We start from the raw sequence: 55,785 nt of genomic DNA, 5'->3' as shown, positions 1-55,785 counted from the left end.
CTATCGTCAATGGCTGCGCGGCAACGACGGCCCGGCGGTGGCCCGGGCCCGCACCCTGCAGGCCCGGGCCCGTCCCGACCATGGCGAGGGCCTGATCGCCGACATGATCGACACCGACTGCCGGGTGCTGGGCGAGGCGCTGGGGCCGGACGGGCGGGCCGCCCTGGAGCAGGCCGCCATCACCCTGGGGCAGGCGCGTCGGGTCTACATCCTGGGGCTCAGAAGCTGCAACGCCCTGGCCCGGCTGTTCCACTACGCCTACGGTCTGGCCTGTCACAACGGGGTGATGGTCGATGGCGCCGGCGGCAGCCTGTTCGACACCCTGCGCGACCTCGGCCCCGACGACGCCCTGCTGGTGATCAGCTTCAAGCCCTACTCGCGCGAGGCGGTGATCGCCGCCGAATACGCCGCCGAGCGCCGGGCCCGGGTGGTCGCCCTGACCGACAGCGCGGTGTCGCCGCTGGCCGCCTCGGCCACCGCCCTGCTCACCGTCGAAACCTCCTCGCCCAGCTATTTCCAGTCGCTGGTGCCGGCGCTGGCCCTGGTCCAGATGCTGCTCGCCCTGCTGGTCGCCCGCGGCGGCGAGGCGGCGCTGGCCAACCTGCGCCACAGCCAGGAACAACTGGACCGCTTCGACGCCTACTGGCGTCGCCCCCGGCGCGGCCTGCGCGGCGCCGCCGGCGAGCCCCCATCGACCTGAAATCCCCCCTCACATGGAGAGCCCGGCATGACCCTGGCCCGGCCGGCCGCCAGCCACGTTTTTCACCGCCATCTCAGAAACCTGCCCGAAACCGCCGTGGGCGGCGACGGGCCCTGGCTGATCGACGCCGCCGGGCGGCGCTATCTGGATGCCTCGGGCGGCGCCGCCGTCTCCGCCCTGGGCCACAACGATGCCCATGTGATCGGCGCCATCAAGGCCCAGCTCGATCGCCTGCCCTTCGCCCACACCGGGTTTTTCACCAGCCAGCCGGCCGAGGACCTGGCCCGCCGCCTGAGCGGGCTGGCGCCCCCGGGACTGGATCACGTCTATCTGGTCAGCGGCGGCTCGGAAGCGGTGGAATCGGCGCTGAAACTGGCCCGCCAGTATTTCCTGGAGATCGGCCAGCCGGCCCGCCGACGGATCATCGCCCGCCGGCAAAGCTACCACGGCAACACCCTGGGCGCCCTGGCCGCCGGCGGCAATCTGTGGCGCCGCGCCCCCTTCGAGCCGCTGCTCATGGAGGTCAGCCACGTCTCGCCCTGCTACGCCTATCGCGGCATGGCCCCGGACGAGGACGAAGCGGCCTACGTCGCCCGCCTGGCCGATGAACTGGACCAGACCATCCGCGACCTGGGTCCGGAATCGGTGGCCGCCTTCATCGCCGAGCCGGTGGTCGGCGCCACCGCCGGCGCCGTGCCCGCCGTGGCCGGCTACCTGAAAGCCATGCGCCAGGTCTGCGACCGCCACGGCGTGCTGCTCATCCTCGACGAGGTGATGTGCGGCATGGGCCGCACCGGTCCCCTGTTCGCCTGTGCCCACGACGATGTGGTGCCCGACCTTCTGACCGTCGCCAAGGCCCTGGGCGCCGGCTACCAGCCGCTGGGCGCCACCCTGGTCCACCGCCGCATCCACGACGCCATCGAGGGCGGCTCCGGCTTCTTCCAGCACGGCCATACCTACATGGGCCACCCGACGGCCTGCGCCGCCGGCGGCGCCGTGCTCGACCGCCTGCTCGACGACGGCCTGCTGGCCCGGGTGCCCGGGATGGGCCGAACCCTGCGCCGGATCCTCGACCACCACTTCGCCGACCACCCCCAGGTCGGCGACATCCGTGGCCGCGGCCTGTTCCTGGGCCTGGAACTGGTCGCCGACCGGAAAACCAAGCAGCCGTTCGATCCCGCCCTGGGCATCGCCGCCAAGGTCAAGAAGACGGCCCTGGCCAACGGCCTGATCTGCTACCCCATGAGCGGCACCATCGATGGCCAACGGGGCGACCACATCCTGCTCGCCCCGCCCTTCATCATGACCGACTCCGACCTGGAAGAGATCGGCCAACGCCTCCACACCACCCTCGCCAGCGTCCTGCCATGACCCCGCACCTGACAGCCGACAGCCAAGGGGGCGCCGCCCCCTTGGAACCCCCGCTGGGGAGGCCGGGAGGCCTCCCCAGACCCCACCATGAATCAAAGCCGGACAAGAGGGGGGTAGCTGAGCGCCCGCGCTCAGCCACCCCCCTCTTGTCCGGCTTTAAGTCATGGCGGGGGTCCGGGGGAGCCCCCGGCTCCCCCGGCGGGGTTCAAGGGGCGGAGCCCCTTTGATGTCGGATGTCATGCCGGGACTGACGGTGGCGGTGGCGCCCAATGGGGCGCGGCGGGGGCTTGAGGATCATCCGGCCATTCCGCTGACGCCGGCCGGGTTGGCCGAGGTGGCGGGGGCCTGTCTGCGGGCCGGGGCGGCGATGCTGCATCTGCATGTGCGCGACCGCGAGGGCCGGCATTTGCTGGATGCCGAGGCCTATCTTGAGGCCATCCGGGCGGTGCGTCGGGTGGTCGGCGACGAGATGGTGCTGCAGATCACCACCGAGGCGGTGGGGATGTACCAGCGCGCGGCGCAGATGGCGGTGGTGCGCGGGGTGCGGCCGGAGGCGGTGTCGCTGGCCCTGGGCGAGTTGCTGCCCGAGGGAGCCGACCCGGCGCCGGTGGCCGCCTTCCTGCGCGAGCTGGCCGAGGACGGGGCGCTGGTCCAGTACATCCTCTATCGCCCGGACGAGGTGGCGCGGCTGGCCGGGCTGGTCGCCGACGGGGTGATCCCCGAGGTTCGGCCCCGGGCCCTCTATGTGCTTGGCAAGTATGCCGGCGATCTGACCGCCCGGCCGGCCGATCTGCTGGGCTTTCTCGCGGCGCGGCCGACTCCGCCGCCGGGTGACTGGATGATTTGCGCCTTCGGGCCGCTGGAAGGGGCCTGCGCGGCGACGGCGGCGGCCCTGGGCGGCGATGTGCGCCTGGGCTTCGAGAATAACCTGCTGCTGGCCGATGGCCGCCTGGCCCCGGACAACGCCGCGCTGGTCGCCCAGATGGTGGCGGCGGCGCCGTTGTGCGGGCGCCGGCTGGCCACGGCGGCCGAGGTGCGGGCCGGCTGGCGGCTGGGCTGAGGGAGGCTGAAACCGGGCCGGGCAGGAGGATGTTGCCCAACGCCTGATGGACAAAATCCTTGAAACATGGGGACCGCTCTGCTTGCGTAATCCCCAGAGGAGGTGTCGGACGTGGCCGGAGGCACTGCCCCGCCCGGGTCCGCACGTGGTTTGAAGACCAACGCCAACCACAATTGGGAGAGTTTTTCACCATGAAGACCATCAAGCCCATCGCCATCGGCGCTGCCGTGGCCCTCGGTCTGGGTCTCGGCCTGTCGGTTTCCGCCCCGGCGCGGGCGGCCGACACCACTTTCATCACCATCGGCACCGGCGGCGTGACCGGCGTCTACTACCCGACCGGCGGGGCCATCTGCCGTCTGGTCAACAAGGACCGCAAGGAGCACGGGGTGCGCTGCTCGGTCGAGTCGACCGGTGGCTCGGTGTACAACATCAACACCATCAAGGCCGGCGAGCTGGACTTCGGCGTCGCCCAGTCGGACTGGCAGTACCACGCCTACAACGGCACCTCGAAGTTCGAGGGCAACCAGTTCGACAAGCTGCGCGCGGTCTTCTCGGTGCATCCCGAGCCCTTCACCGTGGTCGCCCGGCAGGATGCCAACATCCACGACTTCAAGGATCTGGCCGGCAAGCGGATGAACATCGGCAACCCCGGCTCGGGCCAGCGCGGCACCATGGAGGTGCTGATGGAGGGCATGGGCTGGACCCAGGACACCTTCAAGCTGGCCACCGAGCTGAAGCCGGCCGAGCAGTCCAAGGCCCTGTGCGACAACAACATCGACGCCTTCGTCTACACCGTTGGCCATCCCAACGGCTCGATCAAGGAAGCCTCCAGCGCCTGTGACAGCAACCTGGTCAACGTCGACAACGAGGTGGTCGACAAGCTGGTCGCCGACAATCCGTACTACTCCAAGGCGACGATTCCGGGTGGCATGTACCGTGGCACCGACGAGGACGTGACCACCTTCGGCGTGCGCGCCACCTTCGTCACCTCGGCCGACGTGCCGGACGACGTGGTCTACACCGTGGTCAAGGCGGTGTTCGAGAACCTCGAGGACTTCAAGAAGCTGCACCCGGCGTTTGCCGTGCTCACCGCCGAGGAAATGGCCACCGCCAGCCTGTCGGCGCCGCTGCACCCGGGCGCCGAGCGCTACTACCGCGAGGCCGGCCTGATCGAGTAGGCGCGGACTGACAATCACCTTGCATCCATACCCCTGGCCGGACACCGGCCAGGGTTTTTGTTAGAGCAGATCCCGAGCGATCCGGAACGGATCGCCCGACCCGGTTAGCGATGACGATTTGCGGCAGTATCAAGAGCCTGGAGCAGGCTGCGTGCTTTCACAAGGCACGCAACACGCGCCAGGGCGGCAGTGGACAGGGAGGCGACGATGGCTGAGGACAACGGGCGGGGACCCCGCGCGGCAGGGCAGGGCTCGGGGGTCGAGGCCGAGGATCTGGTCGCCCAGGTGGAGACCGGAGCCCGCCACCCCTCGGGCATGGCCGGGCGGGCGCTGTTTTTGATCGCCCTGGCCTGGGCCCTGTTCCAGTTGTGGTTCGCCTCGCCGCTGCCCTTCATCCTGGGTTTTGGTATCCTCAACAACACCGAGGCCCGCTCGATCCACCTGGGCTTCGCCATTTTCCTGGCCTACACGGCGTTTCCCGCCTTCAAGAACTCGCCCCGGCTGCGCGTTCCGCTGATCGACTGGCTGCTGGCCTTCCTGGCCGCCGGCTCGGCGCTTTACCTGTTCGTCTTCTACGAGGCCCTGGCCGACCGCCCCGGCGCCCCGACCCAGGTTGACGTGATCGTCGGCGTGGTCGGCCTGATCACCCTTCTCGAGGCGACCCGGCGGGCCCTGGGGCCGCCCTTGATGATCGTCGCCACGGTGTTCATGGGCTACGCCTTTCTCGGCCAGCACATGCCCGACGTGATCGCCCACCAGGGGGCCAGCCTGAACAAGGGGATGAGCCACTACTGGCTGGGTACCGAGGGGGTCTTCGGGGTGGCCCTCGGGGTGTCCACCACCATGGTCTTCCTGTTCGTCGCCTTCGGTTCGTTGCTGGAAAAGGCCGGGGCGGGCAACTGGTTCATCCGGGTGGCCTTTTCCATGCTCGGCCATTTCCGGGGCGGGCCGGCCAAGGCGGCGGTGGTCTCCTCGGCCCTGACCGGGCTGATTTCCGGCTCCTCGATCGCCAACGTGGTGACCACCGGCACCTTCACCATTCCCCTGATGAAGCGGGTTGGCTTCCCGGCCGAGAAGGCCGGCGCGGTGGAGGTGGCCAGTTCGACCAACGGCCAGCTCACCCCGCCGATCATGGGGGCGGCGGCCTTTCTGATGGTGGAGTACGTCGGCATCTCGCTGGTCGACGTGATGCGCCATGCCGTGCTGCCGGCGCTGATCAGCTACATCGCGCTGGTCTACATCGTCCACCTGGAGGCCCTGAAGCTGAACCTGAAGGGCCTGCCGCGCAGCGTGGTCATCCCCAAGCTTCTGTTCCTGGCCCAGTTTTTGGGCAGCTTCGCGGCCCTCGGGGTGCTTTCGGCGGCGACCTACTTCGGCCTGGGCTGGACCAAGGAGGTGTTCGGCGGCGCCACGCCCTATATCGCCAGCGCGGTCCTGCTGGTGGCCTATGTCGCCCTGGTCGCCTACGCCTGCCGCTTCCCCGATCTCGACACCAGCCTGGACATCCAGGAATGCCCGGCCCCCGGGCCGACCATCAAGGCCGGGCTGCATTTCCTTTTGCCGGTGGCGGTGCTGGTCTGGTGCCTGACCGTGGAGCGCCTGTCGCCCGGCCTGTCGGCCTTCTGGGCGGCGGTGTTCATGATTTTCATCGTGCTCACCCAGCCGGCGCTGAAGGCCTTCTTCCGGCGCACCGGACCGCCGCTGGCCACCCTGGTGCCGGCCCTGGCCGAGCTGATCGACGGGCTGGTCGCCGGCTCGCGCAACATGATCGGCATCGGCGTGGCGACGGCGGCCGCCGGCATCGTGGTCGGCACCATCACCCTGACCGGCATCGGCCAGGTGATGACCGAGTTCGTGGAGTTCATCTCGGCCGGCAATCTGGTCCTGATGCTGCTGTTCACCGCCGTCATCAGCCTGATCCTGGGCATGGGCCTGCCGACCACCGCCAACTACATCGTGGTCTCCAGCCTGATGGCTCCGGTGATCGTCACCCTGGCCGCCGACAACGGGCTGCTGGTGCCGCTGATCGCGGCCCACATGTTCGTCTTCTACTTCGGCATCCTGGCCGACGACACGCCGCCGGTGGGGTTGGCCGCCTTTGCGGCGGCGGCGATTTCCAAGGGCGATCCCATCCGCACCGGCCTCCAGGGCTTCGCCTACGACATCCGCACGGCGATCCTGCCCTTCCTGTTCATCTTCAACACCGAGCTGCTGCTGATCGGGGTGGAGAGCATCCCCCACGCCCTGATGGTGTTCGTCTCCGGGGTGCTGGCCATGCTGGCCTTCGCCAGTGCCACCCAGAACTACATGTTCGTGCGCAACCGCATCTGGGAGACGGCGATCCTGCTGCTCGCCGCCTTCACCCTGTTCCGACCCGGCTACTGGATGGACATGGCCTACCCGCCGCTGCTCGAGCGCCCCTCGACGGCCATCGTCGAGGTGGCCGAGGGCCTGGGCGCCGACCAGCGCATCAAGCTGAAGGTGTCGGGCGTCGATTTCTACGACAATCCGGTGGAAAAGACGGTGGCCCTGAACATGGGGGCTGCCGGGCCGGGCGAGCAACGTCTGGAGGGGGCCGGGCTGTTCCTGCGCCAGGAGGGCGACCATATGGTGGTCGATGACATCGGGTTCGGCTCCCAGGCCGAGCGCATGGGCATCGATTATGACTTCGTCGTCGAGAAGGTCTTCGTCGAGAACACCGAACGGCCGCCCAAGCACCTGATGTACATCCCGGCGGTGCTGCTGATCGTCGGCGTCGCCCTGCTCCAGCGGCGGCGCCAGAAGCTGCTGGCCCGCTGATCCCCCCGTCACCCGCCCATTCGCCCGCCCTTACGGAGGTCCCCACGCCATGTATCACGACATCCTGGTCGCCCTCGATCTGGAGGACCCCTCGGACGTCTCGCACACCCTGCCGGCGGCCATCCACCAGACCCAGGCCAGCGGCGCCCGGCTGCACGCCATGACCGTGCTGCCCAGCTTCGGGATGAGCATCGTCGGCCAGTACTTCCCGCCGGGCTACGAGAAGGATCTGGCCGACAAGGTGATGCGCCAGTTGAAGGACAGCGTGCGTCCCCACCTGCCCGAGGGGCTGGACGTCCACTTCGCGGTCGGCGAGGGCAACGTCTACGAGGCGGTGCTGACGGTGGCCCGGCGGACCAACGCCGACCTGATCGTCATCGGCGCCCACCGCCCGGAGCTCAAGGACTACCTGCTCGGCCCCAACGCGGCGCGCGTGGTGCGCCACGCCGACACCTCGGTGCTGGTGGTGCGGCCGGACGAGTGATCGCGGGGCGGGCTTGTGGGGCCGGCGGCGCGCCGCCGTCCCTCAAGCCCCGGTGCCTGGCGAGCACGTCTTATCCCCGGTGCTTGGCGAGCACGTCTTATCCCCGGTGCTTGGCGAGCACCGCCTCCAGGCCGCGGATCAGGTTCTTGCCGGCCGGGCCGCCGTCGCCTTCCAGGCGCTGGCTGACCACCAGCCGCATGGTGTCGACGTGCACCTTGGCGATCTCCAGGTGGCGTTTCTCGGCCGGTGGGTCGATCTGTTCCAGGAAGCGGCACAGATAGGCGCCGACCTGGGTGATCAGGTGGTAGTTGAAGCTGCCGCCCTGGCCCTTCATGTCGTGGGCCACCTCGAACAGCGCCTTGAGGTCGGCGGTGGGATCGCCGCCGGCGGCCAGCGCCGCCTCGGCCTGGTCATGGGCCTTTTGCAGGCGCTCGAGGTCCCCCTCGACCCACTCCAGATAGCTGCCCTGCAGGCTGGCGATCATCTTTTCGGCCCGCTCCAGGGTCGCGGTGTCGACCCCGTCCGGCGTCCGGGTGACCTTGTCGGCCAACTGGCGCGGCGGCTTGATCAGCCGGGGGTTGGGGTCGGGCGGCGCCTCGGCCTTGGGCTTGTCGGTTTCGTCGGTCATCGGCGCGGCGCTTCCTGCGGCGTGGCGGGGGAGGGAGCCTTTCGGGCGCCATTATTAAAGGTGCCCGTCGGGGGCGGGTCAACAGACGGTCGGTGGGTCAGCCGTTCAGCAGGGCTTCCACCTCTTCCTGCGACAGGCCGCCGTCCGCCTCGTCGTCGGTCACCTTGTCCTTGGCGCCGAGCTGGGGGATCTGCTCCACATCGATCTTGCGCCGCTCCGGCCCCTTCCATTCGAGCTGGCGCCGCCGCCGGTCGGGCCCGAAGTAGGACGAGGTGCGGATGAACGGGCGCGGCCGTTCGATGATCGAGCGGATGCGCGAGAACAGCCCCTTGGCCGAGATGGGCTTGGCCAGGAATTCGTGCACCCCGGCGTCGCGGGCTTCCAGCACCCGGTGCATTTCGGTGTGGCCGGTCAGCATGATGATCGGCACGAAGGGGTTGGGGCTGTCCTTGCCGGTGCGCACCAGACGCACGAAGTCGAGGCCATCGAGCGGCGACATGTTCCAGTCGCAGATGATCAGGTCGGCCGGAAAGTGGCGCAGCTCCTTGAAGGCGTCGGCGCCGTCGGCTGCCTCGTGCACGTTGCGGGCGCCCAGGGCGTGCAGGATCGTCTTGACCAGGGCACGCATGTGCTTGTTGTCGTCGACGATCAGGAAGTTCAGCCGCTCAAGATTGTAGCCCGTCATACTGTGCTCCGCGACGTCCCCCCGCCCCGCTCTTCAACGAAACTGGGCAGGGTTTACCGCAAGGTACCCGAAATACTGGGAAAACAATAGGCCATTGACGGAGCGATGGCCAGCCATCAGCCGGGGCGGGTGGCGGTCCCCGGGTGGGCGGGCGGGGGTGATCGGTTGGGCGGGCGGGGGTGATCGGTTGGGCGGGCGGGGGTGATCGGGTGGGCGGCGTGGCGGTTCAGTCGGGGGTGGTCGGGGCCTGGCGCTTCTCGGAGCCGTCGAAAGGCTGCTGGCGGCGCCGCCGGTCGGGGCCGAAATAGCTGGCGGTGCGGATGAACGCCCGGGGATGCTCGACCACCGCGACCAGCCGGGCGAGCAGGCTCTTGGCCGAGATCGGCTTGACCAGGAACTCGCTGACCCCGGCGTTGCGGGCGGTGGCGATCAGCTTGGGATCGCCGTGCGCGGTGACCATGATGATGGGCAGATAGGGGTTGGCGCTGTCCGGGTCGGTGCGCACCTGGCGGGTGAAGGCGATGCCGTCCACCGGCTCCATGCGGAAGTCGACGATGCCCAGGTCGAAGTGCCGCGTCTGGACCAGTTTCAGGGCCTCGGCGCCGTTGCCCGCCTCGGTCACCTGATCGATCGCCAGCCCGGTCAGGACGGTGCGGATCAGGCGCCGGAAGTGGGGGTTGTCCTCGGCCACCAGCACGCGCAGCAGGGTGGGGTCGAAATCGGGCCGGCGCATCAGGGAACGGCCCGTCGGGGCGGGCGGCATGAACTGGGCGGAGGCTTGCATGGGGGTGCTTTCATGGTTTCTGTCGCGGCATCGGTTACCCGTGCCCGATCGACCATGGAGTGGGTCGCGGAAGCGGGATCCGACGCGCCTGACCTCTTGTGCCCCCCGGCATGTGACAGCGATATTGCCGCGCCCGGCGGCGCAACGCAAGCCGGCTTTACTTGAAAAGTAAAACTATGGTGTTTGGACAAAGCCGCCCAGAACCCACCACAGGGCGGTCAATGGCCAGACCAGGAGCAGCGTGGCGCCGGCCAGCAGCAGGCACAGCCGGGCGCCCGAGGCCAGCCCGACCCGGCCCATCTGCATGGCGACCACCAGGGGCGGCACCTGATAGGGCAGGATGGTGGTGGCGTACCCGGTGACCAGGGCCATCAGCACGCTCATCTGCGAAAGCCCGGTGCCCTCGGCCAGGGTGGCGGCGAAGGGGGTCATCAGGGCCGGCACCCCGGGGGTGGTGGCGGCCATCCCGGCCACCGTGGTCAGCCCGGCGACCCAGCCCAGGTTCCACAGGGTGTCGGCCGGGGTGCCGCCATCGGCGAAGGGGGTCAGCTCCATCATCCGCTGGGCCAGGAAGCCGCCCAGGCCGCTGGCCGCGATCACCGCCCCCATGCCCAGCATGCCGGCCAGATAGATCAGCGACGGGTAGTTCACCTTGCTCGCCATGTCGTCGAGCCCGACCAGACTTTCCGGCCACCAGCGGCCCAGCGGCGGCAGCAGGCAGACCAGGGCGGCGCCCAGCGCCACCCAGGCCGGCGACAGGCCGTGCAGGGTGTCGGTGCACCACAGGGCCAGGGTGACGGCGAGCAGACCGGCGAGGCGCTTTTCGGTGGCGCTCATCGGGGGGGGCGCGGAGTCGGCCGTGGGCCGGCTGGCGGGGGCTGTCGGTGGCTGGCGGAACAGCAGCCAGACGGCGCCGATCAGCAGCAGCGCCTTGAGGATGCCGGTGGTCGGCAGGTGCCAGCCCAGGAATTCGAGGTAGGCCAGATGCACCCCCAGCGCCGACTCGGCGGCCCCGGCCATGACCAGATTGGGCACCACGGCCGGCAGGATGGCGGTCGGCGGCCCGAAGGCGACCATGCCGGTGGCCAGCACGATGCCGGCCCGCCCCCGGCTGCGCTCCGGGTAGCCCAGGGCATCGGCCAGGGCCAGCATGATCGGCATCATCAAGACCACCCGGCCCATGCTGGACGGCATCAGGAAGGCGAGCAGGAAGCCGCCGGCGACGATGGCCGAGATGATGGACAGATAGGAGCCGCTCAGCCGCCGGGTCAGGGCGCGGGCCAGCCGCTCGGCGAGGCCGCTCTTCCTCACCGCCACGCCGATCACCAGACCGCCGAAGACCAGCCACACCGCCTTGGAATGGAAGCCGGAGAAGATCACCTCGGGCGGCGCCACGCCGCTCAGCACGGCGAGCAGGAAGAAGGCCAGCGCGGTGACCGGCTCGGGCAGCAGGCCGCTGGCCCAGAAGGACAGCGCGAAGACGGTCAGCCCGCCGGCCAGGAACCATTGGGGATGCTCGCCGGCCAGCCCCAGGGTGGGGGCCAGCAGCAGGGCCAGGGCGACCAGCCCGCCGCTGCCGCCGACCAGCCGCGCGCCAAGCGAGGGGGACTCACTCATGTCGTTTCGCCGGTTCCCTCGGGGGGCGCCATGGGCGCCAGGGCGCGGCCCACCTTGCTGGCCGGCGGACGGCCCAGCACGGCGCCGATCAGCCGCCCGGCGGCGAGCAGGCGGTCCATGTCCACGCCCGTTTCGATGCCCAGGCCGTCGAGCATGTAGAGCACGTCCTCGGTGGCCACGTTGCCGGCCGCGCCCCTGGCGTAGGGGCAGCCGCCGAGGCCGCTGATCGAGGCGTCGATGGTGGCGATGCCGGCCTCCATGACGGCGTACAGGTTGGCCAGCGCCTGACCGTAGGTGTCGTGGAAGTGGGCGGCCAGACGCTCGATGGGCACCCGCCCGGCCACCGCCTCGACCATCGCCCGGGCCCGCCCCGGGGTGCCGGTGCCGATGGTGTCGCCCAGGCTGATCTCATAACAGCCCAGATCGAACATGGCCTGGGCCACCTCGGCCACCCGGGCCGGCTGGATCGGGCCCTCGTAGGGGCAGTCGATCACGCACGAGACATAGCCGCGCACCCGAAGGCCCGCCTTCAGCGCCGCCTCGGTGACGGCGGCGAAGCGCTCCAGACTCTCGGCCACCGAGCAGTTGATGTTCTTTTGCGAGAAACTCTCCGAGGCGGCGCCGAAGCAGGCGATCTCCCGCGCGCCGGCGGCCAGGGCGGCGTCCAGTCCCTTGAGATTGGGCACCAGGACCGGAAACGACACCCCGGGCCGCGCCGGCAGGGCGGCCAGCACCTGATCGGTGCCGGCCATCTGAGGCACCCATTTGGGCGACACGAAACTGCCCGCCTCGATGGCCGGCAGGCCGGCCTCGGCCAGGGCCTCGATCAGCCGCACCCGGTCGGCCACCGAGACCGCGTTGGGCTCGTTCTGCAGGCCGTCGCGCGGCCCCACCTCGACCAGACGGACCCGGGACGGCGGCATCACGACGCCTCCGCCCGGCCGGCGGCGGCGTACAGCCTGCCCACCGTTTCGGCCAGCCCCTCGGTGGCCGCCTTGACCTCGGCCAGACGGGCCCGGGCGGCGTCCAGGGGCGGCGGCTCGGCCGTCAGCCGGAACTCAAGGAAGAACTCGTGGACCAGCCGCGCGCGCAGGCCGACCAGATCGGCCAGCCGGGCCCGGTCGGCCTCGTCCAGGGCCGCCGCCAGCCGCGCCCCGGGGCCGGACAGCGGCGCCGTGCCGGTGATCTCGTCGATCATGGTGGTCAGGTCGAAGGCCTCGAAATCCTCCATGTCGAGGGTCGACATGAGCAGGGTCAGGCGGTGCACCACCCCTTGCAGGTCGTGCACCCGCCAGCCGTATTCGGCCATCAGGGCGTTGGTTTCGGGGCTCGGGGCAGGCATCCGGGGGGACCTTTGCGGCGGTGCGGAAAAAGCACGGGCGAGCCTACTCGGGGCGCGCCTCGAAGGCCAGCAGATCGACCCCCTCGTCGACCTGCTCGCCGACCGCGTAGTGCAGCGCCGCCACCACGCCATCGGCCGGGGCGATAAGGGTGTGCTCCATCTTCATGGCCTCCAGCACGATCAGCGGCGTGCCGGCCGAGACCTCGGTCCCGGCGCCGACCAGCACCTTCACCACCTTGCCCGGCATGGGGGCGGCAAGGCGCCCGCCGGCCGTCTCGTCGTCGTCCGCCTTGGCCGGGTCGAAGAGGCCCAGGCGGTGCTGCCGGCCGGCGTTGATGACCAGCAGCTCCGCGCCGTCGCGCAGCACGGTGACGGTGCGCCTCAGGCCGTCGATCTCGGCCAGCAGGGTGCCGTCGGGCTCCAGCTCGGCCGAGGCCTGGACGCGACCCGAGGGCAACTCCAGCTCGTGCCCGCGCGGCCGGTCGTGGGCGACCACCGGATGGCGGCCGTGGGCGTCGGTGAACACGAAGTCGGTGTGGTTGTCGTCGTTCAGGCGCCAGCCGCCGCTGTCGTGCCAGGGGCTGGTCGGGTCGGTCGAGGCCGCCGCCCGGGTCCGCGCCAGGACGGCCCGCTCCTTGAGCAGGTAGAGGGTGGCCAGGGCCAGGGTGGTGTCGTCGGCCGGCCCGCTTTCCGGAATCAGGGTCTCGCGCTCGCGGTCAAGGAAGCCGGTGTCGATGCCGCCCCGGGCGAACGCCGGATGCCCGGCCACCGCGTTGAGGAAGGCCAGATTGGTCTCCAGCCCGGCCAGGCGGGTGGCGGCCAGGGCGCTTTTCAGGCGGCGCAGGGCGCTCGCCCGGTCGCGGTCCCAGACGATCAGCTTGGCCAGCATGGGGTCGTAGTGCACGCTCACCCGGTCGCCCTCGACCACTCCGCTGTCGATGCGGGTGTGGGGGTCGGCGGGCGGGAAGGCGAGATGGCTGATCCAGCCGGCGGCGGGCAGGAAGTCGCGCCCCGGGTCCTCGGCGTACAGGCGCGCCTCGAAGGCGTGGCCGGTCGCGGTGATGGCTTCCTGGGCCAGCGGCAACGGCTCGCCGGCGGCCACCCGAAGCTGCCATTCGACCAGATCGAGCCCGGTGATCATCTCGGTCACCGGATGCTCCACCTGAAGCCGGGTGTTCATCTCGATGAAGAAGAAGCCGCCATCCTGGCACAGGAACTCCACCGTGCCGGCGCCCCGGTAGCCGATGGCCCGGGCCGCGGCCACCGCCGCCGCGCCCATGCGCTGGCGCACCTCGTCCGGCAGGTCGGGGGCGGGGGCCTCCTCGATCACCTTCTGGTGGCGGCGCTGAAGCGAACAGTCGCGCTCGAACAGATGCACCGCGTTGCCGTGGGCGTCGGCGAACACCTGCACCTCCACATGGCGCGGCCGGCCCAGGTACTTCTCGATCAGCAGCCGGTCATCGCCGAAGGCCGCCTTGGCCTCGCGCCCCGCCCCCTCGATGGCGGCGCCGAGGTCGGCCGGGTCGTGGACCACCCGCATGCCCTTGCCGCCGCCCCCGGCACTGGCCTTGACCAGCACCGGAAAGCCGATCTCCTGGGCCGCCCGGGCCAACCCCACCGGGTCCTGGTCGGCCCCGTGATAGCCCGGCACCAGGGGCACCCCGGCCTGGTCCATCAGCGCCTTCGACGTCGCCTTGCTGCCCATGGCGCGGATCGCCTCGGCCGGCGGGCCGATGAAGACCAGCCCGGCCGCCTCGATGGCCTCGGCAAAGGCGGCGTTCTCCGACAGGAAGCCATAGCCCGGGTGGATCGCCTCGGCCCCGCTGCGCTTCGCCGCCGCGATCACCTTGTCGGCGCACAGATAGCTTTCGGCGGCCGGCGCCGGGCCGATCAGCACCGCCTCGTCGGCCAGCGCCACATGACGGGCCCGGCGGTCGGCCTCGGAATGCACCGCCACCGTGGCCACCCCCAGGCGGCGTGCGGTGGCGATGATGCGGCAGGCGATCTCGCCCCGGTTGGCGATCAGGATCTTGCTGAACATCTGGCTTTCCTCAGGCGGGGGTGGTCCAGGCGGCGGGGCGCTTCTCCAGGAAGGCGGCAACCCCCTCGCGGCCCTCCGCCCCGGCCCTCAGGGTGGCGATGCGGCGCGCCGTGTCGGCCTCCAGGGCGTCGTCCAGCGGGCGGTCGGCAAGGGCGAAAATCAACGCCTTGGCCGCCCCCTGGGCGATGGGCCCGCCCGCCAACAGGGCCTTCAGCAACTCGTCGCGGGCGGCCGACAACGCGCCCTCCTCGACCACCTTGTGGACCAGCCCCAGGCGCAACGCCTCGGCCGCCCCGAACCGCTCGGCGGTCAGGAAATAACGCCGCGCCGCCCGCGCCCCGATGGCCGCCACCACATGCGGCCCGATGGCCGCCGGAATCAGCCCCAGGCGAACCTCCGACAGGCAGAACAACGCCTTCTCCGTGGCCACCGCGATGTCACAGGCCGCCACCAGCCCCACCCCGCCGCCGAACGCCGCCCCATGCACAAACGCCACCGTCGGCTTGGGACAGTCGCGGATGGCCCGCAACATCGCCGCCAAGGCCCGGGCATCGGCCTCGTTCTCCGCCGGCGAGTAATCGGCCATGCGGCGCATCCAGCCCAGATCCGCCCCGGCCGAGAAACTCTTTCCGCTGCCCATCAACAGGATCACGCGAACCGCGGGATCTGACCCCAACTCCCGAAACGCCCCGGTCAGCCGGGCGATCAGAAGATCGTCAAAGGCATTGTGAATGTCCGGACGGTTCAAGGTGACCGACACCACCCCCCGATCATCCCGCTCGATCCACAAAACATCATCGCTCATTGGACGTGGCCTTTACGATGGAGACAGGATGGGGGCGTCGCCCCCAAACCCCCACTGGGGGACCGAAGGCGGTCCCCCAGACCCCCTCCGGTCATTGGTGCGCAAGGCTCGGATCGAGCCGGGCGTGAGAGGTGTTTGGTTGCACGCCGGCTTTGCCGGCGTGCGAAACAACTGATCGTGCGTGATGCGTCGGTCGGTGCCATGGCCCGACAGCGCAAAAACGAAATGGCGGGGTCCGGGGTGGCCCTGCCACCCCGGCGGGGTTTAAGGGGCAGAGCCCCTTTTTGTCCGCCCCGGGCTTCAGTGTCATCGGCTACATCCGGAACACGCCGAAGCGGCTTTCGGGGATGGGGGCGTTGAGGGCGGCGGAGAGGGACAGGCCGAGCACCATGCGGCTTTCCGCCGGGTCGATGATGCCGTCGTCCCACAGGCGGGCGCTGGCGTAGTAGGGGTGGCCCTGGGTTTCGTACTGTTCGCGGATGGGGGTTTTGAAGCGCTCTTCCTCCTCGGCCGGCCAGTCCTCGCCCTGGGTGGCGAGGGCGTCGCGGCGCACCTGGGCGAGCACGCCGGCGGCCTGTTCGCCGCCCATCACCGAGATGCGGGCGTTGGGCCACATGAACAAAAGGCGCGGATCGAAGGCGCGGCCGCACATGCCGTAGTTGCCGGCCCCGAAGCTGCCGCCGATGATCAGGGTCAGCTTGGGCACGGCAACGGTGGAGACGGCGGTGACCAGCTTGGCGCCATCCTTGGCGATGCCGCCGGCCTCGTACTTGCGGCCGACCATGAAGCCGGTGATGTTCTGCAGGAAGATCAGCGGGATGCGCCGCTGGCCGCAGAGCTCCACGAAATGGGCCCCCTTGACGGCGCTTTCCGAGAACAGGATGCCGTTGTTGGCGACGATGCCCACCGGGTAGCCGAACAGGCGGGCGAAGCCGCAGACCAGGGTGGTGCCGTACTGGGCCTTGAACTCGCTGAAGCGCGAGCCGTCGACGATGCGGGCGATCACCTCGCGCACCTCGAACGGGGTGCGCGGGTCGGCTGGCACCACGCCGCGCAGCTCGGCCGGGTCGAACAGCGGGGCCTCGGGCGGGGCGACATCGAGATCGATGGTCTTGCGCCAGTTGAGGTCGCCGACCACCCGCCGGGCCAGGGCCAGGGCGTGGGCGTCGTTGAGCGCCAGATGGTCGGTGACGCCAGAGGTGCGGCAGTGGACGTCGGCCCCGCCCAGGTCCTCGGCGCTGACTTCCTCGCCGGTGGCGGCTTTGACCAGGGGCGGGCCGCCGAGGAAGATGGTGCCCTGGTTCTTGACGATGATGCTTTCGTCGGACATCGCCGGCACGTAGGCCCCGCCGGCGGTGCAGCTTCCCAGCACCACCGAGACCTGGGGGATGCCGGCCGCCGACATGGTGGCCTGGTTGAAGAAGATGCGCCCGAAGTGGTCGCGGTCGGGGAACACCTCGTCCTGGCGGGGCAGGAAGGCGCCGCCCGATTCCACCAGGTAGACGCAGGGCAGGCGGTTGGCCAGGGCGATTTCCTGGGCCCTCAGGTGCTTCTTGACGGTGATCGGGTAGTAGGTGCCGCCCTTCACCGTGGGGTCGTTGACCACCAGCAGGCATTCCACCCCGTTGATCCGCCCGATGCCGGTGATGATGCCGCCGGCCGGGACCTTGTCCTCGTACAGCTCGTGGCCGGCCATCTGGCTCAATTCCAGGAACGGCGAGCCGGGATCGAGCAGGGCGCGGATGCGGTCCCGGGGCAGCATCTTGCCGCGCGCGAGGTGGCGGTCGCGGGCCTTTTCGCCGCCGCCCTGCTTGATGGTGGCGACCTTGGCGCGCAGGTCGGCGATCAGGCCGTCCATGCGCGCGGCGTTGGTGCGAAAGGCGTCGTCGCGGGGGTTGAGGGTGCTCTTGAGGGCGCTCATGAACGGGCTGCCGGGTCCTGGGAGGGGGAAGGGGAAGAAAGGAAGGGGGGCCTACCAGCCGCTGGTGGCCAGCCAGCGCGAGGCCTGTTCCAGACGGTCGGCGCCCCAGAAGGGCTCGCCATCGACGATCAGGAAGGGCGAGCCGAAGACGCCCAGTTCCATGGCCCGGGCCACCTCGGCCTTCAGGCGGGCCTTGATGGTCGGCTCCTGGACGGCGGCCAGGAAGGCGTCCGGCGCGATGCCCAGGCCGGCCGCCACCTCGACCACCACCTCGGTCCTGGAGATGTCGCGCCCCTCGGCGAAATAGGCCAGATAGACCGCCTTGGCGAAGGGCACGGCGCGGCCGCGGTCGGTCTGGGACAGCCAGTAGAAGCCCCGGGCGGCGGCCAGGGTGGCCACCGGAAAGGGCTCGGGCAGGGTGAACGGCACTCCCCACAGGCGGGCCATGCGCTCCATGTCGCGGCGCGCGTAGTCGCCTTTCATCGGCTGGTCCAGCAGCGGGCGGTTGCCGCTTTCGCTCATCGCCGGGCCGAGCAGGATGGGCCGCCAGTCGACCGTGCGGTCGTGCACCTCGGCCATGGCGTCGACCCGCTGCGCGGCCAGATAGCCATAGGGGCTGGAGAAGTCGAAGTAGAACAGGATGGGGGCGACCATGGCGGACCCTCCTTGGGGTGGGGGTGGGGCGCCTACTCCGCGGCCAGGGCGCGGGCGATCACCAGGCGCTGGACATCGCTGGTCCCTTCGTAGATCTGGCAGACCCTGACGTCACGATAGTACCTTTCCACCGGGAAATCCTTAAGGTAGCCGTAGCCGCCCAGGGTCTGGATGGCGTCCGAGCACACCTTCTCGGCCATTTCCGAGGCGAACAGCTTGGCCATCGAGGCTTCTTTCAGGCACGGCAGGCCGGCCTCGCGGCGTTCGGCCGCCGACAGGGTCATCAGGCGGGCGGCCTCGATGCGGGTCGCCATGTCGGCCAGCCGGAAGGCCACCGCCTGGTGCTCCATCAGGGCCTTGCCGAAGGCCTGGCGCTCGGCGGCGTAGGCGCGCGCCGCCTCGAAGGCGGCCCGGGCCATGCCCACCGACTGGGCGGCGATGCCGATCCGCCCGCCTTCCAGGTTGGACAGGGCGATGCGGTAGCCCTGGCCTTCCTCGCCCAGGCGCATGTCGGCCGGCAGGCGCACCTCGTCGAGCACGATCTGGCAGGTGTCCGAGGCGTGCTGGCCCAGCTTCTCCTCGATGCGGGCGACCTGCCAGCCGGGGCTCTTGGTGGGGACCAGGAAGGCGCTGATGCCCTTCTTGCCGGCCGTGGGGTCGGTGACGGCGAAGACGATGGCCAAGTCCCCCTCGCGGCCCGAGGTGATGAACTGCTTGGTGCCCGACAGCACATAGCCGTCGCCGTCGCGCACGGCGCGGGTCTTGAGGGCGGCGGCGTCGGAGCCGGCCTGCGGCTCGGTCAGGCAGAAGGCGCCGAGCATGCGGCCCTCGGCCAGCGGCCGAAGGAAGCGCTCCTTCTGGTCGTCGGTGCCGAACTTGAGGATGGGCATGCAGGCCACCGAGTTGTGCACGCTCATGATGGTCGAGACGGCGCCGCAGCCGGCGGCGATCTCTTCCAGGGCCAGGGCGTAGGAGACGTGGTCGGCCCCCACGCCGCCCCATTCCTCGGGCACCAGCATGCCCATGAAGCCCAGCTCGCCCATCTGGCGGATGGCCTCGCCGGGGAAGGTGTGGTCGCGGTCCCACATCTCGGCGTTGGGGGCCAGCTCGCCCTGGGCGAAGGCGCGGGCCATGTCGCGGATCTGGAGTTGCTGCTCGTCAAGGTGCATGGCGCGGGCTCCGCCTTTTTCCAAAGGGCTCGGTTTCCAAAGGGCTCAGTCGGTCAGCACCTGGAAGGTGCGGTGCTCGGGGGTGGCGCCCCACAGGCGGGCCTCGGTCATGTCGAACCACCAGCCATTGAGGGTCAGGGTGCCGTCCTTCACCCGCTCGGCGATGAAGGGGAAGGTCATCAGGTTGTCCAGGCTGTTGAGGATGGCGCACTGCTCCAGCCGGGTGGCGTCGGCGGTGGAATCGCCGGTTGTCTCGCTGGCGCAGCGGCAGCCCTCGAGCTGGCGGATCCACGGGCCGACGAACTGGCCGTCCACCTGATGGCCGTCCAGGTGGGCGGCCAGGGCCTGGATGCCGCCGCAGTTGGAGTGGCCGAGGACCACGACGTGGGCCACCTTGAGCGCCGTCACCGCGTATTCGATGGCGGCCGAGGTGCCGTGATAGCCGTCGTCCGGCTGGTAGGGCGGCACCAGGTTGGCGACGTTGCGCACGATGAACAGCTCGCCCGGCTCGGCGTTGGTGACGATGGCCGGATCGACCCGGGAATCGGAACAGGCGATCAGCAGCACCTCGGGGCGCTGGGAGCCTTCCATCAGGTCCTTGATGCGCTCCGGGCGCTGCTCGTAGTAGAGGGCGCGGAAGCCCTTGAAACCGGCCAGCATGCGTTGCAGGGCGGGGTGCTGGGAGAGGGTCTGACGGGGCATGGTCGCTCGGGGCTCCTTACCAGGGGATCTCGCTGCCATCGTAGCTCAGGAACTTGCCGGCATCGCCCGGCTCGAGCTGGTCGAGCACCGCCATCATCCCGGCGACACTTTCCGGGGCGTCGATCAGGCCGTGCGGGCCGCCCATGTCGGTGCGCACCCAGCCCGGGTGCAGGGCGACGCAGGTCACCCCGCGCCCCTTCAGGTCGTGGGCCATGGAGCGGGTCACCGCGTTGGCAGCGGCCTTGGAGGAGCGGTAGATGTAGTTGCCGCCCGAGGTGTTGTCGCCGATCGAGCCCATCTTGGAGGTCAGCACCGCCAGCCGGCAGGGCACCCCCAGGCGGCCCGCCTCGGCCAGCGCCTGGGTGACCAGCAGCGGGCCCATGGCGTTGGTCCGAAAGACCGGGGCCCAGGCCTCGGGATCGACCTCGCCGAAGCCGGTGCCGGACCCCTTGGGGCCATAGATGCCGGCGTTGTGGATGACCACGTCGAGGCTGGGCGCGGCCAGCGCCTTGACGAAGGCGGCGATGGAGTCGGGGTCGGCGACGTCGAGCCCCAGCACCTCGTGGGCCACGGCTTTCAGGTCGCCGGCCGCCTCGGGATCGCGGCAGGTGGCGACCACCTGCCAGTTCTCCTTGCGGTACTGGCGGGCGAACTCCAGCCCCAGGCCGCGGTTGGCGCCGATGATCAGGACGGTGGGCATGGGATGTCTCCGTTGGTTGTTGGATGCCTCCCGCTCAGTGCATCAGCTCGACGGCCATGGCGGTGGCCTCGCCGCCGCCGATGCACAGGGCGGCCACCCCCTTGTTTTGCCCGGAAGCCTTGAGGGCATGCAACAGGGTGACCAGCACCCGCGCCCCGGAAGCGCCGATCGGATGGCCCAGCGCACAGGCGCCGCCGTTCACGTTGACCTTCTCGTGGGGCAGCTTGAGGTCGCGCATGGCGGCCATGGTGACCACCGCGAAAGCCTCGTTGATCTCCCACAGGTCGACCTCGCCGGTGGTCCAGTTCACCTTCTCCAGCAGCTTCTGGATGGCCCCGATGGGAGCCACCGGGAACAGGTTGGGGGCCAGCGAATTGGTGGCGTGGCCGTGGATGCGGGCGAGCGGCGTCAGGCCCCGGCGCTCGGCCTCGCTGGCCCGCATCAGGATCAGGGCGGCGGCGCCGTCGCTGATCGAACTGGCGTTGGCGGCGGTCACCGTGCCGTCCTTGCGGAAGGCCGGCTTGAGGGTCGGGATCTTGTCCAGGTTGGCCTTGTGCGGCTGCTCGTCGTGGCGCACCTCCACCTCGCCCTTGCGGGTGGCGACCTTGACCGGGACCACCTCGGCGTCGAAGCGGCCCTGGTCGATGGCTGCCTTGGCCCGGGTCAGCGAGGCCACCGCGAAGGCGTCCTGGGCCTCGCGGGTGAACTGGTAGTCCTGGGCGCAGTCCTCGGCGAAGGTGCCCATCAGGCGGCCCTTGTCGTAGGCGTCCTCCAGCCCGTCCAGGAACATGTGGTCCTTGACCTCGCCGTGGCCCATGCGCAGGCCGCCGCGTGCCTTGGCCATCAGGTAGGGGGCGTTGGTCATGCTCTCCATGCCGCCGGCGACGCCGACCGTGCAACTGTCCACCTTCAGCATGTCGTGGACCAGCATGGCCGCCTTCATGCCCGAGCCGCACATCTTGGAAATGGTCGTCGCCCCGGCCGAGTCGGGCAGGCCGGCGCCGCGCATGGCCTGGCGCCCCGGGGCCTGGCCCAGGCCGGCGAACAGGCACAGGCCCATCACCCCCTCGTCCACGTCGTCGGCCGGCACGCCGGAGCGCCTGAGGGCCTCGGCGATGGCGGCGCTGCCCAGCTCGGGGGCCGAGAGCGGCGTCAGGTCGCCCTGGAAGCCGCCCATCGGGGTGCGGGCGGCGCCGACGATGACGATGGGATCGGTCTGGGTGTGGTCACTCATGGGGGGTCTCCGTCAGGCTGGCTGGGGGGCGGCGCCGTTCAGGCGCCGGAAAGGATGGTCGGCCGCCTCGCGAGAGGCGGGGCGCCGTTCAGGCGCCGGAAAGGATGGTCGGCCGCCTCAAGAGGCGGCGGCGCCGATCAGGCGCCGGAACAGGGTCTCGGCCGCCTCAAGGGGCGGTGGCTCGGCGGGCAGGGCGGCCAGGGTTGCCTCGGCCCGGTCCAGGAGGTCGTTGATCCAGCGGTCGAGCCCGGCCCGACGCGCGGTATCGCGGGCCTCGGGCGGGGTCGCCGCCTGTCCGGCCAGCCAGAGCAGATCGTCGGCCAGCCCGGGGTCGGCCCCGGGCACGCCCCGGGCCAGCAGGGCGGCCAGATCGACCGGCGGCAGGGCCGCCGGATCGGCGCGCAGCGCCTCGACCATCAGCAGCGGGCGGACCACGTGCAGGTACTTGACCAGCGTCCCGCCCTGCCTGGGGTCGAAGTAGGTCGGCAGGGCCCGCTTGGCCAGGGCGAAGGCGTGCCCGGCGATGGCCTGGCGCGACCAGCCGGCGGCCATCAGGGCCTCGAGCTCGCCCCCCAGGCCACCGTCCAGATGCCGGCGCGGGCTCTTGGCCAGTTCGTAGACCTCCGGGTGGGAGCGCCGGGCCAGCCGCAGGAAGCCGCGCACCTCGCGCACCCACAGGGCCGGGCGGTCCCCCTCGGCGGGCACCTCCAGGCAGTCCACGCCCTCGCTCAGCGACAGGTACCAGGGCACCGGCATGGCGATGACCACGCCCAGGGTCGGCGGGCCCTCCTCCAGGCCCAGCGCCACCGGCCCGATCTCGGCGACCAGCAGCGGTTCGGCTCCCTCGGGCAGCCGGTCGGCCAGCCAGTCGGCGGGCGCTCCGGGTTGGGTGACGGCCAGCGGGCTCATCCAGCGGTTCCGTCGTGGCCAGTGAACTGGCGGGTGAAGCTGTACCTGCCCTCCTCGAAGTGGCCGACCATGTCGACATCGGGGTAGGTGACCACGTCGCCCGGGGCGCGGTCGCCGACCTCCAGATAGACCGCGTCGCGCAGACCCCGGTTGATCAGGCAGTGGCCATCCGCCCGCCCCTTGGGGAAGCCGGCGCACATGCCGGGGCCGAGGCGGCTTTCGCCGGCCTCGGTGCACAGCATCAGCTCGCCCTCGAGGACCAGGATGAACTCGTCCTGGGTCAGGTGCCAGTGGCGCAGGGCCGACCACGCACCGGGGGCGAGGCGGGTCATGTTGACCCCGAAGTTGGTCAGCCCGAAGGGGGTGCCCAGGGCCTTGCGGAAGCGCCCGGCGACCACCTCGTCGAGCGGTGGCGGATAGCCGGTGCGGTTGGTTTCCTCAAGCTCGGCGGTGTCGAGCCAGGCGGGGGTGTCGGTCATGATCGTCGATGCTCCGCGGGAGCGGGCCGCGCCGGCCCTCAGGCGGTTTCCTTGAACAGCTCGCGGCCGATCAGCATGCGGCGGATCTCGCTGGTTCCGGCGCCGATCTCGTACAGCTTGGCGTCGCGCAGCAGGCGGCCGGTGGGATATTCGTTGATATAGCCGTTGCCGCCAAGGGTCTGGATCGCCTCCAGGGCCATCCAGGTGGCCTTCTCGGCGGCGTAGAGAATGGCCCCGGCGCAGTCCTTGCGGCTGGTCCGCCCGGCGTCGCAGGCCCGGGCCACGGCATAGACGTAGGCCCGGCAGGCATTGAGGGTGGTGTACATGTCGGCCATCTTGCCCTGGATCAGCTGGAACTCGCCGATCGGCTGGCCGAACTGCTGGCGCTCGTGGATGTAGGGCACGACCACGTCCATGGCCGCCTGCATGATGCCCAGCGGCCCGCCGGCGAGCACCGCGCGCTCGTAGTCGAGGCCGCTCATCAGCACGTTCACGCCCTTGCCGAGGGCGCCCAGCACGTTCTCCTCGGGCACCTCGCAGTCCTCGAACACCAGCTCGCCGGTGTTGGAGCCGCGCATCCCCAGCTTGTCCAGCTTCTGGGCGCACGAGAACCCCTTCATCCCCTTCTCGACGATGAAGGTGGTGATGCCCTTGGGGCCGGCGGCGGGGTCGGTCTTGGCGTAGACCACCACCACGTCGGCCTCGGGGCCGTTGGTGATCCACATCTTGGTGCCGTTCAGGCGGTAGCGGTCGCCCACCTTCTCGGCCTTCAGGCGCATCGAGACCACGTCCGAGCCGGCGCTCGGCTCGCTCATCGCCAGGGCGCCGACCTTGTCGCCGGAGATCAGCCCGGGCAGATGGCGGCGCTTCTGTTCCTCGCTGCCGTTGCGGCGGATCTGGTTGACGCAGAGGTTGGAGTGGGCCCCGTAGCTCAGGCCCACCGAGGCCGAGGCGCGGCTGATCTCCTCCATGGCGATGACGTGTTCCAGGTAGCCCAGGCCGGCGCCGCCCAACTCCTCGTCCACCGTCACCCCGAGCAGGCCGAGCTCGCCCATCTTCTTCCACAGGTCGGCCGGGAAGTCGTTGTCGCGGTCGATGTCGGCGGCCCGCGGGGCGATTTCGGCGGCGGCGAAGCCGGCCACCGTGTCGCGGATCATCTCGGCGGTTTCGCCCAGGTCGAAATCGAGGCCGGGGAAGCTTTGAACCATGGCGCAAGGGTCCTTCTGGTTGGGGCGGCGGCTCAGCCGGTCACGTCGTGGCGCCCGGTGATGCGCATCAGGGTCTGCTGCATCACCGCGCAGGGGGTTTCGGCGCCGTTCCTCAGCACCGCCACCTCGGCGGTGGTGACGAACAGGCTGCGCCCGGGGCGCAGCACCCGGCCACGGGCGATCAGAAGCTCGCCATCGGCCGGGGCCATCAGGTTCAGCTTGAATTCCACGGTCAGCACCCCGTCGCCGGCCGCCATCAGCGAAAAGCCGGCGTAGCCGCCGGCCGAATCGGCGATGGTGGCGATGATCCCGCCATGGAAGAAGCCGTGCTGCTGGCTGACGTGCGCGCCATAGGGCAGGCGGATTTCCGCCTCCCCCGGGGCCAGGGCGCCGAGTTCGGCGCCGATGTGGCCCATCACCCCCTGGCGCGCGAAGCTGGCCCGAAGGTCGGCTTCCCAGTCCGGGTTGCGGGGCTCGAAGACGGGCGGCGCGGTGGGCATGGCGAAGCCTCGGGCGGGGCTTGGGGGGCTTGGCGGTGGTTTGGGGCGCGGGAAACGAGGCGGAATGTAGTTGACGTTAACGTTAACGTCAATACGACCGCGTGGCCCGGCCATAGCCCTCGATTGATTTTGTCCGCCGGGCCTTCCAAAATAAGCGCTCGCCAACCGACTCGGCAGGACGCCCGGCACACCGGCCATGGACACGCGCGCCAACCGCATCTTCGGACCCAGGACCCGCCTGGCTGCCGACGCCGGCGATGCGCCTGGCGCCGGGCGCCTGGCGCGCCCGCTGGAAGGGCTGACCCGCAAGGGCCGGGAAAAACGCCTGCTGCGCGCCGTGCGCCGACTCTACCCCGCCCTGCAAAACATCGAGGCCAAGGTGCTGCCGGCCGGGCAGCAGGTGCTGGGCGGCGCCGGGGTCGATCAGGTGCTGGGCTCGGACCTCATGATCGAGCGCGGCCTGAGCCTGTTCGAGGCGGCCTGGCAGGCCGGCCTGGTGCAGGTTGTCGGGGCCGATGGCCGGCCCCTGAAATCGAGCGACCGCAAGACCCCCACCGCCTGCTGCCGGCTGAGTGTCGAGGCGGCGGAGAAGGTGCTGATCGACCGGGCGATGGAGATCATCTTCGCCGACAACACCTTCGTGCTGGAGAAGCTGAGGGGCACGGTGACGGCGGCCGACGGGCTGGCCCGCATCCGGCTGGTGGCGCCCATGCACAACCTGTCCATGGTCGAACTGACCAAGGGCCTGGGCATGGCCGCCGGTCAGGTGCTGGGCCGTACCGACCCGGAGGCGCTGGCCGCCCTGGCCACCCTGAAGCCGTATCACATGCGGGCCCTGAGGACCGCCATGAAGGGCGACTTCAAGGGCATCGGGCGCTGGAACCCGGCGCTGATCCGGGCCATCGGCGAGCATTTCGACTGTGTCGAGCAGATCCGCGACCTGGGGCCGGAAGTCGCCCTGATCGAGGACCCCGAGTCGATCGCCATCCTGGCCCGGTGGACCAAGACCGACATCACCGACACGGTCAACGCCGAGCGCAAGAAGCGGGGCAAGCGGGCGGTCAAGGGGCGGCGCTTCGAGACCGACATCGGCACCCTGCGCAGCCTGACCGGCGGCAGTTTCGCCGAGTTCATCGCCCGGCCGCCGGGGATGCTCGCCTCGCTGGGCAACCTTTTGGCCGAGCTGCGCGAGATGGACGTGGCCGAACGCAAGACCCGGGTCGACCAGTTGCTGACCTTCGCCAACCGCTACATGGAGTACCTGTCGCCCGAGGCGATGGCGGCCCTGGGCATGGTGGCCGGCGACACGCCGGTGCCCGGCGGCGGCCCGGCGCCCACCTTCGGCGAGGCCCTGAACATCCTGGAAGGTCTGTGGCTGAAACAGGGGCTGGGCCGCCCCTTCTTCGAGAAGCGCATCAACACCCCGGCCGGCGTGAAGGCGCTGGCCGGCCTGATCGCCAACCTCAACGACATGAAATCCCGCGGGTCGATCAAGCGCGACCAGAACGTGCGCGACATCATCTCCAGCACCGAGTTGCTCGATGGCTCGCTCGGCCCGGTGCTCGACTTCCGCAAGGCGGCTTGAGGGCGGCGGGACCGCTCAGCCCAGCTTGGCCAGCTCGGCCAGATAGCTCTCGGCCATTCGCACGTAGTGGTCGGTCTGCGCCTTGAAGCGGGCCATCTCTTCCCCGGACAGGGGGCGCTTGAACTTGGCCGGGTTGCCGGCCCACAGCTCGCCCCGGGGCACCCGCTTGCCCGGCGTGACCAGCGCCCCGGCGGCGACCATGGCGCCCGATTCCACCACCGCGCCGTCCATCACCGTCGCCCCCATGCCGACGAAGCTGCCGCTTTCCAGGGTGCAGGCGTGGATGATGCAGGTGTGGCCGACCAGCACGTCATCGCCGATGTGGGTGGCATGCCCGCCCCGGGTGACGTGGATCACCGTGCCGTCCTGGATGTTGCTGCGCGCCCCGATGCGGATGCTGTTGACGTCGCCGCGCAGGGTGCAGCCGAACCATACCGAGCTTTTCGGCCCGATCACCACGTCGCCGATGACGGTGGCGCGCGGCGCGATGAAGGCGCTGTCGTCGATCTCGGGGAAGCACGCGCCGTAGGGCAGCAGCAGCGGGGCGGGCAGGCTCATGGCGGCGGCTCCTTGTTGCGCTCAGGGGAAGAGGGGCGGCTGTTCCAGGCCCAGGGTTTCCGGCAGGCCGAGCATCAGGTTCATGTTCTGGATGGCCTGACCCGAGGCCCCCTTGACCAGATTGTCGATCGCCGAGACCAGGATCGCCCGCCCCGGCCGGCGGTCGGCGAAGACCCCGATCAGGCACAGGTTGGCGCCCCGCACATGCCGCGTGTGCGGCGCCTGCCCGGGCGGCAGGACGCGCACGAAGGGGCTCCCGTCATACGTCTCGGCCAGCGCGCCACGCAGCCCGTCGGCGTCCACCCCCTCGGCCAGCCGGACATAGGTGGTGGCCAGGATGCCCCGGTTCATGGGCACCAGATGGGGCGTGAAGCCGGCCGTCACCACCCCCCCGGCGGCGCGCGACAGCAACTGGTCGATCTCCGGGCCGTGGCGGTGGCTGGCGATGGCGTAGGCGTGGAAGCCCTCGGAAACCTCGGCGTGCAGGCTGCCTTCCTTGGCCGCCCGCCCGGCCCCGGTGACCCCGGATTTGGCGTCGATGGTGATGTCGGCGGGGTCGATCAGGCCACGGCCGAGCAGCGGCATCAGGGGCAGCAGCGAGGCCGTCGGGTAGCAGCCCGGGTTGGCCACCAGCCGGGCCGAGGCGACCGCCGCGCGGGCCAGCTCGGAGAGGCCATAGACCGCCTCGGCCTGAAGGTCCACGGCGCGGTGGGGATGGCCGTAGATGTCGGCGTAGAGCGCCGGGTCGGCGAGCCGGAAATCGGCCGACAGGTCGCAGATCTTCAGATGGGCGGGCAGGCCGGCGATGATCTCCTGCGTGGTCCCGTGGGGCAGGCCGCAGAAGACGAAATCGGCCGCCGACCAGTCCACCTGATCGACCGTCACCAAGTCGGGCAGATCAAGCCCCGCCAGATGCGGGAACACCGCCCCAAAGGGCTGACCGGCCTTGCGATCGGCCGTCAGGGCGACGATGCGAACCCGGGGATGGCCCGCCAGAAGACGCACCAACTCGGCCCCCGTGTACCCACTGGCCCCCAGAATGACCACCCGAACCTCGGACATCGACCCCTACTCCTTCACTGCAAGCTCTGGCGAGGCGCGTCAAAGGGGCGCCGCCCCTTTGGAACCCCGCCGGGGGACCCAGGGGGTCCCCCGGACCCCCGCCATGACGTAAAAACCACCCGGAGGGGGCAAGCCCCTCCGGGTGGTTTTCAAGTCGCGGAGGGGTCCGGGGAAGCCCTGCTTCCCCGGCGGCGGGTCCAAGGGGGCAGCGCCCCCTTGGCGAGCCGCGTCAGCGCTTGGAGAACTGGAAGCTGCGGCGGGCCTTGGCCTTGCCGTACTTCTTGCGCTCCACGACGCGGCTGTCGCGGGTCAGGAAGCCTTCCTTCTTCAGCACCGGTCGCAGGTCGGGCTCGTAGCGGATCAGGGCGTGGCTCAGGCCGTGGCGGATGGCGCCGGCCTGACCCGACAGCCCGCCGCCGGTGACCGTGGCCATGACGTCGAACTGGTTGGCCCGGTTGGCGACCGAGAACGGCTGCTGGATGATCATGCGCAGCACCGGACGGGGGAAGTATTCGTCCAGGGTGCGGCCGTTGACCAGGAAGCGGCCGCTGCCGGGCTTGACCCAGACCCGGGCGACGGCGTTCTTGCGTCGGCCGGTGGCGTAGCTGCGGCCCAGCTCGTCGCGCTCGGGCTGGCGGGGAGCCGGCGCCTCGGGGGCCAGCGACTTGAGGTCCTCAAGGGAGGTGGCGGTGGTTTCGCTCATCGGCGCTTACCTTGCGTTCTTGCTGTTGCGGGCCGCGAGATCGAGGACCTCGGGCTGCTGGGCGGCGTGCGGGTGCTCGGCCCCGGCGTAGACCTTCAGCTTGCTGAACTGCTGGCGCGACAGGGGGCCGCCCGGCATCATCCGCTCGACGGCCTTCAGGATCACCCGCTCGGGGTGCTGGCCGCCCAGGATCTGTCCGGCGGTGCGGCTCTTGATGCCGCCCGGGTGGCCGGTGTGCCAGTAGTAGGTCTTGTCGGCCAGCTTGCGGCCGGTCAGGCGGACCTTGTCGGCGTTGACGATGACCACGTGGTCGCCGGTGTCGATGTGCGGCGTGAACATGGCCTTGTGCTTGCCACGCAGAATGGTGGCCACGGTGGCGGCGAGGCGACCCAGGACGACGCCCTCGGCGTCGATCAGGTACCACTTGCGCGTCACCTCGCTGGGCTTTGCGGTGTAGGTCTTCATGGGATCGGTCGGGGTCCTTGGCGACGACACCGGCGCTGCCGGGATGTGGTCCGGGCCGGCGGTCGGTCGGGGGTGGAGGGGAACGAAAGCCTGTTCAGCCGCGTCCAGCCTGGGCCGGGCGGCGAGGCGCGCACTATGCCAGGAAAAGAAACGGTGTCAACGGGATTTTTGCAAGCAATATCAGTGGCTTGCAAAAAGGTATCCGGATACCTTCCACCAACGCCTTGAAAATAAAAGAAATCAGCCGGATTCAGCCGGTCGGCGGAATGGAATAGGTGCCGGTGACGTGGGCCACCATGTTGTCCGGCCCGATCTCGCCGGAGTAAAGGTCGACCTCCATCACCGCCAGCCGCTTGCCCTGCTTGAGCACGCTGCCCACGGCCAGCACGTCCTCCTGGCCCGGCTTGCGCAGGAAGTTGATGTTGAGGTTGGTGGTCACCGCCAGTTCGACCGGGCCGATCAGGCTCATCACGGCGACGAACATGGCGAAGTCGGCCAGGCTCATCAGGGCCGGGCCGCTGATGGTGCCGCCGGGGCGCACCAACTCGGGCTTGTAGCGCATGCGGCAGACCACGTGGCCGGGGCCGATCTCGTCCACCTCGGCGCCGACGTAGCGGGCGAAGGGCAACTCGCGCTCGACGATGTCGATGACCTGCTGCTTGGTGATGTGGACCATAACTTCGGGACTCCCGGGCCGGGGGTTGCCGCGCCGGGCGGGGGCGGGCACAGTGGTTGTTGAAGCCTCAAGCCTTTTCTACCCGCCAAGTTCTACCCGGCCCGCCGCGGCAAGGCCACCCCTGCCCGGCCACAGGTTCAAGGAGCCCGCCATGTCCGCCCCCGCCGCCCTCCCCGCCGAGCCCCTGGTCCTGCGCGACGACGAGGGTGGGATCGCCACCCTGACCCTCAACCGTCCGCAGGCCCGCAACGCCCTGTCGCGCGCCCTGATGGAGGCCCTGGAGGCCGAACTCGCCGCCGTCGCCGCCGACGAGTCGGTGAAGGTGGTGGTGCTGGCGGCCCATGGTGCGGCCTTCTGCGCCGGGCACGACCTGAAGGAAATGCGCGCCGAGCCCGGCCGCGAGATGTACGAGGCGCTGTTCAGCCAGTGCTCGCGCCTGATGACGGCCATCGTGCGGCTGCCCAAGCCGGTCATCGCCAAGGTCCATGCCATGGCCACGGCGGCCGGCTGCCAGTTGGTCGCCTCGTGCGATCTGGCCTACGCCGGGGCCTCGGCCCGCTTCGCCACGCCGGGGGTCAACATCGGGCTGTTCTGTTCGACCCCGATGGTCGCCCTGAGTCGCGCCGTGGGCCGCAAGACGGCCCTGGAGATGCTGCTCAGCGGCCGCCCCCTGTCAGCCGACGAGGCCGAGGCCGCCGGCTTGATCAACCGGGCGGTGGCCGACGACGAGTTGGACGCCACGGTGGCCCAGATGGCCGGCACCATCGCCGCCAAGTCGCCGCTGACCCTGGCCATTGGCAAGGAAGCCTTTTACCGCCAGGCCGAGATGCCGCTGGACGAGGCCTATGCCTACGCCAGCCAGGTGATGACCGAGAACATGATGGCCCGCGACGCCGAGGAAGGCATCGATGCCTTCCTGGGCAAGCGCCCGCCGGTCTGGCAGGGGCGCTGAGGGGTCAAGGGGACGCCCCCTTGTTGGCGCGCAGCGCCAGCCCGGCGTTGAGCAGGGCGCTGAGCGCGGTCAGCAGCATCAGCAGGGCCATCGGCCACGGCGTGCCGTCTTCCAGCAGGCCCACCGTCTGGGCCAGGATGGCGCCGGCGATCATCTGGGTGAAGCCGGCCAGCCCGGACGCCGCGCCGGCCCGCTTGGGATCGACGCTGACCGCCCCGGCCTGGGCCTGGGGCAGGCCGATGCCGTTGCCCAGGCCCATCAGCAGGGCCGGGCCGAGGATGGTCAGTGGCGTCCACGGAGCCAGGGCGCAGCTGACCACCAGCAGCAGGCCGCCGGCCAGGGCGATGGCGGCGCCCAGGGCCAGGGTGCCTTCCAGGCCGATGTGGTGGGCGATGCGGCTGGTCGACAGGTTGCCGACGATGTACAGCGCCGAGACGGCGGCGAACCACAGGCCATACTGGGTGGCGCTGATGCCCATCACCTGGATGGCCAGATAGGGCGCCGCCGACATGAAGACGAAGAACATGCCCATGGTGCTGGCGGCGAACCCGGCATAGGCCACGAACAGCGGCTGGCGGAGCAGCCCCCGGTAGCTGTCCACCATGCCCATCGGGCCGGGCAGGGGGCTGCGCTGGTGATTGCTTTCGGTCAGCCGATACAGGGCCAGCCACACGGTCAGCCCGGCAAAGGCGGTGATGACCAGAAAGATCGCCCGCCAGTGGATCAGGTCGCTCAGCGCGGCGCCGGCCAGCGGGGCGAGCATCGGCGCGATGACCATGATGGTGGTCAGCCGGGCGATGCCGTGGGCCGCCTGGGCGCGGTCGCACAGGTCGCGGATGATGGCCCGCGGCAGGACCATGCCGGCGGCGCTGCCCGCCGCCTGCACGATGCGCCCGACGACCAGCAGGGGCAGGCTGGGCGCCAGCAGGCACATCGCCGAGCCGACCAGGAACAGGACCAGCCCGAAAATCAGCACCGGCCGGCGGCCGAAGCGGTCCGACAGCGGGCCATAGGCCAACTGGGCCACCCCGAAGGCGGCCATGGCCAGGCTGATCAGCAACTGGCTGGCCGCCGGATCGACCTGAAAGCCGCTTTGGATGGCCGGCAGGGCGGGCAGGAAAATCTGCATCGACAGCGGCCCGGCGGCGGTGAAGGCGGCCAGGATGAGGAGCAGCGAACGCCCCAGGCCGGGGCTGGGTGCGGCGGGCGCCGGGGCGGTCGGCGCCGGGGGCGTGGGATCGATGGCGGCGGCGTCGGGGGGCGTCGGGACGTGGGGCATGGAAGGCGGGTAGCAGAGGCACGGCTTAAACTCAAGCTGCAAGGCTTTGCAAAAACCGTATGCACTGCTTGCATTTATGCCTCATTTGCGGGCAGGATGACGCGCCGAGTGCCTCGGATGACCGAAACGCCAGGGGGCGCGGCGCGGCTACCACCGTCAAGGCCGGGTCCCGGTGAGCACCAACGTCTTCGACATCCTGTGGATCATCATCTCGGCGGCGCTGGTGCTGTTCATGCAGGCCGGCTTCCTGTGCCTGGAAACCGGGCTGACCCGCTCCAAGAACAACATCAACGTGGCGATGAAGAACACGGTGGATTTCGCCGTGTCGATGATGGGGTTCTGGGCAGCCGGCTACGCCTTGATGTTCGGCGGCTCATGGCTCGGGTTGATCGGTGCCGAGGGGTTCTTCCTGCGCGGCATCGAAACCCCCATGGGGCTGGTCTTCTTCCTGTTCCAGGCATTGTTCTGCTCGACCGCGGTCACGGTGGTGTCCGGGGCGGTGGCCGAGCGCCTGTCGTTCGCCGCCTATGTCGGGCTGTCGATGCTGGTCGCCATGCTGATCTATCCGCTGTTCGGCCACTGGGCCTGGAACGGGCTGGGCGGCGAGGCGATGGGCGGCTGGCTGGGCAAGGCCGGCTTCGTCGACTGGGCCGGCTCCTCGGTGGTCCATTCGGTGGGCGGCTGGGTGTCGCTGGCCACCCTGCTCATCATCGGGCCGCGCGCCGGGCGCTTCAACGAGGACGGCTCGGTCAACGAGATCAGCGGCGCCAACCTGCCGCTGTCGGCCCTGGGGGCGCTGATCCTGTGGTTCGGCTGGCTGGGCTTCAACGGCGGCTCGACCCTGACCCTGGAGCCCGCCATCGCCGGCATCGTCGCCAACACCTGTCTGGCCGCCGCCGCCGGCAGCGTGTTTGCCCTGGCCATCGGCTGGGTGCGCGACGGCACCCCCCACGTGATGCCGGTGATCAACGGCCTGCTGGCCGGGCTGGTCGCCATCACCGCCAACTGCCACGCCGTCTCGCCGGGGGCGGCGGTGCTCATCGGCGGTCTCGGCGGGGCGGTCGCCATGGGGCTCGACTGGCTGCTGCTGCGCTACAGGATCGACGACGCGGTGGGCGCCATTCCGGTGCACCTGGGGGGCGGCATCTGGGGCACCGTGGCGGTCGCCCTGTTCGGCCAGCCCGAACTGCTGGGTACCGGGCTGGACTGGGTGGGCCAGCTCAAGATCCAGCTTACCGGCGTGGTCGCCTGCTTCGGCGCCGCCTTCGTGCTGCCCCTCGGGCTGCTGCTGGTGCTCAGCCGGATCGCCCCGCTAAGGGTCAGCCCCGAGGTCGAGCGCATCGGCCTCAACATCGCCGAGCACGGGGCGCGCACCGAGACCTTCGACTTCTTCCAGGTGATGGAAAGCCAGGCCCGCAGCGGTGACCTGTCGCTGCGCGCCGTGGCCGATCCGTTCACCGAGACCGGCCAGATCGCCGCCCGCTACAACCAGGTGATGGACCATCTGGAAACGGCGGTGGCACGCACCCAGGCCATCGTCGCCACCTCGGCCGACGCCATCTTCGTCGCCGATCCGGCCGACCACGCCATCCTGTCGCACAACCCGGTGGCCGAGAGCCTGTTCGGGCTGGCCGGCGTCGACTTCGAGGGGCGGCCGCTGGACGCCCTGCTGCCCGGCCTGCTGATCCCCGGCGCCGACGGCGCCGAGGGAACACGCGAGGTGATCGCCCTGCGGGGCGACGCCAGCCGCTTCCCGGCCGAACTGACCCTGGCCCGCGCCGCCAGCCCGGCCGGCGAGCTCCTGATCGCCACGGTGCGCGACATCACCGAACGGCGCCGCGCCGAAAGCGCCCTGCGCGAAAGCGAATCACGCTTCCGCACCATCTTCAACACCGCCGGCCTGGGCATGGCGGTGATCGACGCCGAGCGCCGCCTGCTCGACGTCAACCCGGCCCTGGCCCGCATCCTGCTGGGCCGCGAGGAGGTCAGCCGCACCGAGTTGATCGGCCGCGACCTGGGGCCGCTGGTCCACCCGGCCGACCATCCGATGATGGTGCGCGCCGTGCTGGCCAAGATCACCCACCCGGACAGCGCCGAACAGAACCTGGAAGTGCGCTTCCGCCTGCCCGACGGGGTGACCATCTGGGCCTCGGTGGTGCTCAACCCGATCCGTCTGGAGCGTTTCTCGGACCGGCCGTTGTGCATCGCCATCCTGGAGGACATCACCGAACGCAAGCGCACCCGCGAGGCCCTGCGCCTGTCGGCCATGGTCTTCGAAAGCACCAACGAGCCGATCATCGTCTTCAACGCCTCGGGACAGGTCGAGCAGGTCAACCAGGCCCTGCTCAAGGCCCTCGGCTACAAGACCCGCGAAGTGCGCGGCCTGGAGTTGCCGCACTTCTGCTCGGCCCGCTACGACCGCACCTTCTATGAAGAGGTGGCGAAGGCGGTCGACGACAACGGCCGCTGGCACGGCGAGGTGCTGGCCCGCCGCAAGTCCGACGAGGTGCTGCCGGTGTGGCTCAGCCTGTCGGAAGTGCGCGACGCCGAGGGCCAGCGCACCAACACCATCGCCGTGCTCAGCGACCTGAGCGAACGCAAGCAGCGCGAGGAAACCGTCTGGCGGCACGCCAACTTCGACCAGACCACCGGCCTGCCCAACCGCCGCCTGTTCCTCGACCGCCTGAGCCAGGCGGTGGCCCAGGCCGAACGCTCGGGCGAGAAGCTGGGCCTGTTCTTCCTCGATCTCGACCGCTTCAAGGCGGTCAACGACACCCTGGGCCATCGCGCCGGCGACGCCCTGCTCGGCGAAACGGCGCGCCGCCTGAGCCGCGTGGTGCGCGCCTCCGACACCGTGGCCCGCATCCACGGCGACGAGTTCACCGTGATCCTGCAACACCTCAGCCGCTCCGAGGAGTTGTCGAGCGTCGCCGAAACCATCATCCACACCCTGGCCCAGCCCTTCGACCTGGAGGAAGGCGAGGCCAACGTCTCGACCAGCATCGGCATCGCCATCTACCCGGACGACGGCGCCACCCCGGAAGACCTGCTGCGCCACGCCGACGCCGCGCTCTATCACGCCAAGGAACAGGGACGGGCCAACTACCAGTACTTCACCCAGGAACTGAACCTGAAACTGGCCCGCCGCAACGCCCTGGAAACCGAGCTGAGACGCGCCCTGGCCGGGGGCGAGCTGTTCGTCCTCTACCAGCCCCAGGTGCGCATCGACGACGGCCGCATCGCCAGCGCCGAAGCCCTTCTGCGCTGGCGTCAGGCCGACGGCACCATGGTGCCGCCCGACGAATTCATCCCCCTGGCCGAGGAAAGCGGCCTGATCCACGCCCTGGGCGAGTACGTGCTGGCCCGCGTGGTGGAAGACCTCGGGGTGCTGGAAAAAGCCGGCCTGGGCCACCTCGATCTCGCGGTCAACGTCTCGCCGCGCCAGTTCCACGCCAAGGTCGGCCTGGAAGCGACCATCGAACGGGCCCTCGGCGAAGCCGGCCTGTCACCCCGCCATCTGGTGGTCGAAATCACCGAAACCGGCATCATGGCCGACGAGGAACAAAGCCTCGCCATCCTCAAACGGCTCGACGCCCACGGCATCCGCGTCGCCCTGGACGACTTCGGCAAAGGCTACTCGTCCCTCTCGCGGCTCAAGAACCTGCCCATCCAGGTGCTGAAACTGGATCGCGAATTCATCGCCGGAATCCCCGCCGACCACCGCGATTGCGCGCTGGCCACCGCCATGGTCCGCATGGCCCGCGACCTCGCCATCGACGTGGTCGCCGAAGGCGTGGAAACACAGGCCCAGTTCGACTTCCTGAAAGACCTCGGCTGCACCAAGATCCAAGGCTACCTGATCAGCCGACCAATCGAACTCGCCGCCCTGATCGACCTGACCCACGCCGCCACCACCAACGAGTGACGACACCAACCCCGGAGCCCTGCCCCGAACCCCCACGCCTTTGATAACGGGGGCTTTGCCCCCGAACCCCCACACCTTGCAAAACGGGGGCTCTGCCCCCGAACCCCCGCCGGGGGATCGAAGGCGATCCCCCGGACCCCCTCCATTTCGTTGGTGCGCATCGCGGACGTGGTGCCAAGTCTGCGTGGTGTTTGGGTGCAGGCCAGCTTCGCTGGCCTGCGAAACAACCAAAACCGGGGGGTGCAGTCGGCACGGCACGCATCAGCGCCCGCCAGTGAGGTTTGTTGTTTACGCGGGCCAGCGAAGCTGGCCCGCAACCAACCCCAACTGGTCCCGGTATGTTGCCGGCGTGGCGCTCCCATGAAATGGCGGGGTCCGGGGGGACCCTGTCCCCCCGGCGGGGTCAAAGGGGCGGAGCCCCTTTTGTTGCCCTGTTTGTTGTCCCGCTTTCCCGTGTGTTGTCAGCGCAGCAGCAGGCAGGCGTCGCCGTAGGAGTAGAAGCGATAGTTTTCGGCGATGGCGTGGGCGTAGGCGGATTGCATGCGTTCCAGGCCCATGAAGGCGCTGACCAGCATGAACAGGGTCGAGCGGGGCAGGTGGAAGTTGGTGAGCAGGGCGTCGACTGCCTGGAAGCGGTGGCCTGGGGTGATGAAGATGTCGGTTTCGCCTTCGAAGGGGGCGACGGTGCCATCGTCGCGGGCGGCGCTTTCGAGCAGGCGCAGGGCGGTGGTGCCGACGGCGACCACGCGGCCGCCGGCGGCTCGGGTGGTGTTGATGGTGTCGGCGGTGTGGGGGGTGATTTCGCCCCATTCGCCGTGCATCTGGTGGTCTCGGGTGTCGTCCACCTTGACCGGCAGGAAGGTTCCGGCGCCGACGTGCAGGGTCAGGCTGGTCTGGGTGATGCCGGCGGCGGTCAGGGCGTCGATCAGGCGCGGGGTGAAGTGCAGGCCGGCGGTGGGGGCGGCGACGGCGCCTTCGCGGGCGGCGAACAGGGTCTGGTAGTCGTCGCGGTCGCGGGCGTCGTCGGGTCGGCCCATGTAGGGGGGCAGGGGGATGTGGCCGACCGCTTCGAGGGCGGCGCGCAGGTCGGCGCCGTCGCGGTCGAAGGCCAGGGTGACCACGCCGCCTTCGGCTTTTTCCAGCACCTGGGCCGAGAGGGCATCGGCGAAATCGATGCGCTGGCCGGGTTTCAGCTTGCGCGCACCCTTGGCCAGGGCGCGCCAGGTGCCGTCGGGGCGCCGCTGGTCGAGGGTGATTTCGACGCCGGCGGTGCCGCGCCGGCCGGTCAGGCGGGCTGGCAGGACGCGGGTGTCGTTGACCACCAGCAGGTCGCCGGGGGCGAGTTGGCCGGGCAGGTCGGCCACCGTTAGGTCGGCGAAGAGGCCCTCTGGCGGCACCACCAGCAGGCGGGCGGCGTCGCGCGGGCTGGCCGGGCGGCGGGCGATGTGTTCGGGGGGCAGGGTGAAGTCGAACAGGTCGGTGCGCATGATGGGGGGTGGTATGCCCTTGTCGGGATTGATCTGGCAACTCGGATCGTGCCGTTGTCCCTCTTAAAACCGGCCCCCCGAATGACCACCTGAACAGACGGGGCGGACGGCACGGCTGATCCGCCCGCTGGAAAGTGGGTTTTGGGCAGGAGGTGGCGTGAGCGACCCAGCAACTCCCCAGTCCGCCCGGGCCGTGATGCTTGATGTGCCCGGTCTTGACGCCCTGATCGCCGCCCTGGCCGGGGCCGGTTTCACGGTCATCGGCCCCCGATTGCGCGAGCAAGCCATCGTGCTGGAGCCGATCGAGGGCCGGGCCGATCTGCCGGCCGGCTGGCGCGATGTGCAGAGCCCCGGGCACTATCGCCTGGAAGAGCGCGCGGATGGCGCCCTGTTCGGCTTCGCCAGCCCGCCGCACGCCTGGAAGCGCCATCTGCATCCGCCCGAGGTGCGCCTGATGCGGGCCCGCTCCACCGGCAGCGGCTTCGAGGTGACCGACAGCGCCGGCGACCATGCCCCGCCGCGCCTTGCCCTGCTTGGCGTCAAGCCGTGCGATCTGGCGGCCATCGCGGCCCAGGATCAGGTCTTCGGCCTGACCCCGGACGCTCCGGAGGCGTCGCGCCCCGACCCCACCTATGCCGGGCGCCGGCGGGCCGCCTTCATCGTCGCCCTGGACTGCGGCCATGCCGCCGCGACCTGCTTCTGCGATTCCATGGGCACCGGCCCGGCGGTTCCGGCCGATGGCGGCGGGGCCGATCTGGTGATGAGCGAGATCGTCGAGGGGGGCCACCGCTTCCTGGTCCGCCCGGCCAGTCCGGCCGGGGCGCGCCTGCTCGACAGCCTGCCCGAGGGCACCGGCCGGCCGCCCGAGGCGGCCGACCGCGCCGCCGCCGCCGCCGTGCCCGAGGCGACCCGGGCCGCCCAGAGGCGCCGCCTCGATCCCGATCATCGGCGCATCGTGGCCGACAACCTGGACCATCCGCACTGGTCCCGGGTCGGCGAGCGCTGTCTGGCCTGTGCCAACTGCACCATGGTCTGCCCGACCTGCTTCTGCGCCACGGTCGAGGATTCGACCGATCTGACGGGCGACATCGCCGAGCGCTGGCGCCGCTGGGATTCCTGCTTCACCATGGATTTCAGCTACATCCACGGCGGCAGCATCCGCATCGAGACGGCCAGCCGCTATCGCCAGTGGATGAGCCACAAGCTGAGTTCCTGGTACGAGCAGTTCGGGCGGTCGGGCTGCACCGGCTGCGGGCGCTGCATCGCCTGGTGCCCGGTGGGCATCGACCTGACCGAGGAGACCGCCCGTCTGGCCGGCCGCGCGCCGGCCCAAAACGCCGCCAAGCAAGACAGCGCCACACCGACTGGGGGAGAGTAACGCCATGGTCCAGGTCGAGGGTCTGGAGACCCTGCTCGAAAACCATCCCTTCTTCGAGGGGTTCGACGCCGACACCCTGGCCCTGCTCGCCGGCTGCGGGGTCAACGAGCGTTTCGGTCCCGGCGACTACGTGTTCCACGAGGGCAGCGACGCCGACAAGGTGTACATCGTGCGCCACGGCACGGTGTCCATCGAGGCCAAGGTGCCGGGCCTGGACCGGGTCTCGTTGCAGACCCTTCAGGAGGACGACGTGCTCGGCTGGTCGTCGCTGGTCACCCCCTACCGCTACACCTTCGACGCCCGGGCGGTGTCGCTGCTGCGCGTGGTCAGCCTGGACGCCGCCTGCCTGCGCAAGAAGTTCGAGGCCGACCACGAGCTGGGCTATCTGGTCCTCAACCGGGTGGTCGCCATGATGGCCGAGCGTCTTCAGGCCGCGCGCCTGCAAATGCTCGACCTCTACCAGCCCAAGGGCGGCCAGATGTAGGCCCCGATCAGGGACAGCGAACGATCATGGCCGAGGCTTCCACCCACCCCGCCGCAAACCCCGCGGCCCTGCGCGCCCCCGAACCGCCGGCCCGGGGAGCGGCCGACCCGATGCGGCCGCGTCGCTTCCGCATCGCCCGGCTGCGCCGCGAGCTGGCCGATACCTTCACCCTGGAGCTGGAGCCGCTGGACGGCGCCGGGATGCACTTCAAGCCCGGCCAGTTCAACATGCTCTATGTGTTCGGGGTGGGCGAGGTGCCGATCAGCATCAGCGGCGATCCGGCCGACCCCAGCGTGCTGGTCCACACCACGCGCGCCGTGGGCACGGTGACCAACGCCATGAACCGCCTGAAGGCCGGCCAGTCGATCGGCATCCGCGGCCCCTTCGGCACCCACTGGCCGGCCGAGGCGGCGCACGGCGACGACGTGCTGATCGTCGCCGGGGGCATTGGCCTCGCCCCCCTCAGGCCGCTGATCCACACCGTGCTGGCCGAGCGCGACCGCTTCGGCAAGGTGCTCATCCTCTATGGCGCCCGCACGCCGGAGGACATCCTGTTCACCCGCGAGCTGAAGGCCTGGCGGGGGCGCTTCGACATGTCGGTGCACGTCACCGTGGACCGCGCCACCGGCGCGTGGAACGGCCACGTCGGGGTGGTCACCCGGCTGATCAAGATGGGCGGCTTCGACCCCGGCAACACCTCTGCCTTCGTCTGCGGGCCAGAGGCCATGATGCGCTTCTGCCTGACCGCCCTGGCGGAGAAGGGGGTGCGCGAGGAGCGCATGTTCATCAGCATGGAACGCAACATGAAATGCGCCGTCGGCGTGTGCGGCCACTGCCAGTGGGGCGGCCACTTCGTGTGCCGCGACGGCCCGGTGTTCCGCTTCGACAAGGTGGCCGACATTTTCCGCGTCTGGGAGCTTTAGAACCATGAGCCCGGCCGACGCCTCGCGCCCCAAGCTGGCGGTCTTCAAGTTCTCCTCCTGCGATGGCTGCCAGCTTGGCCTGCTGTCGCTGGAGGACGAGTTGCTGGCCCTCGCCGGGGCGGTGGAGATCGCCTATTTCCTGGAAGCCACCCGGCGCACCGTGAAGGGCCCCTATGACGTCGCCCTGGTCGAGGGCTCGATCACCACCGCCCACGACGCCAAACGCATCCAGACCGTGCGCCGCCAGTCCAAGGTGCTGATCAGCATCGGCGCCTGCGCCACCGCCGGGGGCATCCAGGCGCTGAAGAACTTCGCCGACCACAAGGCCTTCATCGAGGCGGTCTACGCCCGGCCCGAGTACATCGAAACCCTGTCGACCAGCACCGCCATCGCCGACCACGTGCCGGTCGATTTCGAGCTGCGCGGCTGCCCGGTCAACAAGTATCAGGTGCTGGAGGTGCTGTCGGCCTTCCTCAACAACCGCAAGCCCAACCTGCCGCGCCACAGCGAATGCATCGAGTGCAAGCGCCGGGGCACGGTGTGCGTCATGGTCGCTCACGGCACGCCCTGCCTGGGCCCGGTCACCCAGGCCGGCTGCGGCAACCTGTGCCCCACCCAGACCCGGGGCTGCTACGGCTGTTTCGGCCCCAAGGAGGGCCCCAACACCCGCGCCCTGGCCGACTGGATGACCGGCGAAATGGGCCTGTCGCCGCGCGCCGTGGGGCAGGCCTTCCGCGGCTTCAACGCCGGCGCCGATGCCTTCAGGGAGGAGAGCGAACGCCATGTCCCGGCGCACGATCAAGGTTGAGGCCCTGGCCCGGGTCGAGGGCGAGGGGGCGCTCGACATCAAGCTGCGCGACGGCAAGGTGAAGGACCTGAAGTTCATCATCTTCGAACCGCCCCGCTTCTTCGAGGCCTTCCTTCAGGGCCGCCCCTACAGCGATGTGCCGGACATCACGGCGCGCATCTGCGGCATCTGCCCGGTGGCCTACATGATGGGCGCCGCGCAGGCCCTGGAAGCCGCCTTCGGGGCCAAGGTGGAAGGGCCGCTGGACGACCTGAGGCGCCTTGTCTACTGCGGCGAGTGGATCGAAAGCCACGTCCTGCACGTGGCCATGCTGCACGCCCCGGACTTCCTCGGCCTCAACGATTCCATCGAACTGGCCCGGGCCAACCCGGCGGTGGTGGAAACCGCGCTGCGCCTGAAAAAACTGGGCAACGCCATCCTCGAAACCATCGGCGGGCGCGCCGTCCATCCGGTCAACCTCAAGGTGGGCGGCTTCTACCGGGTGCCCACCCAGGGCGAAATCCAGGCCCTGATCCCCGAACTGGAATGGGCCCAGCAAGCCGCCGCCGGACTGGTCCGTCTGGTCGCCGGATTCGACTTCCCCGACCTTGAGCAGGACTACACCTTCCTCGCCCTCACCCACCCCGGCGAATACGCCATCCATCGCGGCACCCTGGCCACCAACCGGGGCCACGCCTTCCCCATCGACGCCTTCCACGAGCGGGTGGTCGAACAGCACGTCGCCCACTCCAACGCCCTGCACGCCGTGTTCAAACACGACGATGGCCGCGAGGGCCTGTTCAAGGTCGGGCCGCTGGCCCGGCACGCCATCAACTTCGAACAATACTCGAAAACCGTGCGCCAACTGGCCGCCGAGGCCGGGGTCGGGCCGGTGGTGACGAACCCCTACAAAAGCATCATCGTGCGCGCCCTGGAAAACCTCCAGGCCCTCGAAGACGCCCTCGCCCTGGCCCGCGCCTACAAGGAACCGCCCCGGCCCGACGTGCCCCTTACCCCCAAGGCCGGACACGGCCAAGGCTGCACCGAAGCCCCGCGCGGCATCTGCCACCACACCTACGAAACAGACCGCGACGGCACCATCACCAAAGCCGTCATCGTGCCCCCCACCGCCCAGAACCAGAAAATCATCGAAGACGACCTGCTGAAAGTGGTCGAAAACAACCTCCACCTGGACGACGCCGCCCTCACCTGGCGCTGCGAACAAACCATCCGCAACTACGACCCCTGCATCTCCTGCGCGACACACTTCCTGAAACTGTCAATCGACAGAGGGGCGTGAGGCGCCCGACGGCTGACGGGGGCTTTGCCCCCGAACCCTCACCGGGGGGACAGGGTCCCCCCGGACCCCGCCATTTCGTTGGAGCCGAACGCAGGCATGGATGGCAGGTGCAAGGGGGGTGGGTGCAGGCCAGCTTTGCTGGCCTGCGAAAACAACCCTGAAACAAGGGGAGGCGGTTGGTGCAATGCGCACCATCGACTTTTCGTTTAGGCAGGCCAGCGAAGCTGGCCTGCAACCAAATACCGTTCGTGCTTGGCTCTGCCTTGGCGTTTCACGCCAACGAACTGGCGGGGGTCCGGGGGACACCCCGTGTCCCCCGGCGGGGTTTCAAAGGGGCTGCGCCCCTTTGCCAGCCCCTTTAGCTGTTCTTGAAGTTGGGCTGGCGTTTTTCGACGAAGGCGGCCATGCCTTCCTTTTGGTCGTCGGTGGCGAAGCAGGCGTGGAACAGTCGGCGTTCGGTCATGATGCCCATGGCCAGGGTGGTTTCGAAGGCGGCGTTGACCGACTCCTTGCAGATCAGGGCGATGGGGCGCGACTGTTCGGCGATCCGTTCGGCGGTTTTGATGGCTTCGTCCATCAGGTCGGCGAGGGGCACGACGCGGCTGACCAGTCCGGCGCGTTCGGCTTCGGCGGCGTCCATCTGGCGGCCGGTCAGGCACATTTCCATGGCCTTGGCCTTGCCCACGGCGCGGGTCAGGCGCTGGGTGCCGCCGGCGCCGGGGATGACGCCGAGGTTGATTTCCGGTTGGCCGAAGCGGGCGTTGTCGGCGGCCAGGATGAAGTCGCACATCATGGCGACTTCGCAGCCGCCGCCCAGGGCGTAGCCGGCGACGGCGGCGATCACTGGTTTGCGGCAGGTGGTGATGCGTTCCCAGCCGTTGGTGATGAAGTCTTCCAGGTAGGCGCTGATGAAGGACTTGCCGGCCATTTCCTTGATGTCGGCTCCGGCGGCGAAGGCTTTTTCGCTGCCGGTCAGGACGATGCAGCCGATGGTTTCGTCGGCCTCCAGGCCGTCCAGGGCCTGGCCCAGCTCTTCGATCAGCTGGGCGCACAGGGCGTTGAGGGCCTTGGGGCGGTTCAGGGTGACGATCCCGACCTTGCCCCGGGTTTCGACCAGGATGTGCTCGTAGGCCATGGGGGTGCGACGCTCCTTGAAGGGGAATTATAAGACTGTCAGTTGGGTTTCAGCGAAAAGTGGATGAGCAGACTGCCGCCTTGGCTTGTGAAGTCAAGGCGCAAGCGCTCGTTGCCGCGCTGGAAGCCGAGGGGGTCGCCGGGCAGGGCGGTCCAGCCCAGTTGGGGCAGGGTGTCGGCGTAGAAGGCGCGGGCCTTGGCGGCTGGCCCGGGGCCGCGGGCGTAGGCCTCGGCGAGACGGCCGTAGGCGCTGTCGAAGACGGTGGGGGGGGGATCGTCGAGGGCGCTGAAGCCGGCCGGCAGGGGCAGGTCGTCGAAGCCCTTGAGGAAGGAGTCGGCCCCCAGCGCCGGGTTGGCGCCTGGAAGAAGCGCCGGGGTGGCGCCCAGCCACAGCGCGCAGGCCAACGCCGCCGCCCGACCGGCCCGGCCGATCCGGCGGATGCCGCTGTCCGTTGTTCGGCGCAGGCTCCCCATCATGGAGGCCAGGAATACCACTACCGCTGGCGGCGGGGACAGTAAAAAGTCGACCGCCCGGCCTGCACCAGCCGGCGGATGCCGCCCCCTTCGGCGAGGTCGCAGTCGCACCCCGGGCAGGGCTGGCCGGCCTTGTCGTAGACCGCGAAGCTGAACTGGAAGTAGCCCAGCTCGCCGTCCGGCTGGCGGTGGTCGCGCAAGCTGGCGCCGCCGGCGGCGATGGCCTCGGTCAGCACCTGTTTGATGGCCTCGGCCAGCCGCGCGGCGCGCTGCCCTTTCACCGTGTCGGCCCGCCGGCGGGGCGACAGGCCGGCCCGGAACAGGGCCTCGCTGGCGTAGATGTTGCCGATGCCGGCGATCAGGCGCTGGTCCATCAGGGCCGGCTTGATGGGCCCGCGTCGTCCGGCCAGGGCGGCGGCCAGCCAGGGGCCGGTGAGGGTGTCGGAGAGGGGCTCCGGCCCCAGGTCGGTGAGCATCGGGTGGGTTGCGAGCTCGGCCTCGGTGGTCAGGGTGAGGAGGCCGAATCGGCGGGCGTCGGTGAACACCACGCGGCTTTGCGTGTCGGTGGTCAGGATCAGGTGGTCGTGCGGCCCGGGCGGCGGCGGGGTGCCGAGGTGGGGCGGCGGCAGGATGTGCACCCGGCCGCTCATGCCGAGATGGCCGAGCAGCACCCGGCCGTCGTCCAGCACCAGTTGGAAGAACTTGGCCCGGCGGCGCACCGCCACCACCCGGCGGCCCGACAACGCCTCGGCCAGATCGGGCGGGAAGGGGATGCGCAGGCCCGGCCGCAGCACCGCCACCTCGGCCAGCCGGCGCCCCTCGAGGGCCGCCGCCAGACCCCGGCGGACCGTCTCGACCTCCGGCAATTCGGGCATTCACGGGTCCTCCGCTGCTGTCATCGGGCCCCTCTGGGATAGTTGATGTGATGCCGGATCGCATCCCCAAACCGGCCCCGGCAAAAAAGTGCCCCGAGGGGTCAAATCCCGTATTCCGCCGGGTTGGGGCTTGGGCTATGGTGCGCCCCCATGAGCACGTCCCAGCACCCGCCCCACCCCGCCGCCGAGGCCCCCTCGGCGGATGACGATCTGACCCATTTCGGCTACCGTTCCGTGCCCCGCGCCGAGAAGGCGGGCATGGTCCGGCAGGTCTTCGATTCGGTCGCCGACAAGTACGACCTGATGAATGACCTGATGAGCGGTGGCATCCATCGCATCTGGAAGGCCGCGCTGATCGACTGGCTGTCGCCGCGCCCCGGCCAGCACCTGATCGACGTGGCCGGCGGCACCGGCGACATCGCCTTCCGCTTCCTGGAGCGCGCCGCCAAGGTGGGGGGCGAGGGGGCCAAGTCGTTCCCGGCCCGGGTCACGGTGTGCGACATCAACGCCGAGATGCTGCGCGTCGGGCGGCGCCGGGCAGCCGACCGGGGGCACCTGTCGGGGCTGACCTGGACCTGCGGCGATGCCCAGTTCCTGCCCTTCCCGGACGGCACCTTCGACGCCTACACCATCGCCTTCGGGCTGCGCAACGTGACCGACCCGCAACTGGCCCTGAACGACGCATTCCGCGCGCTGAAGCCGGGCGGGCGCTACATGTGCCTGGAATTCTCGCACGTGGTGGTCCCGGTCTTCGACCGCATCTACGATGCCTACTCGTTCACCGTGCTGCCCGGTCTGGGGCAGATGGTGGCCGGCGACCGCGCCGCCTACGAGTATCTGGCCGAAAGCATCCGCCAGTTCCCGCCCCAGGACGAACTGGCCGCCATGATGCGCAAGGCCGGCTTCGAGAACGTCAAGTACCGCAACCTCTCGGGCGGCATCGCGGCCATCCATTCGGGCTGGAAGCTTTAAGGGCTTCCGGCCGACCTCCGCCGCCCCGCCTCCCCCTTGTCCCGGCCCTGGTCCGGGTAGCTGGCAGCAACGTCCGTGATCCGCCCAACCCGCAACCTGCTCCGCCTGATGTCCGTGGCCCGGGTGTTGGCCCGCCACGACGCCCTGTTCCTGATGGAAGGGGTGCGGGTGGCCCACATCGCCGCCTGGGCGGCCAGCCTGACCACCCGGCGCAACACCGAGGGGCGGCCCGGTCAGCGGCTGGCCCGCGCCCTGTCCGAGTTGGGGCCGACCCTGATCAAGTTCGGCCAGGCGCTGTCCACCCGCCCCGATCTGCTGGGCGAGGAAGTGGCGGCCGACCTGTCGGAGCTTCAGGACCGCCTGCCGCCGTTCCCCTTCGAACAGGCCAAGCGGATCATCGAGGACGAGTTCGGCGCCCCGCTCGGCAGCCTGTTTGAAAGCTTCGACGAGGAGCCGGTGGCCGCCGCCTCCATCGCCCAGGTCCACTTCGCGGTGACCACCGATGGCGCCCCGGTGGCGGTGAAGGTGCTGCGCCCGGGGGTCGAGGCCGCCTTCCGGCGCGACATCGACCTGCTCTACTGGCTGGCCGAGATGGTCGAGTGGGCCCAGCCCGGCTGGCGCCGTCTGCGCCCGGTGGAAAGCGTGCGCACCTTCGAAGACGCGGTCAACATGGAGATGGACCTGCGTTTCGAGGCCGCCGCCGCCTGCGAGATGGGCGACAACTTCGCCGGCGACCCCACCTTCCGCGTGCCGTCGGTGGACTGGCGGCGCACCGGGCGCAACGTGATGACCCTGGAGCGCGTCGGCGGCCTGCCGGTGGACGAGCCGGAAACCCTGCGCGCCCACGGCATCGACCCGCTGACGGTGTCGGAAAACGCCTCGCGCGCCTTCTTCCACATGGTCTTCCGCGACGGCTTCTTCCACGCCGACCTGCACCCCGGCAACATCTTCGTCGATCCCAATGGCGGGCTGATCGCCCTCGACTTCGGGATCATGGGGCGGGTCGATACCGACACCCGGCGCTATCTGGCCGAAATGCTGGTCGGCTTCCTGACCGCCGACTATCGCCGGGTGGCCGAGGTGCACTTCGTCGCCGGCTACGTCTCGGCCGACCGCTCGGTCGAGGCCTTCACCCAGGCCAGCCGCTCGATCGCCGAGCCGATCCTCGGCAAGCCGATCGCCGACATCTCCATCGCCCGCCTCCTGGGCCAGCTCTTCCAGGTCACCGAGACCTTCCAGATGCAGACCCAGCCGCAGCTTCTGATGCTCCAGAAGTCGATGCTGGTGGCCGAGGCCCTGGGCCGCAATCTGGCCCCGGAAACCAACATGTGGGAGCTGTGCCGCCCGCTCATCGAGGAGTGGATGCGCGACAACCTGGGCCCCAAGGCGCAGGCCGAACGCGCCGCCCGCGCCGTCGCCCGCTCGGCCGAGCGCCTGCCCGCCATGCTCGAGCACGCCGACAAGGCGGCCGCCATGATCGGCAACGGCGGCCTCAAGCTGCACCCCGAAACGGTGCGCCAACTGGCCGGCAACCGCCGCGGCCTGCCCGGCTGGCTGCCCTGGGCCCTGGTCGCGGCTTTGATCGGTGCGCTGCTGGTGAAGTAGGGCGGCAAAGGGGCGCTGCCCCTTTGAAATCCCCGCTGGGGAGGCCGGGAGGCCTCCCCAGACCCCACCATGACTCAAAACCACCCGGAGGGGGCTTGCCCCCCTCCGGGTGGTTTTAATTCACGGCGGGGGTCCGGGGGGGCCCCTGGTCCCCCCGGCGGGGGTTCCAAGGGGGCAGCGCCCCCTTGGCGCCCTGCCTCACGAGGTCTATAAGGCCCGGCATGGAGCATGTGTTCATCAAGATGCACGGTCTGGGCAACGATTTCGTGGTTCTGGACCGGCGCGGCGGTGTGCCGCTGTCCTCCGTTCTGGCCCGTGGGTTGGCCGAGCGGCGTCTTGGCGTGGGCTGTGATCAGGTGATCACCCTGCTGGACCCCGCCGGCTCCGGCGCCGCCGCGCGGATGACCATCCACAACCCGGATGGTGGCGAGGTCGAGGCCTGCGGCAATGCCACGCGCTGTGTCGGGCGTCTGCTGCTGGCCGAGTCCGGTGCCGAGGTGGTGCGCATCGAGAGCGCCGGCGGCCTGCTCGAGGTGCGCCGCGCCGGCGACGGGCTGTATGCCGTGGAGATGGGCCCGGCCCGCCTGGACTGGGCCGAGATTCCCCTGGCCCGGGCCATGGACACCCTGCATCTGCCGCTCGAGGTGGGGCCGCTGGCCGATCCGGTGGGGGTGGGCATGGGCAACCCGCACGCGGTGTTCTTCGTCCCCGATGCCGAGGCCATCGATCTGGCCGCCCTGGGGCCCGAGGTGGAGCATCACCCGCTGTTTCCCAACCGGGTCAACGCCAGTGCCGTCTCGGTGCTGGGGCGGGACCGGCTGCGCCTTCGGGTGTGGGAGCGCGGCGCCGGGCAGACCCGGGCCTGTGGCACGGCGGCCTGTGCGGCGGTGGTGGCGGCGGCGCGGCGCGGTCTGGCCGAGCCCACCGCGACGGTGGTGCTGGACGGCGGCGCGCTTTCCATCGCCTGGGACCGCGACGGCACCGGCCGGGTGACCATGACCGGCCCGGCGGTCGAGGTCTTTCGCGGCACCTTCGATCCCCAGGCCCTGCCATGACCCACAGCAAGCCGCGCCCCGATGTGGTCACCTTCGGCTGCCGCACCAACGCCTTCGAGTCGGAGATCATCCGCGACCATCTGGCCAAGGCGCCGCCGGGCAGCCGGCCCCGGGTGGTGGTCAATACCTGCGCCGTCACCGCCGAGGCGGAGCGGCAGGCCCGTCAGACCATCCGCCGCCTGAGGCGTGAGCATCCGGAGGCGGAGATCGTGGTCACCGGCTGCGCCGCCCAGTTGGCGCCGGAGCGCTGGGCCGAGTTGCCCGGGGTGGCCCGGGTGCTGGGCAATCCAGACAAGCTCCAGGCCGACAGTTGGGACCCGACGACGGAGGCGGCGGCGGCGGCCGGCCCCTCGATCCAGGTCAGCGACCCGGAGGCGGTGGCCGCCCTGGCCCCCCATCTGGTCGCCGGCTTCGAGGACCGGGCGCGCGGCTTCGTGCAGATCCAGCAGGGCTGCGACCACCGCTGCACCTTCTGCGTCATCCCGCTGGCCCGCGGGCCGAACCGCTCGGTGGCGGTGGAACGGGTGATCGAGCAGGCCCGCGCCCTGGTCGCCGGCGGCCTGCACGAGCTGGTGCTGACCGGCGTCGACCTGACCAGTTGGGGCGGCGAGCTGCCCGGCGCGCCGCGCCTCGGCGCCCTGGTCGCGGCGCTGCTCGAGGCGGTGCCGGAGCTGCCCCGACTGCGCCTGTCGTCGCTCGACCCGGCGGCGCTCGATGAGCAGTTGCTCGACCTGCTGGCCGGCCATCCCCGGGTCATGCCGCATGTGCATTTCTCGGTCCAGGCCGGCGACGACATGATCCTCAAGCGCATGAAGCGGCGCCACGACCGGGCCCGGGTGATCGAGCTGTGCGAACACCTGGGCGCGGCGCGGCCGGAGATCGTCTTCGGCGCCGACCTGATCGCCGGCTTCCCGACCGAGACCGAGGCCATGTTCGCCAACACCCGGGCCCTGATCGATCAGGCCGGGTTGGCCCATCTGCATGTCTTCCCCTATTCGCCGCGTCCCGGCACCCCGGCGGCCCGCATGCGCCGTCTGCCCGGCGAGGTGGTCAAGGCGCGTGCCGCCGAGTTGCGCGCCGCCGGCGCGGCGCGGCTCGAGGCGGTGATGCAGGCGCGCCTGGGGCAGACCGCCGAGCTGGTGCTGGAGGCCGACGGTCAGGCCCGCGACCCCTCGTTCCTGCCGGTGCGGGTGGACCGGGCCGTTTCGGGGCTGGTCCCCGGTCGGCTGATCCGGGTAAGGTTCGCCGCCATCGACAACGGCTCTCTTCAGGCAGAGGTGATCGGCTGAGCATGTCCCAGGACCCCCATTCCCCCGGCAACGAGGAAAAGAAGCGGCGTTTCTCGCTGTTCGGCGGCCGCTCGCGCGAGGAAAAGGAAGCCGAGAAGGAGGCCAAACGCCAGGCCGAGCTGGACCGCAAGGCCGAGAAGGAGGCCCGCCGGCTGGCCGAGAAGCAGGCCAAGGAGGACGAGAAGCGCCGCCGCCTGGAAGAGAAGGCGCGCCGGAAGGGCAAGCTGCCGCCGCCGAGTGCCGAGCCGCTGAGCTTCGAGCCGGTGGTGCCCGAGTCGCCCAAGGCACCTGAAGCCCCGGTGACACCGCCGCCGGTCGCCGAGCCGCCGAAGGCTCCTCAGCCCGTGGCGCCCTCGGCCCCGCCGCCGGTCGCCGAACCGCCCAAGGCACCTCCGCCGCCCGTACCGCCGGCGCCGCCGGTGGCGTCCCCACCGCCGGCCGCCAAGCCGGAGCCCCAACCGGCCCCGGAGGCGCCGAAGCCGCCGCCGCCCGCGCCGCCCAAGGTGGAATTCGCCAAGCCGGAGCCCGCCAAGCCCGAGGTTGCGCCGCCGCCACCGGTCGCCGACTGGGCGCCGCCGCCGGTGATGCCGCGCCCGGAAGCGCCGGCTCCCGAGGTCGCGCCGGCGCCGCCCGCCCAGGCCGGGGACAAGGCGCCGCTTGAGCCGCCCGTTCAGACGCCAGTTCAGGAACCGGTTCAGGAGAAGACTGTCCCGGCGCCCGCCGCCCCGCTGCCGCCGTCCGACGCTCCCCCTCCCGCCGAGGCGGCCCAGGAGGGCCCGAAGGACGGCGAGACTCCAAAGGAGGGCGAGGCCGCCAAGGAAGGCGAGGAAAGCGAGGAGGAGGAGCAGAAAAGCTGGCTCCGCCGGCTGTTCGACGCGCTGGCCCGCTCGTCGGGCCGGCTGGCCCAGGGCATCGTCGACCTGTTCGCCAAGCGCAAGCTGGACGACGACACCCTGCAGGAGCTGGAAGACCTGCTGATCACCGCCGACATGGGGGTGGAAACCTCGGCCCGCCTGTGCACCGCCCTGGCCAAGGAGCGCTTCGGCAAGCACGTGCCGCCGGAAGAGGTGAAGGCGGTGCTGGCCGAGGAAATCGCCGACATCCTGGAGCCGGTGGCCAAGCCGCTGGAAATCGACCGCAAGGCCAAGCCCCACGTGGTGCTGGTGGTCGGCGTCAACGGGGCCGGCAAGACCACCACCATCGGCAAGCTGGCGCGCTACTTCAAGCGCCAGGGCCGCACCGTCTCGATGGCCGCCGGCGACACCTTCCGCGCCGCCGCCGTCGAGCAGCTCAAGGTGTGGGGCGGGCGCACCGCCTGCCACGTCTTCGCCCGCGAGACCGGGGCCGATGCCGCCAGCCTCGCCTTCGATGCCTACACCGAGGCGCAGAACTACGGCGATGACGTGCTGCTGATCGACACCGCCGGCCGGCTGCAGAACAAGGTCGGCCTGATGGAGGAGTTGAAGAAGATCGTCCGCGTGCTGCGCAAAGTGGACGAGTCGGCGCCGCACACCTGCCTGCTGGTGCTCGACGCCACGGTGGGCCAGAACGCCCACTCGCAGGTCGAGACCTTCCGCGACATGATCGAGGTCAACGGGCTGGTCATGACCAAGCTGGACGGCACCGCCCGGGGCGGCGTCATCGTCGCCCTGGCCGACCGCTTCGGCCTGCCCATCCACGCCCTGGGGGTGGGCGAGAAGATCGACGACCTTCGGCCCTTCAAGGCCCGCGACTTCGCCAACTCGCTGATGGGCCTGGACGAAAAATCGGCCGGCCTGCTGGGCGGCGGGAAGGAGTAGGGGCGGCTCATACCAACCGGCGATGAGAGGAACTCATCCAAAGGTCCGTATGAAAGGGGCTTTGCCCCTTTAAAACCCCACCGGGGGAGCCAGGGGCTCCCCCGGACCCCCTCCATTCATTCATTGATCGCCGAACGCGCCGAACAGTCGGACGGATTTGTGCAAGCAAACCATTGGGAGGACGATCTTGGGCCGCGCGCCCATTCCCTGGTTGTTTTCGCAGGCCAGCGAAGCTGGCCTGCAACCAAAAACCCCGGGCGTTCCGCTCGGAGGCAGCGCTTGTTCACCAACGAATGGAGGGGTCCGGGGAAGCCCTGCTTCCCCGGTGGGGGTTTGGGGGCAAGGCCCCCATCTTAAACCGCGATTGGGGGTTTGGGGGCAAAGCCCCCATCTTAAACCGCGATGAGTCCCACTCATCGCGTGTCCGTATCAGGGGGTCAGTTCGATGCGGATCTGCTCGATCACCGTGTCGTAGAGGCCGTAGCCGCCGGCCTGTTTGACGGCGGCGAAGCAGTAGCCGTCGCGGGTCCACTTCAGGCCCTTGGGCCACTCCAGGCAGAGCAGGCCGTCGCCCGAGGGATGCCAGCGCCCGCCGTCGTGCGTGTCCACCGTCAGCGCGTCGGAGTCGGCGGCGAAGGTGAAGCTGTGGGTGGCCACATAGCCCTGCTTGAACCGGGCCTGCATGGTTCGCCCGGCCATCTCCCGGGCGATCATCTGGTTGGTCATCCGCGTGCCCCCTTCCTCGAGGGCGCCATCGACGGTCTGCACACAGGCAGCCAGCGGGACCAGGGCGGCAAGCAGGATTGCAAGAGCTCTCAACATATCCTCTCTCCTTCGTCTCGGAAAAAACTACCCCTCGCCCAGCGCCGGCAGGTCGACCAGGAAACGGGCCCCGGCCACCGTGCCGTCGGGGGTCTGGCGGTTGCCGGCGGTCAGGGTGCCGCCGGCGGCCTCGACGATCTGGCGCGAGATGGCCAGCCCCAGCCCGGAATGGGTGCCGAACTTCTCGCCCGCCGGACGGTCGGAATAGAAGCGGTCGAAGATGGCCTCTTCCTTGCCCGGCGGGATGCCCGGGCCGTCGTCCTCGACGCTGACCAGCACCCGCCCGTTGTCGCGCCACGCGGCCAGCCGGATCCGCCCCCCGGGCGGCGAGAACGACCGCGCGTTGGACAACAGGTTGCGCAACACCTGGGTCAGCCGCCCCTCGACCGCCGCCACCGGCAGCGGGTCGCCGCCCTCGGGCAGGGCCAGGTCGAGCGCCACGCTCTCGGCGGTGTCGCGGTGGATGGCGGCCAGGGTGCCCAGCATCTCGGCCACCTTGACCGGCGCCGTCTCGGCGCGCGACAGCTCGGCGTCCAGCCGCGAGGCGTCGGAAATGTCGCTGATCAGCCGATCGAGGCGCTTCACGTCGTCCTCGATGATGCCCATCAGCCGCTTCTGCTGCTCCGGGTCGCGCACCCGGGCCACCGTCTCGACGGCGCTTTTCAGCGAGGTCAGGGGGTTCTTGATCTCGTGTGCCACGTCGGCGGCGAAGCGCTCGATGGCGTCCATGCGGGCCCACAGGGCGGCGGTCATCTGGCGCAGCACGCCGGACAATTCGCCGATCTCGTCGCCGCGCCGGGTGAAGTCGGGGATCTCCACCCCGCGCCCGCCGCCGCCCCCCTCGGCGTGGCGGATGCGCTCGGCGCGCGCCGCCAGCAGGCGCAAGGGCCGGGCGATGGTGCGGGCCAGATAGACCGAGACCAGCACCGTCACCGCCAGCACCGCCAGGAACACCTTGAGGATGGTGGTGCGCACCTGGAACACCTCGGCATCGAGCCCGGCCGAGCTTTCCGAGACCATCACCGCGCCCACCACCTGTTTGTAGAACTGCACCGGCACGGCGTAGGAGAGGATGCGCGGCCCTTCCTCGGTGGCGCGGATGGCGTGCGCCGGCTCGCCCACATCAAGGGCGATGGCCACCTCGTCGTAGTCGACGCTGGTCTGCCGGGCGCGCTCCACATAGGGCGGGTAGGGGCCGCTCAGCACCGTGGTCGCCAGCAGGCGGTCGTGCAGCCAGCGCCACAGGCGGGTCAGCAGGTCCTGGTCCGGCGGCGGCAGGTCGCGCACCTGGACCAGCCCGCCCGGGCCGCGCAGCATCTGGGAGTCGGCGACCAGCAGGCCGTTGGGGTCGAACAGCCGGATGCGCAGGCCGATCAGGTCGGCCAGCCGGCGGATCATCATGCGGCTTTCCTCGACCGCCAGTTCGTGGCGCAGCACCCCGGCGCCGATCAGCGGGATCGGCCCGGGGTGGGTGGTCACGGCACTTTCACCGATGGCGGCGGCGATCAGCGCGGCCTGGGTGTGCAGGCCGGAGAGGCGGGTCTCGACCAGGGTTTCCTGATAGTGGTCCAGGTACAGCAGCCCGCCGACCAGCAGCAGCGGGGCGAGCAGGTTGACGGCCAGGATGCGCCGGGTCAGCGGCGAGCCGGGCAGGCGCCGCCAGCGCCGCCGCCAGATCACCCGGCGGCGCCGCGACGAGATCGGCCGGAACGCCGGATCAGCCCGCATCGCCTCCCTCCGCACCGCGAAACCTGAAATGCGCCGTCATGATGAGGGTCGCGGGTGATTGCGGCAAGAGTGTGCGGCTGCGGGGCGTTCAGGCGCCCCCCGGAGCACCACGCGGGGTGCCGTGCGGGGCCAGGGCCCGGAAGGGCAGCAGCATGGTCAGGGCAAGGGCCAGCTTGACCCCGAAATCGCCGATCGCCAGCGCCACCCACCAGGTCATTTCGATCCCCAAAAGGCTGACCGGCGCCCCCGGCAGCCCGGTGAAGGCGAGGGAAAAGAAGATCGCCGTGTCCAGCCCCGAGCCGATCAGCGAGCTGACCAGCGGCGGCAGCCACCAGACCCGGCGGCGCAGTCGGTCGAACACCTGAACATCGAGCATCTGGGCGGCCAGGAAGGCGCTGCCCGAGGCCACGGCGATGCGCGGCGTGGCCAGCCAGATGGACAGCACCACGGCCAGCGCGAAGCCGACCAGGACCACCCGGCGGGCGGCCACCGGGCCCAGGTGGCGGTTGGTCAGGTCGGTGACCAGGAAAGCCACCGGATAGGTGAACGCCCCCCAGGTGAGCAGATCGTTGATCGGGTACTGGACCAGGATGTTGGAGGCGGTGACCACCGCCATCATGGCCAGGACGGGCAGGATCAGGGGGCGCGGGATGGTCGGCATGGGGCGCGGGCTTTCGTCCGGGAGGGGGGCGGGCTATTGATACGGGAGGGGGGCGGGCTATTTATGGGCGTCGGCTGATCCGTCGCTTTACACCGTGCCGGCGGTCGGGCGCAAGGCGGGGGCGGCCGCCGTTGTCGGCCGGGCGCCGGGCGGGTTAAGGTCGGGGCCTGGATGTCCCCCGCGTCGGAGCCCGCCATGTCCGCCCCAGAGCGTGTCTTCTCGGTCTGCCCCCACGACTGCCCCAGCACCTGCGCGCTGGAGGTGGAGCGCCTTAACGCCCACACCGTGGGCCGGCTGCACGGGGCCAAGGGGCAGGGCTACACCGACGGGGTGATCTGCGCCAAGGTGGCGCGCTACGCCGAGCGGGTCCACCACCCGGAGCGTTTGGCCACGCCGTTGCGCCGCACCGGGCCCAAGGGTGGCGGCGACTTCGCCCCGATCTCCTGGGACGACGCCCTGGACGAGATCGCCGAGGGCTTCACCCGCACCGTCCAGAGCCACGGGGCGGAGGCGGTGTGGCCCTACAACTACGCCGGCACCATGGGCCTGCTGCAGCGCGACGGCCTGAAGCGGCTGCCCCATCTGCTCGGCTATTCGCGCCAGAAGGGGACCATCTGCTCGACCATCGCCACCGCCGGCTGGCTGGCCGGGGTGGGCGCCAAGCGCGGCCTCGATCCACGCGAGATGGCCGAGGCCGAGGTCATCCTGATCTGGGGCGCCAACCCGGTGCACACCCAGGTCAACGTCATGGCCTGGGTGGCCAAGGCGGTGAAGGGGCATGGCGCCAAGCTGATGGTGGTCGACCCCTACCGCACCGCCACCGCCGAGAAGGCCGAC

Annotated in this window: 51 protein-coding genes (2 of these 51 running past the window's edge); 20 read left to right on the top strand and 31 right to left on the bottom strand. The window is 70.3% G+C overall.

Translation table 11 applies throughout. The features are described from left to right. The 6 genes from BLR95_RS04280 to BLR95_RS04255 form a co-directional block, all read left to right on the top strand. A protein-coding gene (locus tag BLR95_RS04280) for a MurR/RpiR family transcriptional regulator (protein ID WP_176787607.1) crosses the window boundary here: on the top strand, positions 1–700 show its 3' portion. Its footprint begins 317 nt before the window's first position; only the last 700 of its 1,017 coding nucleotides appear in the window; its start codon lies off the left edge, out of view; it ends in the stop codon at positions 698–700. Between the two features lie 27 nt (positions 701–727). Further along, on the top strand, positions 728–2,071 hold the full coding sequence (locus tag BLR95_RS04275) for an aspartate aminotransferase family protein (RefSeq protein WP_092615929.1): 1,344 nt from the start codon (positions 728–730) through the stop codon (positions 2,069–2,071). A gap of 226 nt (positions 2,072–2,297) precedes the next feature. After that, positions 2,298–3,131: a beta-keto acid cleavage family enzyme gene (locus BLR95_RS04270; RefSeq protein WP_092615925.1), complete on the top strand. Its 834-nt coding sequence runs from the start codon at positions 2,298–2,300 to the stop codon at positions 3,129–3,131. 191 nt (positions 3,132–3,322) lie between these two features. Then, positions 3,323–4,309, top strand: a complete 987-nt coding sequence (locus BLR95_RS04265; RefSeq protein ID WP_092615922.1) for a TAXI family TRAP transporter solute-binding subunit — start codon at positions 3,323–3,325, stop codon at positions 4,307–4,309. A 207-nt stretch (positions 4,310–4,516) separates the two neighbouring features. Then, entirely contained in the window at positions 4,517–7,108 is a 2,592-nt protein-coding gene (locus BLR95_RS04260; protein ID WP_092615919.1) for a TRAP transporter permease, read from the top strand. Between the two features lie 49 nt (positions 7,109–7,157). Beyond that, positions 7,158–7,592 (top strand): universal stress protein, encoded by a 435-nt coding sequence (locus tag BLR95_RS04255; RefSeq protein ID WP_092615916.1) that lies wholly within the window; start codon positions 7,158–7,160, stop codon positions 7,590–7,592. Positions 7,593–7,689: 97 nt separating this feature from the next. Here the strand turns inward: BLR95_RS04255 and BLR95_RS04250 are convergent, their stop codons facing one another. The 18 genes from BLR95_RS04250 to BLR95_RS04165 all read right to left on the bottom strand — a co-directional run bounded on the left by BLR95_RS04250 (position 7,690) and on the right by BLR95_RS04165 (position 24,970). Beyond that, positions 7,690–8,220, bottom strand: coding sequence for an Hpt domain-containing protein (locus tag BLR95_RS04250; protein WP_092615913.1), 531 nt, complete (start codon positions 8,218–8,220; stop codon positions 7,690–7,692). A gap of 97 nt (positions 8,221–8,317) precedes the next feature. Beyond that, positions 8,318–8,905 (bottom strand): response regulator, encoded by a 588-nt coding sequence (locus BLR95_RS04245; RefSeq protein ID WP_092615910.1) that lies wholly within the window; start codon positions 8,903–8,905, stop codon positions 8,318–8,320. 226 nt (positions 8,906–9,131) lie between these two features. Next, entirely contained in the window at positions 9,132–9,689 is a 558-nt protein-coding gene (locus BLR95_RS04240; protein ID WP_245689234.1) for a response regulator, read from the bottom strand. 174 nt (positions 9,690–9,863) lie between these two features. After that, the gene (locus BLR95_RS04235) at positions 9,864–11,306 is read right to left on the bottom strand and encodes an SLC13 family permease (RefSeq protein ID WP_092615907.1); all 1,443 of its coding nucleotides are present in this window, start codon (positions 11,304–11,306) and stop codon (positions 9,864–9,866) included. Beyond that, positions 11,303–12,229 (bottom strand): hydroxymethylglutaryl-CoA lyase, encoded by a 927-nt coding sequence (locus BLR95_RS04230; RefSeq protein WP_281241285.1) that lies wholly within the window; start codon positions 12,227–12,229, stop codon positions 11,303–11,305. The genes BLR95_RS04235 and BLR95_RS04230 overlap by 4 nt, the downstream gene beginning before the upstream one ends. Further along, positions 12,229–12,648, bottom strand: coding sequence for a hypothetical protein (locus tag BLR95_RS15695; protein ID WP_092615903.1), 420 nt, complete (start codon positions 12,646–12,648; stop codon positions 12,229–12,231). Before BLR95_RS15695 ends, BLR95_RS04230 begins: the two co-directional genes overlap by 1 nt. 43 nt (positions 12,649–12,691) lie before the next feature. Continuing rightward, positions 12,692–14,689: an acetyl/propionyl/methylcrotonyl-CoA carboxylase subunit alpha gene (locus tag BLR95_RS04220; RefSeq protein ID WP_092615900.1), complete on the bottom strand. Its 1,998-nt coding sequence runs from the start codon at positions 14,687–14,689 to the stop codon at positions 12,692–12,694. A gap of 10 nt (positions 14,690–14,699) precedes the next feature. After that, positions 14,700–15,494, bottom strand: coding sequence for an enoyl-CoA hydratase/isomerase family protein (locus BLR95_RS04215; protein ID WP_092615897.1), 795 nt, complete (start codon positions 15,492–15,494; stop codon positions 14,700–14,702). 313 nt (positions 15,495–15,807) lie between these two features. Further along, on the bottom strand, positions 15,808–17,415 hold the full coding sequence (locus tag BLR95_RS04210; RefSeq protein ID WP_092615894.1) for a carboxyl transferase domain-containing protein: 1,608 nt from the start codon (positions 17,413–17,415) through the stop codon (positions 15,808–15,810). Positions 17,416–17,466: 51 nt separating this feature from the next. Then, positions 17,467–18,069 carry a 2-hydroxychromene-2-carboxylate isomerase gene (locus BLR95_RS04205; protein WP_092615891.1) on the bottom strand — a complete coding sequence of 201 codons (603 nt, stop codon included), beginning with the start codon at positions 18,067–18,069 and terminating at the stop codon, positions 17,467–17,469. 32 nt (positions 18,070–18,101) lie between these two features. After that, positions 18,102–19,238 carry an acyl-CoA dehydrogenase family protein gene (locus tag BLR95_RS04200; RefSeq protein ID WP_092615888.1) on the bottom strand — a complete coding sequence of 379 codons (1,137 nt, stop codon included), beginning with the start codon at positions 19,236–19,238 and terminating at the stop codon, positions 18,102–18,104. Positions 19,239–19,283: 45 nt separating this feature from the next. After that, positions 19,284–19,940 carry a carbonic anhydrase gene (locus BLR95_RS04195; RefSeq protein WP_092615885.1) on the bottom strand — a complete coding sequence of 219 codons (657 nt, stop codon included), beginning with the start codon at positions 19,938–19,940 and terminating at the stop codon, positions 19,284–19,286. 16 nt (positions 19,941–19,956) lie between these two features. Next, the gene (locus BLR95_RS04190; protein WP_092615882.1) at positions 19,957–20,640 is read right to left on the bottom strand and encodes an SDR family oxidoreductase; all 684 of its coding nucleotides are present in this window, start codon (positions 20,638–20,640) and stop codon (positions 19,957–19,959) included. A 34-nt stretch (positions 20,641–20,674) separates the two neighbouring features. Beyond that, complete coding sequence (locus BLR95_RS04185; protein WP_092615879.1) at positions 20,675–21,874, bottom strand: acetyl-CoA C-acyltransferase; 1,200 nt, start codon at positions 21,872–21,874, stop codon at positions 20,675–20,677. A gap of 117 nt (positions 21,875–21,991) precedes the next feature. Then, positions 21,992–22,783 carry a DNA polymerase beta superfamily protein gene (locus BLR95_RS04180; protein WP_092615876.1) on the bottom strand — a complete coding sequence of 264 codons (792 nt, stop codon included), beginning with the start codon at positions 22,781–22,783 and terminating at the stop codon, positions 21,992–21,994. After that, positions 22,780–23,262, bottom strand: coding sequence for a cupin domain-containing protein (locus tag BLR95_RS04175; RefSeq protein WP_092615873.1), 483 nt, complete (start codon positions 23,260–23,262; stop codon positions 22,780–22,782). The genes BLR95_RS04180 and BLR95_RS04175 overlap by 4 nt, the downstream gene beginning before the upstream one ends. Before the next feature lie 38 nt (positions 23,263–23,300). Beyond that, positions 23,301–24,470, bottom strand: coding sequence for an isovaleryl-CoA dehydrogenase (locus tag BLR95_RS04170; RefSeq protein ID WP_092615870.1), 1,170 nt, complete (start codon positions 24,468–24,470; stop codon positions 23,301–23,303). Positions 24,471–24,502: 32 nt separating this feature from the next. After that, the gene (locus BLR95_RS04165; protein ID WP_092615867.1) at positions 24,503–24,970 is read right to left on the bottom strand and encodes a PaaI family thioesterase; all 468 of its coding nucleotides are present in this window, start codon (positions 24,968–24,970) and stop codon (positions 24,503–24,505) included. 196 nt (positions 24,971–25,166) lie between these two features. Here BLR95_RS04165 and BLR95_RS04160 point away from each other — a divergent pair, with 196 nt between their 5' ends. Continuing rightward, positions 25,167–26,555, top strand: a complete 1,389-nt coding sequence (locus BLR95_RS04160) for a hypothetical protein (RefSeq protein WP_092615864.1) — start codon at positions 25,167–25,169, stop codon at positions 26,553–26,555. Positions 26,556–26,570: 15 nt separating this feature from the next. Here the strand turns inward: BLR95_RS04160 and BLR95_RS04155 are convergent, their stop codons facing one another. The 5 genes from BLR95_RS04155 to BLR95_RS04135 form a co-directional block, all read right to left on the bottom strand. Next, the gene (locus BLR95_RS04155) at positions 26,571–27,113 is read right to left on the bottom strand and encodes a gamma carbonic anhydrase family protein (protein WP_092615861.1); all 543 of its coding nucleotides are present in this window, start codon (positions 27,111–27,113) and stop codon (positions 26,571–26,573) included. 21 nt (positions 27,114–27,134) lie between these two features. Next, complete coding sequence (gene argC, locus BLR95_RS04150; protein WP_092615858.1) at positions 27,135–28,175, bottom strand: N-acetyl-gamma-glutamyl-phosphate reductase; 1,041 nt, start codon at positions 28,173–28,175, stop codon at positions 27,135–27,137. A gap of 229 nt (positions 28,176–28,404) precedes the next feature. Next, entirely contained in the window at positions 28,405–28,878 is a 474-nt protein-coding gene (rpsI, locus tag BLR95_RS04145; RefSeq protein ID WP_092615855.1) for a 30S ribosomal protein S9, read from the bottom strand. A gap of 6 nt (positions 28,879–28,884) precedes the next feature. Further along, a complete protein-coding gene (gene rplM, locus BLR95_RS04140) occupies positions 28,885–29,343 on the bottom strand; it encodes a 50S ribosomal protein L13 (protein ID WP_092615853.1) in 459 nt (152 codons plus the stop codon). Positions 29,344–29,593: 250 nt separating this feature from the next. Continuing rightward, a complete protein-coding gene (locus BLR95_RS04135) occupies positions 29,594–30,019 on the bottom strand; it encodes a PaaI family thioesterase (RefSeq protein WP_092615850.1) in 426 nt (141 codons plus the stop codon). A gap of 151 nt (positions 30,020–30,170) precedes the next feature. Between BLR95_RS04135 and BLR95_RS04130 the strand changes: the two genes are divergently transcribed. Next, the gene (locus BLR95_RS04130) at positions 30,171–30,971 is read left to right on the top strand and encodes an enoyl-CoA hydratase (protein ID WP_092615847.1); all 801 of its coding nucleotides are present in this window, start codon (positions 30,171–30,173) and stop codon (positions 30,969–30,971) included. Between the two features lie 4 nt (positions 30,972–30,975). On the opposite strand, the gene BLR95_RS04125 is transcribed toward BLR95_RS04130, so the two are convergent. Beyond that, a complete protein-coding gene (locus tag BLR95_RS04125; RefSeq protein ID WP_092615844.1) occupies positions 30,976–32,250 on the bottom strand; it encodes a multidrug effflux MFS transporter in 1,275 nt (424 codons plus the stop codon). A 172-nt stretch (positions 32,251–32,422) separates the two neighbouring features. Here BLR95_RS04125 and amt point away from each other — a divergent pair, with 172 nt between their 5' ends. Then, entirely contained in the window at positions 32,423–36,175 is a 3,753-nt protein-coding gene (amt, locus tag BLR95_RS04120) for an ammonium transporter (protein ID WP_092615841.1), read from the top strand. A gap of 461 nt (positions 36,176–36,636) precedes the next feature. On the opposite strand, the gene queA is transcribed toward amt, so the two are convergent. Next, the gene (gene queA / locus BLR95_RS04115) at positions 36,637–37,662 is read right to left on the bottom strand and encodes a tRNA preQ1(34) S-adenosylmethionine ribosyltransferase-isomerase QueA (RefSeq protein WP_092615838.1); all 1,026 of its coding nucleotides are present in this window, start codon (positions 37,660–37,662) and stop codon (positions 36,637–36,639) included. A gap of 157 nt (positions 37,663–37,819) precedes the next feature. On the opposite strand from queA, the gene BLR95_RS04110 reads away from it, so the two are divergent. From BLR95_RS04110 to BLR95_RS04090, 5 genes are read left to right on the top strand one after another with little or no spacing between them, the layout of a single operon-like run. Next, the gene (locus tag BLR95_RS04110; RefSeq protein WP_218119480.1) at positions 37,820–39,040 is read left to right on the top strand and encodes a 4Fe-4S dicluster domain-containing protein; all 1,221 of its coding nucleotides are present in this window, start codon (positions 37,820–37,822) and stop codon (positions 39,038–39,040) included. A gap of 4 nt (positions 39,041–39,044) precedes the next feature. Beyond that, positions 39,045–39,524, top strand: coding sequence for a cyclic nucleotide-binding domain-containing protein (locus BLR95_RS04105; RefSeq protein WP_092615832.1), 480 nt, complete (start codon positions 39,045–39,047; stop codon positions 39,522–39,524). 26 nt (positions 39,525–39,550) lie between these two features. Next, positions 39,551–40,447: an FAD/NAD(P)-binding protein gene (locus BLR95_RS04100; RefSeq protein WP_092615829.1), complete on the top strand. Its 897-nt coding sequence runs from the start codon at positions 39,551–39,553 to the stop codon at positions 40,445–40,447. Positions 40,448–40,451: 4 nt separating this feature from the next. Continuing rightward, positions 40,452–41,255 (top strand): NADH-quinone oxidoreductase subunit B family protein, encoded by an 804-nt coding sequence (locus BLR95_RS04095; RefSeq protein ID WP_092615826.1) that lies wholly within the window; start codon positions 40,452–40,454, stop codon positions 41,253–41,255. Beyond that, positions 41,230–42,534, top strand: coding sequence for a Ni/Fe hydrogenase subunit alpha (locus tag BLR95_RS04090; protein WP_092615823.1), 1,305 nt, complete (start codon positions 41,230–41,232; stop codon positions 42,532–42,534). The genes BLR95_RS04095 and BLR95_RS04090 overlap by 26 nt, the downstream gene beginning before the upstream one ends. Before the next feature lie 358 nt (positions 42,535–42,892). Here the strand turns inward: BLR95_RS04090 and BLR95_RS04085 are convergent, their stop codons facing one another. Genes BLR95_RS04085 through mutM form a run of 3 tightly spaced genes read right to left on the bottom strand, consistent with a single transcriptional unit; the run spans position 42,893 to position 45,017 of the window. Continuing rightward, complete coding sequence (locus BLR95_RS04085; RefSeq protein WP_092615820.1) at positions 42,893–43,669, bottom strand: enoyl-CoA hydratase; 777 nt, start codon at positions 43,667–43,669, stop codon at positions 42,893–42,895. A gap of 38 nt (positions 43,670–43,707) precedes the next feature. Next, on the bottom strand, positions 43,708–44,145 hold the full coding sequence (locus BLR95_RS04080) for a hypothetical protein (RefSeq protein WP_143130930.1): 438 nt from the start codon (positions 44,143–44,145) through the stop codon (positions 43,708–43,710). Positions 44,146–44,162: 17 nt separating this feature from the next. Continuing rightward, positions 44,163–45,017 carry a bifunctional DNA-formamidopyrimidine glycosylase/DNA-(apurinic or apyrimidinic site) lyase gene (mutM, locus tag BLR95_RS04075; protein ID WP_092615815.1) on the bottom strand — a complete coding sequence of 285 codons (855 nt, stop codon included), beginning with the start codon at positions 45,015–45,017 and terminating at the stop codon, positions 44,163–44,165. Positions 45,018–45,167: 150 nt separating this feature from the next. Here mutM and ubiE point away from each other — a divergent pair, with 150 nt between their 5' ends. The 5 genes from ubiE to ftsY all read left to right on the top strand — a co-directional run bounded on the left by ubiE (position 45,168) and on the right by ftsY (position 51,737). Continuing rightward, complete coding sequence (gene ubiE, locus BLR95_RS04070; RefSeq protein ID WP_092615813.1) at positions 45,168–45,989, top strand: bifunctional demethylmenaquinone methyltransferase/2-methoxy-6-polyprenyl-1,4-benzoquinol methylase UbiE; 822 nt, start codon at positions 45,168–45,170, stop codon at positions 45,987–45,989. A gap of 75 nt (positions 45,990–46,064) precedes the next feature. Further along, positions 46,065–47,594: a 2-polyprenylphenol 6-hydroxylase gene (ubiB, locus tag BLR95_RS04065; RefSeq protein ID WP_092615811.1), complete on the top strand. Its 1,530-nt coding sequence runs from the start codon at positions 46,065–46,067 to the stop codon at positions 47,592–47,594. A 221-nt stretch (positions 47,595–47,815) separates the two neighbouring features. Next, on the top strand, positions 47,816–48,649 hold the full coding sequence (gene dapF / locus BLR95_RS04060) for a diaminopimelate epimerase (protein WP_092615809.1): 834 nt from the start codon (positions 47,816–47,818) through the stop codon (positions 48,647–48,649). Beyond that, on the top strand, positions 48,646–49,938 hold the full coding sequence (gene mtaB, locus BLR95_RS04055; RefSeq protein WP_092615806.1) for a tRNA (N(6)-L-threonylcarbamoyladenosine(37)-C(2))-methylthiotransferase MtaB: 1,293 nt from the start codon (positions 48,646–48,648) through the stop codon (positions 49,936–49,938). Before dapF ends, mtaB begins: the two co-directional genes overlap by 4 nt. Before the next feature lie 2 nt (positions 49,939–49,940). After that, positions 49,941–51,737: a signal recognition particle-docking protein FtsY gene (gene ftsY, locus BLR95_RS04050; protein WP_092615803.1), complete on the top strand. Its 1,797-nt coding sequence runs from the start codon at positions 49,941–49,943 to the stop codon at positions 51,735–51,737. 429 nt (positions 51,738–52,166) lie between these two features. Here ftsY and BLR95_RS04045 read toward each other — a convergent pair whose 3' ends face one another. The 3 genes from BLR95_RS04045 to BLR95_RS04035 form a co-directional block, all read right to left on the bottom strand. After that, positions 52,167–52,559, bottom strand: a complete 393-nt coding sequence (locus BLR95_RS04045; RefSeq protein ID WP_143130929.1) for a DUF995 domain-containing protein — start codon at positions 52,557–52,559, stop codon at positions 52,167–52,169. Positions 52,560–52,586: 27 nt separating this feature from the next. Continuing rightward, entirely contained in the window at positions 52,587–54,287 is a 1,701-nt protein-coding gene (locus tag BLR95_RS04040; RefSeq protein ID WP_092615797.1) for a stimulus-sensing domain-containing protein, read from the bottom strand. An 88-nt stretch (positions 54,288–54,375) separates the two neighbouring features. Then, complete coding sequence (locus BLR95_RS04035; RefSeq protein WP_092615794.1) at positions 54,376–54,948, bottom strand: queuosine precursor transporter; 573 nt, start codon at positions 54,946–54,948, stop codon at positions 54,376–54,378. Between the two features lie 195 nt (positions 54,949–55,143). On the opposite strand from BLR95_RS04035, the gene BLR95_RS04030 reads away from it, so the two are divergent. Then, a protein-coding gene (locus BLR95_RS04030; protein ID WP_092615792.1) for a molybdopterin-dependent oxidoreductase crosses the window boundary here: on the top strand, positions 55,144–55,785 show its start. Its footprint extends 1,431 nt past the window's final position; only the first 642 of its 2,073 coding nucleotides appear in the window; the start codon lies at positions 55,144–55,146; the stop codon falls past the right edge of the window.

It is taken from the genome of Roseospirillum parvum (assembly GCF_900100455.1).
GTDB lineage: Bacteria > Pseudomonadota > Alphaproteobacteria > Rhodospirillales > Rhodospirillaceae > Roseospirillum > Roseospirillum parvum.
This window is presented reverse-complemented; position numbering and strand designations above follow the sequence as displayed.

Excerpts from the sequence above, each read along its gene's own strand:
- BLR95_RS04245 (WP_092615910.1), bottom strand. The coding sequence starts at position 8,905 with ATGACGGGCTACAATCTTGAGCGGCTGAACTTCCTGATCGTCGACGAC.
- BLR95_RS04220 (WP_092615900.1), bottom strand. The coding sequence starts at position 14,689 with ATGTTCAGCAAGATCCTGATCGCCAACCGGGGCGAGATCGCCTGCCGC.
- BLR95_RS04230 (WP_281241285.1), bottom strand. The coding sequence starts at position 12,229 with ATGCCGCCGTCCCGGGTCCGTCTGGTCGAGGTGGGGCCGCGCGACGGC.
- BLR95_RS04175 (WP_092615873.1), bottom strand. The coding sequence starts at position 23,262 with ATGACCGACACCCCCGCCTGGCTCGACACCGCCGAGCTTGAGGAAACC.
- BLR95_RS04260 (WP_092615919.1), top strand. The coding sequence starts at position 4,517 with ATGGCTGAGGACAACGGGCGGGGACCCCGCGCGGCAGGGCAGGGCTCG.
- BLR95_RS04270 (WP_092615925.1), top strand. The coding sequence starts at position 2,298 with ATGTCGGATGTCATGCCGGGACTGACGGTGGCGGTGGCGCCCAATGGG.
- rplM (WP_092615853.1), bottom strand. The coding sequence starts at position 29,343 with ATGAAGACCTACACCGCAAAGCCCAGCGAGGTGACGCGCAAGTGGTAC.
- queA (WP_092615838.1), bottom strand. The coding sequence starts at position 37,662 with ATGCGCACCGACCTGTTCGACTTCACCCTGCCCCCCGAACACATCGCC.
- dapF (WP_092615809.1), top strand. The coding sequence starts at position 47,816 with ATGGAGCATGTGTTCATCAAGATGCACGGTCTGGGCAACGATTTCGTG.
- BLR95_RS04185 (WP_092615879.1), bottom strand. The coding sequence starts at position 21,874 with ATGAGTGACCACACCCAGACCGATCCCATCGTCATCGTCGGCGCCGCC.
- BLR95_RS04080 (WP_143130930.1), bottom strand. The coding sequence starts at position 44,145 with ATGATGGGGAGCCTGCGCCGAACAACGGACAGCGGCATCCGCCGGATC.
- BLR95_RS04265 (WP_092615922.1), top strand. The coding sequence starts at position 3,323 with ATGAAGACCATCAAGCCCATCGCCATCGGCGCTGCCGTGGCCCTCGGT.
- BLR95_RS04165 (WP_092615867.1), bottom strand. The coding sequence starts at position 24,970 with ATGCCCACCGCGCCGCCCGTCTTCGAGCCCCGCAACCCGGACTGGGAA.
- mutM (WP_092615815.1), bottom strand. The coding sequence starts at position 45,017 with ATGCCCGAATTGCCGGAGGTCGAGACGGTCCGCCGGGGTCTGGCGGCG.
- BLR95_RS04275 (WP_092615929.1), top strand. The coding sequence starts at position 728 with ATGACCCTGGCCCGGCCGGCCGCCAGCCACGTTTTTCACCGCCATCTC.
- BLR95_RS04090 (WP_092615823.1), top strand. The coding sequence starts at position 41,230 with ATGTCCCGGCGCACGATCAAGGTTGAGGCCCTGGCCCGGGTCGAGGGC.
- BLR95_RS04170 (WP_092615870.1), bottom strand. The coding sequence starts at position 24,470 with ATGGTTCAAAGCTTCCCCGGCCTCGATTTCGACCTGGGCGAAACCGCC.
- rpsI (WP_092615855.1), bottom strand. The coding sequence starts at position 28,878 with ATGAGCGAAACCACCGCCACCTCCCTTGAGGACCTCAAGTCGCTGGCC.
- BLR95_RS04250 (WP_092615913.1), bottom strand. The coding sequence starts at position 8,220 with ATGACCGACGAAACCGACAAGCCCAAGGCCGAGGCGCCGCCCGACCCC.
- argC (WP_092615858.1), bottom strand. The coding sequence starts at position 28,175 with ATGTCCGAGGTTCGGGTGGTCATTCTGGGGGCCAGTGGGTACACGGGG.
- BLR95_RS04240 (WP_245689234.1), bottom strand. The coding sequence starts at position 9,689 with ATGCAAGCCTCCGCCCAGTTCATGCCGCCCGCCCCGACGGGCCGTTCC.
- ubiE (WP_092615813.1), top strand. The coding sequence starts at position 45,168 with ATGAGCACGTCCCAGCACCCGCCCCACCCCGCCGCCGAGGCCCCCTCG.
- BLR95_RS04040 (WP_092615797.1), bottom strand. The coding sequence starts at position 54,287 with ATGCGGGCTGATCCGGCGTTCCGGCCGATCTCGTCGCGGCGCCGCCGG.
- BLR95_RS04195 (WP_092615885.1), bottom strand. The coding sequence starts at position 19,940 with ATGCCCCGTCAGACCCTCTCCCAGCACCCCGCCCTGCAACGCATGCTG.
- BLR95_RS04105 (WP_092615832.1), top strand. The coding sequence starts at position 39,045 with ATGGTCCAGGTCGAGGGTCTGGAGACCCTGCTCGAAAACCATCCCTTC.
- BLR95_RS04205 (WP_092615891.1), bottom strand. The coding sequence starts at position 18,069 with ATGGTCGCCCCCATCCTGTTCTACTTCGACTTCTCCAGCCCCTATGGC.
- BLR95_RS04200 (WP_092615888.1), bottom strand. The coding sequence starts at position 19,238 with ATGCACCTTGACGAGCAGCAACTCCAGATCCGCGACATGGCCCGCGCC.
- BLR95_RS04180 (WP_092615876.1), bottom strand. The coding sequence starts at position 22,783 with ATGAGCCCGCTGGCCGTCACCCAACCCGGAGCGCCCGCCGACTGGCTG.
- BLR95_RS04190 (WP_092615882.1), bottom strand. The coding sequence starts at position 20,640 with ATGCCCACCGTCCTGATCATCGGCGCCAACCGCGGCCTGGGGCTGGAG.
- BLR95_RS04210 (WP_092615894.1), bottom strand. The coding sequence starts at position 17,415 with ATGAGCGCCCTCAAGAGCACCCTCAACCCCCGCGACGACGCCTTTCGC.
- BLR95_RS04215 (WP_092615897.1), bottom strand. The coding sequence starts at position 15,494 with ATGAGCGATGATGTTTTGTGGATCGAGCGGGATGATCGGGGGGTGGTG.
- BLR95_RS04235 (WP_092615907.1), bottom strand. The coding sequence starts at position 11,306 with ATGAGTGAGTCCCCCTCGCTTGGCGCGCGGCTGGTCGGCGGCAGCGGC.
- BLR95_RS04125 (WP_092615844.1), bottom strand. The coding sequence starts at position 32,250 with ATGCCCCACGTCCCGACGCCCCCCGACGCCGCCGCCATCGATCCCACG.
- BLR95_RS04095 (WP_092615826.1), top strand. The coding sequence starts at position 40,452 with ATGAGCCCGGCCGACGCCTCGCGCCCCAAGCTGGCGGTCTTCAAGTTC.
- BLR95_RS04135 (WP_092615850.1), bottom strand. The coding sequence starts at position 30,019 with ATGGTCCACATCACCAAGCAGCAGGTCATCGACATCGTCGAGCGCGAG.
- ftsY (WP_092615803.1), top strand. The coding sequence starts at position 49,941 with ATGTCCCAGGACCCCCATTCCCCCGGCAACGAGGAAAAGAAGCGGCGT.
- BLR95_RS15695 (WP_092615903.1), bottom strand. The coding sequence starts at position 12,648 with ATGCCTGCCCCGAGCCCCGAAACCAACGCCCTGATGGCCGAATACGGC.
- BLR95_RS04255 (WP_092615916.1), top strand. The coding sequence starts at position 7,158 with ATGTATCACGACATCCTGGTCGCCCTCGATCTGGAGGACCCCTCGGAC.
- mtaB (WP_092615806.1), top strand. The coding sequence starts at position 48,646 with ATGACCCACAGCAAGCCGCGCCCCGATGTGGTCACCTTCGGCTGCCGC.
- BLR95_RS04155 (WP_092615861.1), bottom strand. The coding sequence starts at position 27,113 with ATGAGCCTGCCCGCCCCGCTGCTGCTGCCCTACGGCGCGTGCTTCCCC.
- BLR95_RS04035 (WP_092615794.1), bottom strand. The coding sequence starts at position 54,948 with ATGCCGACCATCCCGCGCCCCCTGATCCTGCCCGTCCTGGCCATGATG.
- BLR95_RS04085 (WP_092615820.1), bottom strand. The coding sequence starts at position 43,669 with ATGGCCTACGAGCACATCCTGGTCGAAACCCGGGGCAAGGTCGGGATC.
- BLR95_RS04045 (WP_143130929.1), bottom strand. The coding sequence starts at position 52,559 with ATGTTGAGAGCTCTTGCAATCCTGCTTGCCGCCCTGGTCCCGCTGGCT.
- BLR95_RS04100 (WP_092615829.1), top strand. The coding sequence starts at position 39,551 with ATGGCCGAGGCTTCCACCCACCCCGCCGCAAACCCCGCGGCCCTGCGC.
- BLR95_RS04160 (WP_092615864.1), top strand. The coding sequence starts at position 25,167 with ATGGACACGCGCGCCAACCGCATCTTCGGACCCAGGACCCGCCTGGCT.
- BLR95_RS04130 (WP_092615847.1), top strand. The coding sequence starts at position 30,171 with ATGTCCGCCCCCGCCGCCCTCCCCGCCGAGCCCCTGGTCCTGCGCGAC.